Here is a 57671-nt window from a genome sequence, read left to right as displayed (position 1 = left end):
GGGCTCGTCGTCGGCTACGCCACACCGCCGGAGCGGCTGTACGGAGCCGCCCTGGACGCGTTGCGCGGGGCGCTGTCCGAGGCGCTCGGGTCCTGAGGCCGCGCGCCTCGGTGCCGGGTCCGGGGCGGAGCCCTCAGCTGCCCGACGCCCCGCTGTCCTCCGACACCTCCGCGCGCCCCGCCGCCGTCGCCGCCGTCGCCTCCGCCTCCGCCAGGATCTCCGTGAGGCGGAGGCCGAAGCGGGCGTCGCAGGCGTCGGGTTCGCCCGTGCGGGCCGAACGGATCAGGGCGTCCACGGCCGCGCCGAACGCTCCCACCGCCCCGTCCCAGCGCGGCATGGCGGCCTTGCCCTCGGTGCCGTACAGGGCGAGGGCCGCCTCCGCCGCCTCCGGTGGGGCACTGAGGGTGAGGGTGGCCGTGCTGCTCGCGCCCGAGGTGTGACGCAGCACCAGGTGGTGGGTGTCCGCCGGGCCAGGCGCCGCGGTGATCTCCGTGACGTCGCCGAGGACCGGCAGGAAGACGGAGAGGACGTGCGGCCCCACGTCCCACAGACCGCCCTTCGCCCGACGCCAGGGGGAGGCCGCGTACGCGCTGCTCGAACCGGCCCCGTAGAGCGAGCCCAGCCAGTGCGCCTCGCCCAGGAACCAGCCGCCGACCGCCGCCTGTTCCTCGATCCAGCGGGCCGTCGGCTCCGCGAACCGCAGCGTGCAGAAGACCACCGAGGCCACCCCCGCCGCCTCCACCGCCTCGGCGACCTTCCGTGCCCCCGCGACCGTCGTCGCGACCGGCTTGTCCAGCAGGACATGACAGCCGGCTTCGGCCGCCCGGACCGCCAGTGGGGCCTGGACGTCCGGCGGCAGCGCGAGCGCCACCGCGTCTCACTGGCCGCGAACAGGGCGTCCACGTCCTCGTACGCGCGCGTGCCCGACGCGGCGGCGAGCGCCGCCGCCGCCTCGGGACGTCTGCCCCACACGCCGCTGAACTCGATCCCCTGATGCCCGGCGAGCGCGGGCGCGTGCGTGTGACCGGCCCAGGGGCCGGTGCCGAGGAGTCCGATGCGGGGCTTCGCGCCCAGGTGCTTCGCCATGACCACCAGTCTGCCGTGCGCCTCCGACAACGGCTCCCGATAATCCGCTCGCGTCCCTCCCCCCGCCCGGTGCTAGCGTTTCCGGGCCGGCCGCGGGACTTCGGTGCGACTTCCGGAACCTGCCTCTGAAGCAACGTCTTCGCTGTTCGTGCCCTCATTCCCCGGCCGGCACCCACGAGAAGGAGAGAGCAGTGTCCGAGCTCGTCGCCGCCGAGGACGTGCTCCTCTTCGTCAACGCCGCCGTGACCGCCACCGGCCAGCGCGAGTTCCGCTCCTCCGCCGCCGCCCAGCGGTTCTCGCTCCGCTTCGTCCACGAGTACGTACGCGTCAACTACCGGCCCGTGTACGCCGCCGCCCTCGCACTCGACATCAACCACCACAACGCCGCCCTCATCGTCGAGCAGCTGCTGCGCACCGCCGACGAGGCCGGCGGACCCGAGGAGAAGCGGGCCGAGGGTCGGCTGATCGGGGCGCGGCTCGCGCTGCTTCCGCCGCAGCGGGTCTACCGGCTGTTCCGCGCGGTGCGCGCCGCCGGGGTCAACAACCGGCGTACGCGCGCGATCATGCGCGCGTGGGTCGCGGCCCGCCCCGACCCCGCCCTGGACGCGGTGAAGTATCGGACCGGCCTGAAGGCCACCCTCCGGCACGTCCACGGCCGGCTTCCCGACCCCGAGACCGGGGACTTCCTCTTCGCGCCGGGCCGCCGGGTCCGGTACGAGAACCCGACGCTCGACGCGTTCCGCCGCGCCCGGTACGAGCAGGGCGCCTTGTACGAGCTGCCGTTCACCGTCGCCGAGGGGTTCGCCGCCCGGCACGGCGTACCGCGCGAGGTGTTCCTGGAGCGGATCGCGCCCCGGATGACCCGGCTCGAGCAGCTCAGGACGGCGCGGGCCGCCGACCTGTCCGTGATGCCGCTGACCCGGCTCGCCCTGTACGTCCTCTCGCTGCCGTTCGGCGAGCGCGTGGAGCGGCGGGCGGAGCTGACGGGTGCGCTGCGGGCGGCTGCCCGGCGGGCGGCGGGGCCGTACGCCGGGACCTGGGGGCGGGTCACGGCCGTCCTCGACGACAGCTTCTCCTCCTCGGGTTCGGCGGTGAAGCGGCGCCGTCCGCTGGCCGTAGCGCTGGGCTGCCACTACCTCCTGGAGGCGCTCGCGGCGCCGGGGACGTACACCCCGCTGTGGACCTCCGGCGGCAGCGATCCGCTGCTCGTCCGGCCGTACGGACCGACGCCGCTGGGCATGCGCGTCCTGGACGGCCTGGAGACCGGCCCCGACCGGCTCGTGATCGTCTCGGACGGCTGGGACAACGCCCCGCCGGGGCTCGCGGGCGAGGTCCTGCGGGTGTGGAGGTCGCGGCTGGATCCGGAGCGCCGGACGAGCGTGGTGCACCTGAACCCCGTATACGACGCGCAGGGCTTCGATGTACGCCGGCTCGCCCCGAGCGTGCCGGCCGCCGGGATCCGCGACGCGGAGGATCTGGCGGCGCTCGTGGAGATCGCGCAGTTCGCCGAGGGGCGGACCGGGTTCGCGGAGCTGCGGGCCTATCTGGACCGGCGGGTGGAGCTGTTCCTGGCCGGGGCGGGAGAGGGAGAGGGGGCCGGGGGATGACCCGGATCGACCTGACCGGGCTCGACGTCCGGCCGGCGCAGGTGTGGGGCGGGGTGCGGCTCGTGCCGCTCGTCCGGGCCGAGCCGGTCCCCGGGCTGCGCCTGCACCGGGAGATCTACGGCGGTCTCGGCGCGGTGGACCTGCCCGATCGCACCACCTACACCTCGTACGTCCCGCACGGCTTCGTCGCCGACTGGACGGGGGCGGGGTCGGAGCCGGCCTCGGTGCCGGGGGCGGGCCGGGAGTCCGCCGCGTACGGGACCCGGCTCGGTGACGGCGGGGGCGGCGAGCCGCCGTCCTGCGTGCCTCTGCGCCGGATCCACCGGATGGCCAAGCGGCGGCGCGCCCAGGACGGGCACATCGAGCCGCGGCTCCGCTTCCTGCCGCTGCACCTCGCCCTGGAGGGCTATCTCGCGCTGCACTTCGGCGGGCCGTCGATCGTCTGGGACGAGTGGTCCCGCGAGGCGGTCCGGCACGGCCTCTCGCCGCGCTCCGAGGCGGCGTACGCGGGGTGGAGCGTGCCCGGGCTCACGGAGGCGCTGCGGATCTTCGAGGTCCACCCGGGCCAGTGCGGGCTGCTCCTGTACGTGGCCGACGCGCTGGCCGCGGCCTTCGTGGTGCCGCACCCGGACGACTACCGGCTGCTGCACCCGACGCTCGTCGAGGACCTGTACGGGGAGCTGGTCCACCAGTACGCGTACTACGGCGGCCCGGTGCCCGAGTTCACGGCGCGGATCAGGGACGGGGCCGGGGGCATCCGGAACCTCGCGGATCTGCGGGCGGCGGCGCGGGAGCAGGAGCGGGCCTGGGCGGTGGCGCACGACGGGCTGATGGCGCGGGACCTCCTGGAGACCTCGTACGTCTTCGAGCGGGTGCACCGGATGGGGCCGTTCGATCTGCACCGGTTCCTGCCGCCGTTCACGCGGGGCGGGCGGGAGCAGCACATCGGCGAGCTGATCACCGACCGCAAGGGCCGGACGGCGTATCTGAAGACGTTCCGGCTCTCGGAGAACCAGATCCGGAAGGGGCATCTGCTGCGGCGGCTCGCCGACTGCGACTGGCACCTGGGTCGGACGGCGGAGGCCCTGGGGACCTCGTACGCGGAGGTCGTACGGCGTGTCCGGGGCGCGGGTCTCGACTCCCTCCTGAACACCCACGTGGTCGCACAGCGGCTCCGCGAAAATAAGGAAAGCTGAGTAACACGGGGTTCACATTCGGGCAACCGACGGGAAATCCCGTGTTGCGAAGCTGCGACCGGACACAGACACCGCAGCTTCTCGCAGCGCCGCGAGCCGCCGCGACACCCGCAGCAGCACGCCCAAAGGATGAGGCCCGTGACCTTCAAGGCTGAGTACATCTGGATCGACGGCACCGAGCCGACCGCGAAGCTTCGCTCGAAGACGAAGATCCTCGCCGGCGAGGGCGCCTCCCTGGAGGAGCTGCCGATCTGGGGCTTCGACGGTTCCAGCACGAACCAGGCCAAGGGCCACGCCTCGGACCGCGTCCTCAAGCCGGTCTTCGTCTGCCCGGACCCGATCCGCGGCGGCAACGACATCCTGGTGCTGTGCGAGGTCCTCAACACGGACATGACGCCGCACGACTCGAACACCCGCGCCGCGCTCGCCGAGGTCGAGGCGAAGTACGCCGCGCAGGAGCCGATCTTCGGCATCGAGCAGGAGTACACCTTCTTCGAGGGCAGCCGCCCGCTCGGCTTCCCGACCAACGGCTTCCCGGCCGCTCAGGGTGGCTACTACTGCGGCGTCGGCGCGGACGAGATCTTCGGCCGCCCGATCGTCGAGGCGCACCTGGAGAACTGCCTCAAGGCCGGTCTCGGCATCTCCGGCATCAACGCCGAGGTCATGCCCGGCCAGTGGGAGTTCCAGGTCGGCCCGCTGGCGCCGCTGGAGGTCTCCGACCAGCTGTGGATCGCCCGCTGGCTGCTGTACCGCACGGCCGAGGACTTCAACGTCTCCGCGACGCTGGACCCGAAGCCGGTGAAGGGCGACTGGAACGGCGCGGGCGCGCACACCAACTTCTCGACGAAGGCGATGCGCGAGGGCTACGACGCGATCATCACCGCCGCCGAGTCCCTCGGCGAGGGCTCGAAGCCGCTCGACCACGTCAAGAACTACGGCGCCGGCATCGACGACCGTCTGACGGGCCTGCACGAGACCGCCCCGTGGGACCAGTACTCCTACGGCGTCTCGGACCGCGGCGCCTCGGTCCGCATCCCGTGGCAGGTCGAGCAGGACCAGAAGGGCTACATCGAGGACCGCCGCCCGAACGCCAACGTGGACCCGTACACGGTGACCCGCCTCCTGGTGGACACCTGCTGCGAGGCCCTCGCGAAGGCCGGCCAGGTCTGATCCGCACGTCTTCACTTCGAGAGGCGCCCACCCTTCCCGGTGGGCGCCTCTCGGCGTTCCGCGCCGGGCTCCTCCCGGCGCGGAACGGGGCTCCTCCCGGCCTCGTGAACCGGGTGGCTCTCCCGGCATGTGGGAAGGACGACACGGGGTTTGGCCGACGAAGGGGTCGTCGGGGGCATTCCCTTCTGGTTCAATAGGGATATGGCCATCACACAGAACGACACCGCGACGGGTCGTCACGACCTCGAGCCGTTCTGGCCTTCCCGGCAGCATCACGACTTCGACCGGGTGTGTTGCCGCGCGAGGAACGCGTCGGCCCTCTAAAGCCCTGATCGGTACGGTCCGATCCACGGCCTTCGGCCGACGCGCACGACGTACGACTCCTGTCTGTTCGTTACTCCGCGCGAAAGAGCTGACCTCTCATGGCCCATACCGCCCACACCCCGAGCGCTTCCCTCACGGCCGTTCGTCCCGGCCGTCATCGACTGCGAGCCGTCGACCCCAACGAGGTCGTCGACTTCGCCCAGGTCGCCGACTTCCTGCCGCCCGGTGCCACGCTGCTGCCCGCTCCTCCGCACACCCTGCCGACCCTGCCGGGCCGGCCGCCGATGGTCGGGTACCTCGTGCTCGTACCGGCCGATCAGCAGCCGCGGCTGCCCGTCGCCACTCCCGCCCCCGCGACCGCACCCGTCGCCGATCCGGTGGAGGACCAGGGGCCCGTCGCCATCGACGGCGGCCGGCGGATCGCCGTCGTGGACGGGCAGGCGCTCGACCTGACGTATCTGGAGTTCGAGTTGCTCGCCCATCTGGTGGCGCACCCCCACCGGGTCCACACCCGCGACCAGTTGGTCACCACCGTGTGGGGGTACGGCCACGTCGGCGACGGACGTACCGTCGACGTGCACGTGGCCCGGCTGCGTCGCAAGCTGGGCGCCGAGCACCGCCACACGATCCAGACCGTGCGGCGGGTCGGCTACAAGTACACGCCCTGACCGGGTAGTTCGGTCAGCCTGCCCGCACCTTGCTCCTCGCCCTGGACACCACTCCCAGGGCGAGGTCCACGGTCAGGAACAGCAGCAGGCTGATGCCGAGCAGCGGGACGAACCACGCCACCAGCGCCGTGACCGCGAGGAGCGGGAGCAGCATCGTCACCGGGATCTTCCGCCACGCCCCGCGCGCCGCCGGGCGGCCCGGGCGGCGCAGCCACCACATGCGGTAGCCCCAGAGGATCAGCAGGATCAGGGCGAGTGCCAGGGCCGCGAGGGCCAGCTGGTTGAACAGGCCCAGGAACACGCCGGTGTGCGCGTCGATGCCTATGCGGGTGAGCTTCGCGAGGAGCGGGTAGTCGGCGAAGCGGAGCTGGTCGAGGACCGCGCCGTCCGCCGGGTTCACCGCCACCGAGTCCAGCTGGAGGGGGAACTGCGTGTCCGTCTCCTTGACCACATAGCCCTTGCCCTCGCCCGGCAGGACCACGGAGATCCTCGGGCTGTCGATGCCGGCCGCACGCGCCGCCTCAAGAGCCTTGTCGAGGCCGATGTCCGGACCCTGGGCGGTGGAACCGCCGGTGTGGGCGCCGCCGTGGCCCTCGTGTTCCGAGGAGCCGCCGGCCGCGCCTCCGACGGTCGCGGTGAGCGTGGGTGTCGCGCCGCCGAGACCGTCCTGGACGGCGCCGATGTTCTCGCCCGCGTACCTCGACCAGGTCAGACCCGTCGCGGAGAGCAGGACGAGCCCGGTCACCGCCCACAGGCCGACCGAGCCGTGCCAGGACAGGGTGCGACGGCGCGAGGCCGGACCGCCCTCCGGTACGAACAGGGCACGGCGGTTCTTCCGGCGCCGGCCCAGCCAGAGCAGCAGACCGCCGAGCGCGATGACCCACAGCCAGCTCGCGGCCAGCTCGCTGTAGTTGCGGCCGGTCTCGCCGAGGTGCAGATCACGGTGCAGGCCGTCGATCCAGGTGCGCAGCGGGAGGGCGCCGGAGCTGCCGTAACTGGGCAGCTGTCCGCGTACGTCCCCGGTGTACGGGTCCACGAAGACGGCCAGCGAGGTGTCCTCGGGGACGTCCGGGTCGGCCATCAGGACCCGGGTGGTCGCCCCGGGTTCGGCGCCGGGCCAGACGGCGGTGACGGTGCCGTTCGGGTTGACCTTGCGGGCGATGTTCACCTGCTGGGAGAGCGGCAGGGTCGTCTCGCCGACGGGGACCTCCAGCTCGTGCGCGTACACGACCTTCTCGGCCTGGAAGGAGAGCGCGTACAGCAGGCCGCTCGCGGCGGCCACGAGGAGGAACGGGGCGACGAGCACGCCCGCGTAGAAGTGGAGGCGGAGGACGAGGGGGCGCAGGGCGCTCCAGGTCGTGGGCTTGGACGTGGTCTGGGTGGAGGTGGGGGTGACGGTGGGGGCGGGGGCGGGGGCGGCAGCAGTTGCGGCTTCCGACGGTGGCGCCTCGGGGGTTTCCGGGCGTGCGGGATCGTCGATGGTCATGGCTGTGGCTGTCCTTGGAGTCGGTGCAGACAGGGGAAGGACCCCCGGGTCAGACGTGTGCTCCGAGGGCCGTGGCGCGGGGTGCGGACAGCCGTGGCGGGCCGCGCCGGGAGAGGCTGTGGGCGAGGACGACGGTGTGCGGCCGGTGGGCGCTCCGCCTGGCCCGGCGGACGCGGCCACGCGGGGCGTCGGGGACCTGGACGTGCGCGAAGAGCAGGCGCAGGGGGGTGAAGGCGTACGCGAGGGCGGCCCGGGCGAGCGTGAGGAACGCGGCCTCGCCGTGGGCGAGCCAGAGGCCGCAGAGAAGGGCGGCGAGGAGGTGGGCGGCGAGCATTCCGGTGCCGGAGCCGGTGGCGAAACCGGAGAGCATCGCCGTGACCATGTCCGTGCCCGGGACCATGCCGACGCCCGCGCCCGTGCTCGCTTCGTGCATCCCGGCCATGGCGTCCATGCCGTCCATGCCGTGCATCGCGTGCGTGCCGGTCGTCCCGCCCGTTTCCCCCGCGTGGGAACCCGTCATCGAGAAGATCAGGTGCAGTGCGCCCTGGAGGACGAACAGCGCGCCCGCGATCGTCGGCGCACCCCGGCGCCGGCCGGCCGCCGCCCACGCGACGGCCGCCGTCAGGGCGAAGGCGCCGAGCAGGGTGAGTGCGGGAAGCCGGTGCGCAGACATGGACGAATGCCCCACGGCAGCCAACGTCACGCACACCACCGCGAACAGGGCGGCTCGCACAGCGCGCAGGGGCGACCGGGGATTCGTCATCGCCCGTCATGGTGTCATCCCGCCAACGGGGGCACGAGAGGCCCTCCCTGTCCCGTGACGTCGCCGTTCGATCCGGTGACGTTCCTCCCGTGGCGGAATCCTCCGGGAGCGAAAGCCCTGGCCCCTCGCCGTGCGGCCGGGCAGGCTCCTGATCATGAAACTTCTGATGCTCGGGGGTACGGAGTTCGTGGGTCGCGCGGTCGTCGAGGCTGCGCTCGAACGGGGCTGGGAGGTGACCGTCTTCCATCGGGGGAGGCACGCGCCGCCGGCCGGGGTCACGTCGCTGATAGGCGACCGCACGACCGGTCCCGACGGTCTCGCCGCCCTCGCCACGGGCTCCTGGGACGCTGTGGTGGACACCTGGTCGGCGGCGCCCTCTGCCGTACGGGACGCGGCGCGGCTGCTCGCCGACCGGGTCGGGCGGTACGCGTACGTGTCGAGCCGTTCCGTGTACACGTGGCCGCCGGCGGCCGGGCTCGCGGAGGACGGCCCGCTGGTGGAGGGTTCGCCGGACGACGGGGACGTGCCGTACGCGCAGGCCAAGATGGGTGGTGAGCTCGCCGCCACGGCCGCGTTCGGTGCGGACCGGACGCTGCACGTCCGCGCGGGGCTGATCATCGGGCCGTACGAGAACGTGGGCCGGCTCCCCTGGTGGCTGGGCCGGATCGCGCGCGGCGGCTCGGTCATCGCGCCCGGACCCGCCTCGCTGCCGATCCAGTACATCGACGCCCGCGACCTGGCCGAGTGGACGCTCGACGCGGTGGCCGCGGGGCTCTCCGGGCCGTACAACCTCGTCTCGCCGCCTGGGCACACGACCATGGGCGAGCTGCTCGACGCCTGCGTACGGGCCACCGGCTCGGACGCCGAACTCCGCTGGACCGACCCGGAGGCGCTGGTCAAGGCCGGTGCCGCGCCGTGGTCGGAGCTACCCGTGTGGCTGCCGCCGGGCGAGATGTACGACGCGATGCACACCGCCGACGTGTCCCGGGCCGTAGCGGCCGGGCTGCGCTGCCGGTCCGCGGAGGAGACGGTCGCGGACACGTGGGCGTGGCTGGAGTCGCTCGGCGGGACGGCCCCGCAGCGACCGGACCGGCCGGAGGTCGGCCTCTCTCCCGAACGGGAGGCGGAGGTGCTGGCCGCGCTCGCCGAGTAGGCGCGTAGGCGGATATTGCCGGGGTGCGGGGTGGTCTGGTGGTCGTTTGGCTTGCCGCGCGAGGGGCCGGGTTGCCGGGCTGCCCGGCCACTCACGCGGCATGAATCGTCCTGATCTGCCTGGATCGGGGCGATCCACTACCGTCGACACGAACGTGCACGAACCGGAGGAGTCGACGCCATGCCCGCCATCCCCGCCGCCTCCGTCGCCAACCTCCGCGACCTCGGCGGTCTGCCGCTCGGTGCCGGGCGTTCCGTCCGCCCCGGGCTCGTCCTGCGCTCGGCCCAGCTCGACCGGCTCGACCCGGCCGAACCCGTCGTGGCCGCCCTGGGCATCCGTACCGTCGTCGACCTCCGTACGGAGAGCGAGCGCGGCGACCGGCCCGACCGGCTTCCCGACGGTGCCCGCCACCTCGTCGCGGACGTGCTCGCCGACCATCTGGCCATCAGCGGGCTGCCGCCCGCCGCCCGTCTGAAGGCGCTGCTCTCCGACCCTGCGCTCGCCGAGGAACACCTCGGCGGAGGCCAGGTCCGGGCGGCCTTCGCCCGCACCTACCGGACCTTCGTCTCCGGCGACTCCGGCCGCGCCGCCTACCGCGCCCTGCTCACCGAGCTGGGAGCTCCGGACGCCGGGCCGCTGCTCTTCCACTGTTCGGCGGGCAAGGACCGGACGGGGTGGGCGGCGACGGTCGTGCTTTCGCTGCTCGGCGCGGACGAGGAGACCGTGCGGGAGGAGTACCTGTCGGTCAACACCGCTGTACGGCAGGCGTTCGCGCCGATGATCGAGGGGTTCACGGCCCAGGGCGGCAATCCCGACCTCGCGCTCGATCTGATCGGGGTCCTGCCGGAGTACCTGGCCGCGGGGCTCGACGAAGTGGCCGTCCGGCACGGGTCGATGGAGTCGTACGTACGGGAGGGACTCGGCGTCCCGGACGAGGTGACGGCGCGGATCCGCGAGCGGTTGACGGCCGGCCCGGCGGCCTGAGCCCGCACCATGGGCCCCGGGCCGGGACCGGGACCGGGACCGGGGTGACCATCGGAAGAATCGCTCGTTCTGCTGAACGTGAGCACCAAGGATCTCGTTCCCTCGCCCGTGGGCCCCGTCGACGTCGAGCAGGCCGAGGCCGCGCTCGTCGAGCGCTATCCGCGGCTCGTCCGCATCGCCTACCTCGTGCTGCCGCCGTCGCTCGGCCGCAACCGCCGGGTGCTGACCGCGCACGCGCTCGTGCAGCGCTCGCTGCCGCGCCGCCGGGTCCCGGGTCCGGGCCCGGCCGTTCCGGAACCCCGGCTCGCCGAGGACGCGGTCGATCCCGGTTACGCGTACGTGCGGGGCGAGGTGCTGCGGCAGGCGCTCATCGCGGGGCTGCCGCTGCGGCGGCTCGCCCTGCCGCGGCGGGCGCAGTTGCCGCCGCTGCTTCCGCACGTGTGGGGACTGCGACTGTTCCCCCGGGTGGGCGGCGCCGACGAACTCGCCCTGGACCAGCGGCTGTCCCGCCTCTCCGGACCCGGCCGCGCGGCCTACGTCCTGCGTGGCCTGGAACGCCAGGGCGACGCGGAGGTCCTGCGGGTGCTCGCGGCGGCGGGGGTGGCGGACCCGCCGTCGGCCCTGGCGGAGGCGGACGCGCTGGACGGACCGGAGGGCGAGTCGGAGGGCGACCCGGCCGGGTCCCTCACCCCGGAGGCCGGGCACAGTGGCCCGGACGCTCCCCACCCCCCTGCCGGTAGCGGCGAACGCCCCGCCGGCGGATACGCCCCGGGCGCCCGGACCGGGGACGGGGACGGGGACGCCCGTACGGCCAGGGTCGGCGAACAGCCCGGCCCCCACTCCGCCGGAGGCTCGGGCAGCCGTCCCGGGCGCGACGGCGGGCACGGGAGGAACGGGAGCAACGGAGGCAACGAGGAATCCGCGAGAGGCGGGGGTTCCGGGAGGAACGGGGGATCCGTCCGGGCTCCCTTCGATCCCGGTGGGCGTCGCAGTGGTGTCGCCCTGCTCGAGTCCGACGAGTTCGATCCGTGTGCGTTGCAGGCTCGGCCCACCGATCTCCTGCGGCGGCGGCAGCACGCGCGGGCCTCGTTCGTCGCGCTCGCCGCGCTTCTCGTCTGTGGGGCGCTGCTCGGGCTGCCCGGGGACGGGTGGGGCAGAAACGGTGCTGCTGCGCCCTCGTACGCGCGTAACCCCGCCGCCGAGGCAGCCCTCGATCCCGCGGCCCTCAAGCGGGTCGGTCCTGCCGTCTGGCCCGGTTCCACCCGGCGGGACTTCTCCGTGTGGCCCGCGCGCGGTGGGCTCGTCGGGGACGCCGCGCTGCTGCGGCGGGCGCTCGCCGTGTGGGCGCGGCCCGGCGCCTCCGTGCGGTCCTCCGCCACGCCCGGGACGCCTGTGGGCCCGCCCATGGGGCCGCCGCAGCTGCTCTTCGCCGGTGTCGTCGACGGGGCCCGGGTGGTGCTCCTCCACGACGGGCTGCGGGTCGTGCGGTACGCGGAGCCCGTCGGGGGTGCGGCCGGTGCCGCGCTCGACTTCGCGCGGACCGACGGGGCCGACGCCGTCGGTTCGGCGGCGCTCGTCCTGTCCCGCGCGGCCGGCAACGTCCGATATCTGACGGCGCCTTGGGTGAAGGAGACGGCCGTACGGGATCTGTTGGCGCCCGCCGGGGAGCCGAGGCCGCTGCCGCGCGACGCCAGTGGGGTGACCGAGCCGATGACCGGTCCCGCCCTCGCCAGGAGCTGCACCCGCTGGAACACCCTTCAGGTGCAGGACGGTTCGGGCCGGCGGCTGCTCACCGATCTCGACGAGCTGGCACCCGCCCGGCTCCTCTGGGGACCGCCCGCCGACGCCCCTGCCGACGCCACGAGCCCCGAGGCGCGCGCGGCCTGGGCGCGGACCGCGTGCCAGCTGACGGCGGTACGGGCCCACGGGGTGCGGTCCGTGAACGCCTGGCGGTTCGCCCGGCAGCCGCTGCCGGAGGGCGCCGGGAGCGGTACCTGGCTGTGTACCCGCGCGGAGACCTGGCGCGGCACCGGCAGCCGGGTCCTGGCCCAGTTCCTGGTCCCCTCGCCCACCGTGCCCGCCGCGCTCGCGGCCCGCTCGGAGGGTTCGCCCGCCTGCGGCGTGCGGGATCCCCGGGTGCTGGCCGGGGTGCTCTGGCAGGCTCCCGGCGGCGGCTGGTACGTCCTGGCGGCCGGCAGCCCGGACTTCGCCGCCCTTGAGGTCTCCGGCGGGGTGAAGGGGCGGTCCGACGGGCCGGTTCTGGCGGTCAGGGCGGCCGCCGGGGCGCGGGCCGACCTGGACGGCACCTTGCGGGACGGGACGCAGGTCGGCGCCCTGAGGTGACCCGGGGGCCGTGTCCCGTACCCGCCAAAAAGACCGTGCACAGACCTGTTGCCACCGCCCTACCCCTCAGTACATTGACGTCATGTCTAATACGCAGCCTGCACCGGTGGCGTCGGAGCACGTCGAGCTCAAGGCCCGCAAGGTCTCCTTCGACTGGGAGGAGACCCCGCTCCACTGGGTACCCGGCGATCCCTTCACCACGCACACCATCAATGTGCTGCACCTGCTGCTCCCGGCCGGCGAACGCTGGTTCGTGCACGTCTACAAGCAGGCGCTGCCGTACATCACCGACGACCGGCTGCGCGCGGACGTCATCGGCTTCATCGGTCAGGAGGCCATCCACTCCCAGGCCCACGACGACGTCCTCCCCCACCTCCGGGAGCAGGGCCTCGACCCCACCCCGTACACCGCGCAGGTCGACTGGTTCTTCGAGAAGCTCCTCGGGGACCGGACCCTGCCGCCCGGCCGGCCGCGCCGCTGGTGGCTGATGGAGCGGGTCGCGATGATCGCCGCCATCGAGCACTACACCGCGTTCCTCGGCAACTGGGTGCTCAACGCCGACGAGCTCGACCGGGTCGGCGCCGACCCCACCATGCTGGACCTGCTGCGCTGGCACGGCGCCGAGGAGGTCGAGCACCGCTCGGTCGCCTTCGAGCTGTTCATGCACCTCGACGGCGGCTACCGGCGCCGCGCCCGCACCTGGGCGCTCGCCTTCTCCGCGCTCGTCTTCCTCTGGCAGCGGGGCGTCCGCTTCTTCATGGAGAACGACCCCAGCCTCCTCGACGGCAAGGCCTCCCTCGGCCAGTTCGTCCGCAAGGGCCGACAGGGCGTGCTGCCCTCCACCCCGGCCATGCTGCGCTCGATACCCCGCTACCTCAGCCGGGCCTACCACCCCTCCCAGGAGGGTGACACCGCGCAGGCGATGGCCTACCTGGCCTCCTCCCCCGGCGCCAACGGAGGCCACTGATGCCCCGGTTCACCACCGTCGCCCTCGTCGCGGGGGCCGCACTGCTCGTCCGCCGCGCCGTCCGCAGCCGCATGACCACGGCTCCGCTGTGGCCGATGCCCTCCCTCGAAGAACCCGTGTCCGGATACGGCCGGGGCAGCACCGTCCCCCGCAAGGTCCTCGTCACCGCGCGCACCACGCCCGCCGAGGGGGTCGTCGAACTGCGCCTGGAAGGCCGGGAGTTGCCCGGATGGCAGCCCGGCGCCCATGTCGACCTCGTCCTGCCCTCCGGCCTCGTACGGCAGTACTCGCTCTGCGGCGACCCGGCCGACTCCACCGCGTACACCGTGGCGACCCGGCTGATCGAGGCCGGGCAGGGCGGCCGGGGCGGCTCGCGCGAGGTCCACGAGCAGCTCCAGGAGGGCGTGGAGATCGAGATCCGGGGCCCGCGCAACCGCTTCCCGCTGGCCGACGCGCCCGCGTACGTCTTCGTCGCCGGCGGCATCGGCATCACCCCGGTCCTGCCGATGCTGCGCGCCGCCGAGGCGGCCGGGGCGGACTGGCGGCTCGTGTACTGCGGGCGCAGCCGGGCCACCATGCCGTACCTGGCGGAGGTCGAGGCGCTGGGCGGTGGCGACCGGGTCACCGCCGTCGCCGAGGACGAGTCCGGCTTCCCCGACCTCGGCTTCCTCGCGCACGTTCCGGCCGAGACGCTCGTCTACTGCTGCGGCCCCGAAGGGCTGATGGACGCCGTGACCACGGCGATGCCGGAGGGCCGGACCCCGCTCCTCGAACGCTTCTCGGCCGCCGCGACGACCGGCGGCACGGCCTTCGAGGTCGAACTGCGCCGCTCCGGACGTACGGTGCGGGTGGCGGCCGACCAGTCGGTCCTGGAAGCCGTCCGCGAAGAGCTCCCGGGCCTCATGTACTCCTGTCGGCAGGGCTTCTGCGGGACCTGCCAACAGCGGGTCCTGGAGGGCGAGATCGACCACCGGGACGAGCTGCTCACCGACGCCGAGCGGGACGACTCGATGCTGATCTGCGTCTCGCGCTGCGCGGGAAAGCGGCTCGTGCTCGACCTGTAGACACCCCCTGGGGGGTGCCCGGCCCGATCGTCAGGACAGTCCCTACGGCAGGACCAGCCAGTCGAGGGCGAGCGCGGCGAGGAGACCGCCCACCAGGAGCCAGGTGCCGAGCCGCGTACGGCCGTTGCGGGAGAGTTCGATCACGATCCCGCAGAGGATCATCGCGAGGCCGTACACGCCGACGACCAGGACGGAGGTCCGGCTGGCGAGCCGGATCACCAGGACGACGGCCATCGCCACGAGCAGCACGGAGGCGGCGGCGACCCGCAGCCGCCGCGCCTGCTTCGGCGTGAGCCCGGCCCCGGGAGCGGCCTCGTCGTCCTCGTCCTCGTCGTCCCCCGCCTCGTCGTCGTCCTCGTCCTCGTCCTCGTCCTCGTCGAGTTCGTCCGCCTCGGGAGTCTCGTCGGAGGTCTCGTCGCGAGTCTCGTCGGAGGTCTCTCCGGCCTCGGAGATCTCTTCAGGGGTCCCGTCGGCCCCGGGGGCCTCCGGGGACTTGGCGGCCTGGGTGTCCTGGTCGGAAGCGCTCATGGAGCAGGAGCGTAACCGACCCCGTTAGGCTGTTCGTATGACGACCGGGGTACGCCGCAGGATGGGCGTCGAGGAGCGCAAGCAGCAGCTGATCGGGGTGGCCCTCGAACTCTTCAGCCACCGCTCTCCCGACGAGGTGTCCATCGACGAGATCGCCGCGGCCGCGGGCATCTCGCGGCCGCTGGTCTACCACTACTTCCCAGGCAAGCAGAGCCTCTACGAGGCGGCTCTCCGGCGCGCGGCCGACGAGTTGGCGGCCCGGTTCGTGGAGCCGCCGCAGGGGCCGCTCGGGGCCCGGCTGCTGCGGGTGATGGGCCGGTTCTTCGACTTCGTGGACGATCACGGGCCGGGGTTCGCGGCGCTGATGCGGGGCGGGCCCGCCGTGGGTTCCTCCACGACGAACGCGATGATCGACGAGGTGCGGCACGCCGCGTACGTGCAGATCCTCGCCCACCTCGGGGTCGAGAAGCCGTCCGCACGGCTGGAGTTGGTCGTCCGTTCCTGGGTCTCGCTCGCCGAGTCGACGGCGCTGATCTGGCTGGACGGGCGCCGGGTCCCGCGCGCGGAGCTGGAGTTGCAGCTCGTGCACGACTTCGCGGCGCTCGCGGCCGTGAGTGCCGCGTACGACGCGGACATGGCGGAGATCCTGGTCGCCATCCTCGCGGACGAGCCGGCCGACGGCCCCTTCGGGGAGCTGGTGGCCCGGCTCGTCGCGCTGGTTCCGGCCGACGCTCCCCCGGTGAGCGCCGTACCCGATCAGCGCTTGCGGTAGGACGCTTCCAGGTCGCGGATCTCGACCGACAGCCGTACGCCCTCGGTCGCCTTGAGGTACGTGGGCAGCAGGGCGAGGACAGCCTCCGAGAGGCGGCCCTTGAGCTCGTCCGTACGGCCGGGCAGCAGGGCGATCTCGACGTGTACGACGACGTCCTCGGTCGCGCCGTCCCCGACGACCGTCTCCTCGACCTCGCGGAACCGGGTCTTGCAGGCGTCGAGCGTCGTGTCGACCGTCTCCACGACGAGCGGGTGGAGCGCGAGCGCGAAGCCGCGCCGGTCGAGGGGCGCGGAGTAGTCGACGGTGATCTGCGGCATGAGGGGCACTCCAGGCCAGAGGTTACGGCTGTCGGATGTCTGGCCATACCTTTACGGTGATCGTCATGACGGCACAAGTGACCTTCCGGCAGGCGGACGACCGCGATCTCGACCTTCTGGTGGGAATGTACGACGGCGCTGCCCGGTGGATGCTGCGCAACGGCATCGACCAGTGGAAGCCCGGCGGGAAGAGCGCCGAGCACTTCCGTGCCCGGATCGGCGCGGGTGAGGTGTGGTTGGCGGCCCACGACGGCCGGGCGGTCGGGGCGTACGAGCTGTGGTGGGGGGACGAGCAGGCCTGGGGTCCCCAGCCGCCGGTCGCCGGGTACGTCCACCGGCTGATGACGGAGCGGGAGACGGCTCCGGCCGGTATCGGGCGGGCGCTGCTGGCGCACGCGGAGGGGCGCATCGCGGCCGGTGGCCGGGCGGTCGCCCGTCTGGACTGTCTGTCGAGCAACCCGCGGCTCCGTACGTACTACGAGGCCGCGGGCTACCGTGCCGTCGGCGAGGAGCCGGGAAAGCTCGCCGCCGACGGCACGCGTTACGGGGTCGTGCTCCTGGAGCGGGCGATCACTTCGCCGTGAAGACCGCCACCGTCCGCGCCGGGACCGTGAAGGTGCCCGAGGCCGACTCGTAGGACGACGCCTTCACGACCCGGTCCGAGCCCGCGGTCTGCACCGGGTGCAGGGCGTACGGCGTACCGGCCAGGCCGGGGACCTTCTGGGTCTGCTGCTGCGTGCTCGCGTTGAAGACCACCACCAGCTCGCCCAGGCGCATCGTGATCACGCCCGGGGTCTCCTCGCTGCCCGAGAGCGGGAAGGACAGGGTGTCCTGCACCTGCCCCGCGGTGGCGAGGGAGAACGCCGGCTCGGTGGTACGGATCTTCTGGAGGTCGCGGTACGCGGCGGAGGCGCCGTCGATCTGCTCGCAGCCGACGTTCAGGGCCGGGTTCACCAGGAGCGGCTTTCCGTAGCCCCACTTGGCCTTGTTGTCGGGGGCCGGGGGAAGGCCGCGGCCGAAGCCGTTGCCGTCGCCGCAGTCCCAGTGGATCGCGTTGAACCAGTCGCCGCTGTCGTACGAGTTGCGGTCCAGGGACTTGGAGCGCAGCAGGTCCGAGCCGGCCTGGGAGAGCGCCGGGCCCTGCGAGAGGGTCGCGGTGGCCATGGCGAGGACCTGCATGCGGGCCCGGTCGACGGCCGACGTGTCCGCCGGGAGCTTGAAGGCGAGCGCGTCGTAGAGGGACTCGTTGTCGTGGGCGTCGGCGTAGGCGAGGGCCTCGCCGGGGGCGGCGGCGTATCCGGCGGGGGCGCCGTTGTAGTCGACCTGGCTGCCCTTGACCGTACGGCCGGAGGTGTCGGTGAAGGAGTAGTCGGCGAGGTTGCCGGTCAGGCCGACCTTGATGAGGTCCTGGTAGTGGAGGAGCCGGGCCTTCTGCTGCTCCGGGGTGCCGTTGGCGGTGGACGTGTTGGGGTCGGTGAAGAGGCCCGAGGCGAAGCCCTGGACGCCGGGGTCCTCGTCGAAGGGGCCGCCGCCGCGGACGGCGTCGCGGGCCCGGTCGGAGAAGGTCGCGATGCCGGTGCCGGCCATGTTCTTCTGGGTGGCCTGGACGAAGCGGGCGTCGTCGGCGATCTCGCCGAAGTTCCAGCCCTCGCCGTAGAGGATGATCGCCTTGCCGTCGACGCCGTCCTTGGCGAGCGTCAGCTCGTCCAGGGCCTTGCGCACGGCGAGGATGTTGGCCTTGGGGTGGTGGCCCATGAGGTCGAAGCGGAAGCCGTCGACCTTGTAGTCCTTGGCCCAGGTGACGATCGAGTCGACGACGAGCTTGCCCATCATCGCGTTCTCGGGCGCGGTGTTGGCGCAGCAGGTGGAGTTGGCGACGGTGCCGTCGGCCTGGAGGCGCTGGTAGTAGCCGGGGACGATCTTGTCGAGGACGGACTTGTCGGACTGTCCGGCGGCGACGGTGTGGTTGTAGACGACGTCCATGACGGTGCGCAGGCCGTTGCCGTTGAGGGCCTGGACCATCTGCCGGAACTCGACCGTGCGGCGGGTGCCTTCGGGGTCGGTGCTGTAGGAGCCCTCGGGGACGGTGTAGTGCAGCGGGTCGTAGCCCCAGTTGTAGGCGTCCTCGGCCGCGGCGGCGGCCACGCAGGCCTGCTGCTCCTCGGAGTCGGGGGCGTAGACCTTCAGGTCGCAGGCGGGCTCGGTCCGGTCGGACTTCTTCTCGGGGATGGTGCCGATGTCGAAGGCCGGGAGGAGGTGGACGTAGGAGGTGCCGGAGGCGGCGAGGTCGCGCAGGTGCTGCGAGCCCTTGCTCGTCCTGTCCGTGAAGGCGAGGTAGGTGCCCCGGTGGTCGGCCTTCGCCGTGGGGTCCGCGACGGAGAAGTCACGGATGTGGAGTTCCTGGATCTGGGCGTCGCGCAGCGGCACGGCAGCCGGCTTCTCGAGTCCGCGCCAGCCCGTCGGGGCGAGCTTCGGGTCGGTGAGGTCGACGGCGAGGCTGCGGGCGGAGTCGGTGGTGAGGGCGGTGGAGTAGGGGTCGGTGACCTTGTTGGTGACGACCTTCCGGACGGTGGGGGCCCAGACCTTCACCACGTAGCGGTACGGCTTGCCCGTCCAGGACTTCGGGCCGGTGACGGACCAGACGCCGGAGGTGTCGTCGCGGCGCATGGGCACGGTCCGGCCGTCGAGTTCGAGGGCCACGGACTGCGCGGTGGGGGCCCACACGGAGAGGCCGACCTTGCCGCCGCGGAAGACGGGGCCGAGGGCGGCGCCGGTGGCCTTCTTCGCGTACAGGTCGTCGAGGATTCCGGCGGTCTGGACGCCGGTGGCGGCGAGCAGGGCGCCGTTGGCGGCGCGCTGGGTGGCGACGAGCTGTCCGCGCAGGGAGTCGCGGACCCGGTCGGTGTCGCGCGGGTCGACGGTGAAGGCCGGGTAGTCCTTGAGGTGCGGGTACTTCGCCTTCTGGGCGTCGGTGAGGGCGGTCTGGTCGAGCCGGAGCCACTGGCCCTCGGTGTTCAGGGCGCCGTCGGTGACGGTGATGCCGCCGTCCTCGGCGTACACGAGCTGCTGGCTGGTGGCCTCGGTCGCCTTGACCTTCCAGACGACGGTGTTCCGGTCGATCCACTGGGCCTCGGCCTTGCCGAGGTCGAGGTTCGGGGCGCCGCCGACGGTCGGGAGCAGGTACTTGGGCTGTCCGGAGAGCATCCAGACCTCGTGGCCCAGGCTCGCCAGGTCGAGGGACTGGTCGGTGGGCAGGTCCTTCTCGTCGCCCTTGTGGAGGATGTACGAGAGGGAGCTCGCGCCCTCGGTCAGCGGGACCTCGTAGACGGCGCCGTAGGCGTCGATCCGGGTCGGCATGAGGGGCTTGGACCAGTCGGTGGGCTGGGCGGCGCCGGTCCAGGTGTGGAGGCCCCAGCCCTCGTAGTTCCCGTCGGGGCGCTGGTAGTGGAGGACGGCCTTGGTCTTGTCCGGGGTGGCGGGGGCCGGGTTGGTGTCGGACTGGCCGTCCTGGCCCTGGGTGATCCAGACCTCTCCGGTGCGGCCGAGGTCGACGCTGCGCTGCGGGCCGTCGGCGGTGCCGTTCTTCTCGACGGTGTACGCGACGGTGGACGCGCCTTCGGGGACCTTGACCCAGGCGAAGGCGCCGTGGGCGTCGCGGCCGGTGAAGGCGGCTTCCTGGCCGGCGCCCTTCAGGGTCCAGCCGTCGTAGTCGCCGTCCTCGCGCTGGTAGTGGACGACGGCGTAGGCGCGCTCGACGGCGACCGGCTTCGCGGGCGCGGGTGCCTGTCCGGCGGTGGTGGTGGCGGTGGCGCTCGCGGTGCGGCCGGTGCTGTCGACGACGACGGCCTTGTAGCGCAGCGGGGTGCCGGCGGGGGCGGTGACGTGCTGGGTGACCTTGTAGGGGGCGTGGTCGGCGGTGCCGAGGGTCTGCCAGCGGCCGTTGCCGGTCTGGGCGGCGAAGACGACGCGGTCGAGGCCGCCGCCGCTGACGTCGGCGGTGAGCTCGACGGTGCCGGTGGCTCCGGCGGCCGGGGCCTCGAGGCTGATGGACGGCTTCGCGGCGGGGGCCGGGAGGGGCTTGTCGGCCTTGAGGACCAGGGAGGAGAGGGCGGGGACGGTGACGGTGACCTTGCCGTTCGCCGCAGCCACGGTGCCCTGGCTGCCGTACAGGGCGCGGAAGTTCGCCGAGTCGACGGGGACGGTGACCGTCTTGTCGGTGGTGGCGCTGTTGGTGGCGACGAGGTACTCGGTCTTCGTCTTCGTGTCCGTACGGGAGAAGGCGTAGACGGAGCCCTCGGCGTACCGTTCCTGCTGGACGCCGTCGCGGAGGGCGGGGTTGTCGCGGGTCAGCTTCGACAGGGCGGCGACGGACTTGTACACGGGGTGCGTGGTGTCGTACGCGTCGGTGGCGTGGGTGCGGTCGGTGCCGAGCTGGTCGTCGTCGAGGTAGTCGGCGGTCCTGGAGGCGAAGAGGGTCTGGCGGGCGTCCTTGTCGCCGCCGGGGCCGGTGAAGCCCTGCTCGTCGCCGTAGTAGATCACCGGGTTGCCGCGGGACAGGAACATCAGCTCGTTGGCGAGGGTGGCCCGGCGGACGAGTTCGGTGTCGGAGGCGTTCGGGTTGTCCTGCTTGAGGAAGGTGCCGATGCGGCCCATGTCGTGGTTGCCGAGGAAGGTCACCTGCTCGTAGGCGTTGGCCTTGTCGGTGGTGTACCGGTAGTCCTCGGCGAAGACCTTGGCGAGGCGGTCGGCTCCGGCGCCCTGGGAGGCGAAGGCGCGGGCGGCGTCCTGGAAGGGGAAGTCGAGGGTGGCGTCGAGCCGGCCCCGGGTGACGTACGGGGAGGTGACCGTGGTGTCGGCGGAGTAGACCTCGCCGAACATGAAGAAGTCCTCGCGGCCCTGCTTCTCGGCATAGGCGTCGAGGGCGGTGGCCCACTGGGTCCAGAAGTCGAGGTCGACGTGCTTGACGGTGTCGATGCGGAAGCCGTCGATCTTGAAGTCGCGGACCCACTTCTCGTAGATCTTCCGCATGCCGTCGACGACCTCGGGGCGCTCGGTCCACAGGTCGTCGAGGCCGACGAAGTCGCCGTACTCGGCGGACTCGCCGGCCCAGGTGGAGTCGCCCCGGTTGTGGTACATCGTGGGGTCGTTGAGCCAGGCCGGGACCTTGGTGTCCGCCTTGTCGGCGGAGCTGACGGGCGTGTACGGGAACGAGCCGGCGTCGACCTTGCCGACGGCGTCCCGGTCGTCGAAGGGGCGGCCGTCCTTGTCGAGGTACGGGTAGGCGCCCTTGGGGCGGTAGCCGTACTTCTGCTCGGCGTAGTCGACGGTGTCGGCGGTGTGGTTGGTGATGACGTCGAAGAAGACCTTCATGCCCTTGCGGTGGGCGGCCGCGATCAGCTTCTCCAGGTCCTCGTTGGTCCCGAAGTGGGGGTCGACCTGGGTGAAGTCGGTGATCCAGTAGCCGTGGTAGCCGGCGGAGGCGTCCTTGCCCTCCCCCTGCACGGGCCGGTTCTTGAAGATCGGCGCCATCCAGATGGCGGTGGTGCCGAGGCCCTTGATGTAGTCGAGCCGCTCCGTGAGGCCCTTGAGGTCGCCGCCCTGGTAGAAGCCCTTGTCGGTGGGGTCGAAGCCGGTCTGCGTACGGCTTCCGGTGAGGCCGCCCCGGTCGTTGGAGGTGTCGCCGTTGGCGAACCGGTCGGGCAGGACGAAGTAGAACTGCTCGCGGGTGAGGTCCTGGCGGGCGGGCTCGGCCGCGAGGGCCCGGTCGGAGGGCGGGGCGGGGGGCCTGGGCGCGGCGGCCGCGGGGACGGCGGGGACGAGGGCGGCGCACAGGGCGGCGGCCAGTGCGACCGCCGTTCTCTTGCGTGTCACGGGGGTGCTCCCTGGAGGAGGGACGGGGGTACGGGTGGGAGGGCCGCCCCGGTGGGGGCGACCCTGGAGAGAAAGGAAGGTCAGCTGCGGAACGTGTCGTTCAGGACGAGCTGTCCCGAGGCGGGGACGGTCGCGGTGCGGTTGGCGCCGGACTCCCAGGTGACGTTTCCGGCGGCGTCCTTGCGGAGGTACTTGTACTCGAAGGCCGTTCCGGCGGGCAGGCCGACGGTCAGCTTCCAGACGGGGTACGTGGCCGGGTCGAGCTTCAGGGCGGCGGCCGGGGACCAGTTGCCGAGCTCGGCGCGGTTGCCGGTGACGTAGATGTTCTGGCCGACCACGGTGGTGGCGGTGGCGTTGAAGGACGCGCCCGAGGTGGCGGGCGGGGTCGTCGGCGGGGTCGTCGGGGTCGTGCCGGAGCCGCAGTTCGTCGCGTTCACGTGCAGGGCGAGCGCCGTGTTGGCGCCGAGGGTGGCCGTGAGCTGGCCGGATCCGTTCACCGTCACGGCCGTGTTCGACTGGACGTCGCAGTAGGAGCCGGCGGGCAGCGAGGTCTGGAAGGTGCGGGTGAGCGCCGAAGGCTCGTGGTTGATGGCCACGTACGCCTTGGAGCCGCGGCCGAACGCGATCGCGTTGTTGCCGTTGTCCCACCAGTCGGTGACGGCCTGGCCGCGCGCGGTGTTGCGGAAGGCGACCATGGAGGAGATCTCGCGCCAGGCGTGCTGGCACTTCCAGCCGTCGGTGTAGCAGGCGTTCACCTGGCCGCCGTTGGGCGGGCCGGCGTCCTTGTCGGTCCACTCGTAGCCGGAGTGGACGTCGGGGGCTCCGTAGGGCCAGGCGAGGGCGAAGACGGAGGCGAGGGTGTAGTTCGCGCCGTCCTTGTAGGAGAGGGTGTCGCCGCCGCGCTCGGTGTCGTGGTTGTCGACGAAGACGCCGGCCTGGCCGGAGGGCATGTAGCCCCAGGCCTCGCCGAAGTTCTTGAGGTAGGAGAGCTTCTCGCTCTGCACGATCCGCTTGAGGTCGCGGGCGTAGCGGAACTCCTGGACGTCTCCGCTGCCGAGGTACTCGCTCGGGGAGACGGCCTCGCCGGCGCCGAAGATGGCCTCCTGCTTCCAGTACACGCCTGGGTTGGTGAGCCGCGACTTGATGTTGGCGAGGTCGGCGGCCGGCATGTGCTTGGCGGCGTCGATGCGGAGGCCGTCGACGCCGAGGGAGAGCAGGTCGTTGAGGTAGCCGGCTATCTTCCCGCGGACGTGGTCCTCGCCGGTGTCGAGGTCGGGGAGCTGGACCAGTTCGCAGTTCTGGACGTTGCCGCGGTCCTGGTAGTTGGTGATCGAGGAGCGACAGTCGTCCATGTCGGAGCCGGAGTAGAGGCCCGGGTAGTCGTACTTGGAGAACGGGGTCCCGCCCGTTCCCGTACCGGAGCCGTTCGCCATGTGGTTGATGACGGAGTCGGCGACGACCTTGACGCCGGCCGCGTGGCAGGTGTCGATCATGTTCTTGAAGGCGGTGCGGTCGCCGAGTCGTCCGGCGATCTTGTAGCTGACCGGCTGGTAGGAGGTCCACCACTGGCCGCCCTGGAGGTGTTCCTGGGGCGGGGAGACCTGGACGTATCCGTATCCGGCGGGGCCGAGGCGGTCGGTGCACTCGCGGGCGACGGAGGCGAAGTTCCACTCGAACATCACCGCGGTGACGTCCTTCTCACCGGGCGGGCCCGCCTGCGCCAGGGCGTTGCCCGTGACGGCCACAGCGGCTCCCGCCACGAGGGCGAGTGCAGCTGCCACGGTCTTTCTGGCCATGATTCCTCCTGCTGACTTCACTGTCGCAAGAAGTTGCCGAAAGTCTCAGCAACTGTTTTCAGCCGTGACCGTACGAGTGCCCCGACGCCCGGTCAACCCTCCGGACACCGCAACGCAAGTTGTTACGTAAGGACTTGCGGGACCGTCTGCGGGTGGACGGCCCTGGCCGGCGGCTGCGCCGTGGAGCCGCGGACCACCAGCTCCGGCTGGAAGACGAACTCCGTGCGCTGCACGGGATTCCCCTCGATCTCCTCCAGGAGCGCGCCGACGGCCGCCGTCGCCATGGCCTGGACGGGCTGGCGCACGGTGGACAGCGGCGGGCTGGTGAAGGCGATCAGCGGCGAGTCGTCGAAGCCGACGACGGAGACGTCCCCGGGCACGTCGAGGCCCTGGGCGCGGACGGCACGGATCACTCCGAGCGCCATCAGGTCGGAGCCGCAGACGATGCCGGTGCAGCCCTCGCGGAGCAGGATGTCGGCGGCCGCGTGCCCGCCCTCGACACCGAAGAGCGTGGGTCTGATGAACCGTTCCGCGTCCGCGCGTTCGACGCCGAGGAGCTCGTACAGCTCGGCGGTGAAGCCCTCGGCCTTGCGGCGCGAGGGCACATAGCGGGTGGGGCCGATGGCGAGGCCGATCCGCTCGTGGCCCAGCTCGACCAGGTGCCGCACGGCCATGCGGGCCGCCGCCCGGTCGTCCGGGGAGACGAAGTTGGCGTCGATGTTCTCGTTGTAGCCGTTGATGAGGACGTACGGCACGCCCCGGGCGGTCAGCCGGGCGTACCGCGCCGGGTCGGCGGAGGCGTCCGCGTGCAGCCCGGAGAGGAAGACGATGCCGGCCACCCCGCGCTCCACCAGCTGCTCGACGAGCTCGTCCTCGGTGGCGCCGCCGGGCATCTGGGTGCAGAGCACCGGGGTGTAGCCGTGTCCGGCGAGGACCTGTTCGACGACCTGCGCGAACGCCGGGAAGATCGGGTTGGTCAGCTCGGGCACGACGAGGCCGACGAGGCCCGCGCTGCGCCGTTTCAGCCGTACGGGACGCTCGTAGCCGAGCACGTCGAGCGCCGCGAGCACCTTGTGCCGGGTCGCGCCGGCCACCCCCGCCTTGCCGTTGAGGACTCGGCTGACGGTGGCCTCGCTGACCCCCGACTGGGCCGCGATGTCCGCGAGCCGCGGGGCGCCGTTCCCGGCGCCCCGCGGCAGGGGGATCGTCACACCGCCCACCAGGCGGTCGAGTCGGCGGGCAGGACCGCCTCGTCGTCGACGACGGTGATCTCCTCGTTCGAGAGAAGGAACCGGCCGGGCAGCGGGACGGAGATGGCCCGGCCGGTGGTGTTGGCGATGCAGGCGAAGCCGTCACGGCGGAAGGAGAGCACACCCTCGGGTGCCTCCAGCCACTCGACGGCCTCGCCCGCACCGAGTCCGGGCTGCGCCCGCCGCACGGCGAGGGCGCTGCGGTAGAGCTCCAGGGTGGAGCCGGGGTCACCGGTCTGCGCCTCGACGCTCAGACCGGCCCAGGTGGTGGGCTGCGGCAGCCAGGAGCCGCCGTCGCCGAAGCCGTACGAGCTGCCCTCGACGGTCCACGGGATCGGCACCCGGCAGCCGTCGCGGAAGCCGTCCTGGCCGGACGCCCGCCAGAACGACGGGTCCTGACGGACCTCGTCGGGCAGGTCGGTGACGTCGGGCAGGCCGAGCTCCTCGCCCTGGTAGACGTACGCCGAGCCGGGCAGCGCCAGCATCAGCAGGGTGGCGGCGCGGGCTCGGCGCAGGCCGAGTTCGCGGTCGCCGGCCTCGCGCAGCTGGGTGCCGAGGCCCGCCGGGTTGGCGAAGCGGGTGGCGTGCCGGGTGACGTCGTGGTTGGAGAGCACCCAGGTGGTGGGGGCGCCGACCGGGCGCATCGCTTCGAGCGAGTCGTCGATGACGCGGCGCAGTTCGGCGGCGTCCCAGTGGGTGCCCAGGTACTGGAAGTTGAAGGCCTGGTGCATCTCGTCGGGGCGCACGTAGTTCGCGGTGCGGTCGACGGTGGGGGTCCAGGCCTCGGCGACGAGGACGCGCTCGCCGTCGTACTCGGAGAGGACCTTCCGCCAGGAGCGGTAGATCTCGTGGACGCCGTCCTGGTCGAAGAAGGGCATGACGTCGTTGCCGAGCAGCTTCAGCTGGTCGTGGGCGCCGAGGTCGGGCAGGCCCTCGGCCTTGACCAGTCCGTGGGCGACGTCGACGCGGAAGCCGTCGACGCCCATGTCGAGCCAGAAGCGGAGGATCGAGCGGAACTCGTCGCGTACGGCGGGGTGTTCCCAGTTGAAGTCGGGCTGCTCCGGGGCGAAGAGGTGGAGGTACCAGTCGCCGGGGGTGCCGTCCGGGTTCTCGGTGCGGGTCCAGGCGGGGCCGCCGAAGATGGACTCCCAGTCGTTGGGCGGCAGTTCGCCGTTCTCGCCCTTGCCGGGACGGAAGTGGTAGCGCTCGCGCAGGACCGACCCGGGGCCCTCGCGCAGCGCGCGCTGGAACCACTCGTGCTGGTCGGAGGAGTGGTTGGGGACCAGGTCGACGATGATGCGCAGGCCCAGCGCGTGGGCTTCGCGGATCACGGCGTCGGCGTCGAGGAGCGAGCCGAACATGGGGTCGATGGCCCGGTAGTCGGCGACGTCGTAGCCGGCGTCGGCCTGTGGCGAGGCGTAGAAGGGGGAGAGCCAGACGGCGTCGACGCCGAGTTCCTTGAGGTACGGCAGCCGGCTGCGGATGCCCTCCAGGTCGCCCATGCCGTCGCCGTTGCCGTCGGCGAAGCTGCGCGGGTAGACCTGGTAGATCACCGCGTCTCTCCACCAGCCCGTGTGCGTGCCGGTGGTCGGGGCGTCGGCCGGGGTGGCGAGATGCTGGGTCATGTCTTCCCTGGGAGGTAAGGAGAGGCGTACAAGAACGGTGATCGGGCTCAGCCCTTGACGGCGCCGGCGGACATGCCGGTCACCAGGTGCCGCTGGGCGAGGAGGAACACCAGTGCCGCGGGGATGGCGATCAGGACGGAGGCCGCGGACATCGGGCCCCACTGGGCGCCGTACTGGTTGACGAACTTCTGGAGTCCGCCGGCGAGCGTGAGGTTCTCGTCGCCGACCATGAAGGCGGAGGCGTAGGCGACCTCGCCCCAGGCGGTGATGAACGAGTAGAACGCGGTGACCGCGATGCCCGGCTTGGCGAGCGGCAGGATCAGCCGCCAGAACGTGCCGAACGGGGTGAGGCCGTCGACGTAGCCGGACTCGTCGATCTCGCGCGGGATGGTGTCGAAGAAGCCCTTCATCATCCAGGCGCAGAACGGGACGGCGATGGTCAGGTACGTGATGACCAGGCCGGCCGGCTGGTTGAGCAGGCCCATCGACGCCATGATGTTGTAGATCGGCACGATCAGGACGGCGACCGGGAACATCTGGGTGATGAGCAGCGTCCACATCAGGCCGCGCTTGCCGGGGAAGCGGAAGCGGCTGACGGCGTAGCCGGTGGTGGCGGCGATGAAGACGCCGACGACGGTGGTGAGACCGGCGACGAGCAGCGAGTTGGCGAACCAGGTGAGGAACGGGGTGTCCTTCAGCAGGTTCGTGTAGTTCTCGATCGTCGTCTCTTTGACGAAGTCCGTGGTGGTCGCGTACTTCGCGGGCTTGAGCGAGGTCAGCAGGACCCACAGCACCGGGAAGACGGCGATCGCGGAGGTCACGATCAGCGTGACGTGCAGCCCGACGGAGGCGAGCGGCGAACGCCGGTTGCGGACCGGGGTGTTCACGGCCCGGTGGGCGTTCGCGGCCCGATGGGTGTTCGCGGTACGGGGGGTGGGCGTCGTGGTGGTCACCAGACTTCTCCCTGCTTGCGGAGGACGCGCCGGTAGAACGCGGCGAAGACCATCAGGAGGATCAGGATGAGGACGCCCCACGTGGACGACTGGGCGAAGTCGCGCGGGCTGATCTCGAAGGAGAACTTGTACGCCTGGGTGACGAGGATCTGGGTGGCCTCGCCGGGCCCGCCCCGGGTGAGCAGGAAGATCACCGGGAACATGTTGAAGGTCCAGATGGTGCTCAGCAGGATCACCGTGGTGCTGACGGACCGCAGTCCGGGCATGGTGATGTGCCGGAAGCGCTGCCAGGCGCTGGCGCCGTCCATCTCGGCGGCTTCGTACAGCTCGCCGGGGATGGACTGGAGCCCGCCGAGGAGGGCGACCATCATGAAGGGGATGCCGAGCCAGACGTTGACGGCGATGACCGAGAACTTGGCCCAGGTGGGGTCGTTCAGCCACGGGATGCCGTCCATGCCGACGCCCGAGAGGATCTGGTTGAGCATGCCGCGGCGCTCGTCGTAGAGGAAGCGCCAGGCGAAGACGGAGACGAAGCCGGGGACCGCCCAGGGCAGGATCAGCAGCATCCGGTAGAAGGAGCGGCCGGCGATCCTGCGGTTGAGGATGTTGGCGAGGGCGAGGCCGAGGCCGAAGGTGACGGCCACGCAGGAGACGGTCCACAGGACCGTCCACCCCAGGGTGGCGAGGAACTGGCTGCCGGTCACCGCGTCGACGTAGTTGTCCAGGCCGACGAACTCGTACGTCGCCGGGATCTCGTTGACGCCGATGCTGCGGGCTACGTTGCGCTCGTTGGCATCGGTGAACGACAGGTAGACGCCGCGGACCAGCGGGTAGCCGATGATCACGCCGAGGACGACGACCACCGGGGCGACCATGGCCCAGGCGTACCAGTGGGTGGAGAGGGATCGACGCACGGCGCCGCCGTTGTGACCAGTACCGCGGCTCCGGCCGCGGGTGACACTGTCACCCGCGGCCTTCGCCACCGACTGGCTGGGAGTGTCCACAGCCATCAGTCGGCCTGCCTTCCTTCTACTTCCAGTCCTTCAGGAGCTTGCGGTAGGACTCGCCGATCGCCTTGGCGCCGGCGTCCGGGCTGGTCTGGCCGGTGAGCACCTTGGTGTACTCGACCTTGACCGGCTCGAAGAGGCTGCCGCCCTCGGGGATCCAGGGGCGCTCGACCGCCTTCTCGACGACGGGCTTGAAGAAGCCGATCATCTCGTTGGTGGCGACGTCCGGCTTGGTGTAGACGGACTGACGCGTCGGCAGGAGGCTGAGCTCCTTCGCGATCGTCGTCTGGCTCTCGACCGAGGTCATGTACTCGGCGAAGGCGTAGGACGCGTCGAGGTTCTTGGAGCCCGCGTAGACGGCGAGGTTGTGGCCGCCCTGCGGGGCGCCCTGGCCGGCGGAACCGGCCGGGACCGGGGCGATGCCCAGGTTCGCCTTGTCGGCGAACTCCTTGCCGGCGAAGGTGTCGGCGACGGCCCACGGGCCGTTGATCATCATCGCGACCTTGCCGTCCTTGAAGGACGCCTGCATGTTGTCCCAGCCGTTGGTGGCGTCGGTGATCGCCGCCTTGGAGTCGACCAGGTCCTTCACCGTGGCGAGGGCCTTCACGCCGGCGGGGTCGTCGATGGTGATCGTCTTCTTCTCGGCGTCGACGAGGTTGCCGCCCTCGCCGTACAGGAAGGAGAGGAACCAGTACGGGTCGTCGCCGCGCAGGTACAGGCCGGTCTTGCCGGTCTTCTGCTTGATCTTGGCGGAGACGGTCTTGAGGTCGGCGATGGTCTTGGGGACCTCGACGCCGGCCTCCTTGAAGATCTTCTTGTTGTAGAAGATGCCCATGGAGTCGATGACCTGCGGGACCGCGTAGGTCTTGCCCTTGTACTGGGTGGAGGCGGAGGCCTGCTTCAGGAAGTCGTCCGCGCCCTTGAGGGCCGGGGTGCCGTCGAGCGGGGCGAGGTAGCCGAGGTCGGCGAACTCAGGGGTCCAGGCGACCTCGGAGCGGATGACGTCGGGGGCGCCGGAGCCGGACTGCGCGGCGTTCTTGAACTTGTTCTGCGCCTCACCGAACGGCACGTTCACGTACTTGACGGTGACCTTCGGGTGCTTCTTCTTGAAGTCCTCGGCGACCTTCTTGAAGACCTTGTCCTCGGAACCGACCGTGGAGGTGTCCCACCAGGTCACGGTGCCGGAGAGCTCGCCCGAGCTCTTCGAGCCGCCGTCCGAACCGCCGTCACTACCGCACGCCGCCAGGGTCACGCCCAGGGCCGCGACCAGCGCGGTGGCCGCTATGCCACGCCGCATGTGAACTCCTTCGAAGATCCCGGGGGGACGAGGGGCTGGAACCTTCCTCATGCGACCGCTCCCTCGCGGCGCTCCGGGTTGCCAGGAACGTAACAGGGATGAAAACGAGCCGAAAGACCTTGCGAGAACTTTCTGCAAGGACCGGGGATCGTTACATCCACGTGTCCCTAAGGTTGCCGTCGAATCGCTTGACACCAGCTGACACACGCCCCTCACGCGCCGTACGGGCCCGCGCGCACGCCCCGATCACGCCACGCGCGCCCCGCAAAACCTGCAAGACCTTGCGGAGTGGCTTGCATCACCCGTACCTGACCCGTGCGGTGGGCAATACGCCCCGTGACCGGTACAGTCCATCCCCATGACCGCGCGGCTCTCCGACATCGCAGCCCAGGCGGGGGTCAGTGAGGCCACAGTCAGCCGCGTGCTCAACGGCAAGCCCGGTGTGGCCGGGGCCACCCGTGAATCCGTCCTTGCCGCGCTCGACGTGCTCGGCTACGAGCGACCCGTACGACTGCGCCAGCGCAGCGCGGGGCTCGTCGGCCTCATCACCCCCGAACTGGACAACCCGATCTTCCCCGCGCTCGCGCAGGTCATCGGACAGGCCCTGACCCGGCAGGGATACACCCCGGTGCTCGCCACCCAGACCCCCGGCGGGTCCACCGAGGACGAGCTCACCGACATGCTGGTGGAGCGGGGCGTCGCCGGCATCATCTTCGTCTCCGGACTGCACGCCGACACCACCGCCGACATGACGCGCTACGACCAGCTGCGCGGCAAGGGTGTCCCGTACGTCCTCCTCAACGGTTTCTCCCCCAAGGTCCAGGCGCCCTTCGTCTCCCCCGACGACCGGGCCGCGATGCGGCTCGCGGTGACGCACCTGGCCGCGCTGGGGCACACCAGGATCGGGCTGGCCGTCGGACCGAAGCGGTTCGTGCCGGTGCTCCGCAAGATAGAAGGCTTCCAGAAGGGCATGGAGGAGCGGCTCGGCCTCGGCTTCGAGGAGTCCGAGGCGCTGATCCAGCACTCCCTCTACACCCTGGAGGGCGGCCAGGCCGCCGCCGGGGCGCTGATCTCCCGCGGCTGCACCGCGGTGGTCTGCGCGAGCGACATGATGGCGCTCGGCGCGATCCGGGCCGCACGGCAGCAGGGGCTCGACGTCCCCAGGGACGTCTCCGTCGTCGGTTTCGACGACTCTCCCCTCATAGCGTTCACCGATCCGCCGCTGACCACCATCCGGCAGCCCGTGCAGGCGATGGGGCAGGCGGCGGTCCGCGCGCTGCTCGAAGAGGTCGGGGGCACTCCCGCCCCGCACTCCGAGTTCGTCTTCATGCCCGAGCTGGTCGTCCGCGGATCGACCGCCTCCGCTCCGCCCGCCGTACGAACCTGACCCTGCGCCCGACCCTGAGGCAACCCCCGTACGACCTCCTTCCTGAGGTGGACCGGGTGCGCCCCGAACCCGTCCGAGGGATGATCGGTCGGGGGGAAGGGATCTGGCAGACTCTCCTCCTATGGGTGAAACGACCGTGAAGAGTTTGGACAACCGGACGACCCCGTCGTCACCCACCATCGTGGCCGACGGCAGGTTCGCGCGCCTGCGTGCGCGCACGCCGCGGCGTCCCACGATCTGGTTCGAGATACTGCTCATCGCGGTGAGCTACTGGACGTACTCGCTCATCCGCAACGCGGTGCCGGAGCAGAAGGCCCAGGCGCTCAAGAACGCCGACTGGATCTGGCGGGCGGAGGAGTCCCTCGGCCTGGCCTTCGAGCACGCCGTCAACCATGCCGTGAACTCGGTGACATGGCTGATCGTGTCGATGAACTACTACTACGCGACGCTGCACTTCGTCGTGACCATCGGTGTGCTCGTGTGGCTCTACCGATGGCACCCGGGCCGTTACGCGGCGTTCCGTACCGTTCTGTTCGCCACCACCGGTGTCGCCCTGGTCGGTTACTACCTGTACCCGCTCGCGCCGCCCCGGCTGATGAACGGCCAGGACTTCGTCGACACGGTGCTGGTCCACCACACCTGGGGCTCGATGGCCTCGGGCAACCTCAAGCACGTGTCGAACCAGTACGCGGCGATGCCGTCGATGCACATCGGCTGGTCCCTCTGGTGCGGCGTGACGATCTTCCTGCTCGCCAAGGCGCCCTGGGCGAAGATCCTGGGCCTGCTCTACCCGACGGCGACCCTCGTCGTGATCGTCGCCACCGCGAACCACTTCTGGCTGGACGCGGTCGGCGGCATGATCTGCCTCGCCTTCGGCTTCGCCGTGTCCTACTTCTGGTACGGCTCCCGCCCGCACCGCCTGCCCAAGCTGGTCGAGCCGATGCCGGGCGCGGTGACACGGAGCGGTCCGCCCCCGAAGGCGGAGGCGGACCGTGAGGACGCCGTCACGGAGAAGAGCGAGTCCGGACGGTCGGTCAGTTCCGGTAGGTGATCCGGCCGCCGGCGACGGTGAGGCGGATGGGGGCGTTCTCCGTCTCGTCCGCCGGGGCCTCCACCGGGTCCACCGTGAAGGCCGTGAGGTCGGCGCGGTAGCCGGGGGCGATCCGGCCCGCGAGCGCCTCCTCCCCCGCCGCGACCGCCGCGTGCGTGGTCATCCCCTCCAGGGCCATCAGGCCGGTGAGCCCGTGCCCGGCCGAGGCCGCGCCGCGCGGAGCCCGCGCGGTGGCGAGGACCTGGCGGGCGTCGTGGTGGGCGATGGGCCAGTCCGAGCCGAGCGCCAGGTGCGCCCCGGCGTCCCGCAGGTCACGCATGCGCCAGGCGCGGGCCGCCCGCTCCTCGCCGAGCCGCTTGGACCACTCGTCGGTGTGGTCGGCGCGGGTGTACGCGGTGTGCGGGGGCTGCATCGAGGCGACCACGCCGAGTGCGGCGAAGCGCCCGAGCTGGTCGTCGGGGACCGTCTCGATGTGCTCGACGCGATGGCGGGGACCGCCCGTACCCAGGGCTTCCACGGTGTCGAGGACGTGCCGTACGGCGGCGTCGCCGATGGCGTGGGTGGCGGTGCCGACCCCCGCGCGGTGGAGGTGGCGCACGGCGGCGGAGTACGCGGCCGGGTCGGGCCAGAAGGCATCGGTGCCGCGGCCGTGGCAGTCGGCGTGTTCCAGCCAGGCCGTGCCGCCCTCGACGGTGCCGTCCATGAAGAACTTCACGCCGCCGATCGCCCACATCCGTCCGGCCCGCCCCTGGAGCCGTACGAGCCCGTCCAGCTCCTCCTCGGTGGCGCCCGGCATGCACCAGGGTGCGAGGCGGAGGCGCAGGGGCAGCTCGCCGTCCTCCTCCAGGGCGGCCAGGAGACCGGGTACGTCGGGTCCGCCGAGGTCCATGACGTGGGCGGAGGTGAGGCCGGTGGCGGCCATGCCGGTGAGCAGGTCGACGAGCCGGTCGCGGCGCTCCGTGTACGGCTGGGTGGGCAGGACCGGGGTCATCAGGTCCATGGCCGCGTGCTCGACGAGATGCCCGGTGGGGCGCCCGTCGGCGTCGCAGACGATCTCGGAGAGCTGGGCGAAGGTCCGGGGCCCTTCGATGCCCGCGGCCTTGAGGGCCGCCGCGCCGGCCAGGGCCGAGTGTCCGTCGTAGAGGCGCAGGTGGGCGGGGGCTCCGCCGAGGACGTCTTCGATCAGGTCGCGGTGGACGGGGCGGCCGCCGAAGACGTTGTGGTCGAGGCCGAAGCCGATGATCCAGCCGTCGCGGCGCTCGGCGCCGCGGAGGGCGGCCCGCAGTCCGTCCAGGTCCCTGACACCGGACAGATCGGTGCCGGTGGACATCTCCAGGCCCCAGACGGGGTGGCTGTGGGCGTCGGTGAGACCGGGGGTGAGGGTGGCGCCTCCGAGGTCGACGACCTCGGTACCGGGGCCGCGCCAGGCGCGGGCGTCGGTGGCGTCGCCGAGGGCGGTGATCAGTCCGTTGCGGACGGCGACAGCGGTGTGGCCGCTCGGTTCGGGGGTACGGACGCGGGCGTCGACGAGGAGGAGGTCGGGGGCGGGGGCTGCGGACACGAGGGGTCGGCTCCTTCGGCGTGCGGCGCGGCGGGCAGGTCGGTGGGCAGGTCGGTGGGCGGTTCCGCGAGCAGGTCGGGGTGCGGCTCGGCGGGCTGGTCGGTGGGCTCTTCGGCGAAGTGGGCGTAGACCTCGGGGCGCGTGCGGCGCAGCCGGTACGCGAGGAGGAGCCCCAGGACGAGGACGGTGGGGACGACCGCGACGAGGACCGTGTTGACGGTCGGGGACGCGCCGGTGAAGAGCGCGACCTTGGAGGCGACCAGCCAGATCGCCACGGCGAGCAGGGCGGCGGCGGTGACGGGGGCGACGAGGGTGCGCAGGGCGCCCTCCTGGTGCGGGACGCGCCGGAAGTAGCGCACGACGGCGAGGGCGGCGAGCAGCATCAGAGCCATGAGCCCGAGCATCCCGGGGGTGTTCACCCAGAGGAGCAGCTGGGTGTACGGGTCGGCGCCGGCGGCCGCGAAGCCGAGGACGACGGCCGCGCCGAGCACGGTCTGGGCGAGGCCCGCGACGTACGGGGAGCGGTGGCGGGGGTGGATCCGGCCGAGGGCGGCGGGCAGGACGCCCTCCTCGGCGAGGGCGAGGCAGTAGCGGTTGATCGCGTTGTGGAAGGCGAGCAGCGAGGCGATGATGCTGGTCACGATGAACACGTGCATCAGGTCGGCGGCCCAGGGGCCCACATGGGTGGTGATGGCGGCGAAGAACAGTCCGCCGGTGTCGCCCGCGGCGGCCGCGACGACCTGGTCGTCGCCGAAGGCCTGGATCACGGTCCAGACGACGAAGGCGTAGAACAGGCCGAGGAAGCCGACCGCGATGTAGGTGGCGCGGGGGATGGTGCGGGCGGGGTCGCGGGCCTCGCGGCGGTAGATCACGGTGGATTCGAAGCCGGTGAAGGCCGAGAAGGCGAAGGCCAGGACGGCCGCCGTGCCGGGTACGAGGACGTTGCCGGGGGCGAAGGACGCGAGGGAGAGTCCGTTCGCGCCGCCCTTGAGGAGCACGCCGCCGGCGAGGAGGACGAGTATGCCGGTCTCGGCGACGAGCAGGACGCCGAGGACCTTGGCGCCGAAGTCGATGGAGCGGTAGCCGCCGTACCAGATGAGCAGCAGGCCGGCGAGGGCGATCGGGAGCCAGGGCAGGTCGGCGCCCCACAGGGCGTGGGAGGTGTCGGCGGTGGCGGAGCCGAGGAGTCCGTAGACGCCGATCTCCATGCCGTTGTAGCCGACCATGGCGACCAGGGCGGCGGCGATGCCGAGCGGTTTGCCGAGCCCTTGGGCGATGTACGCGTAGAAGGCGCCGCCGCTGCGGACGTGGCGGCTCATGGTGGTGAAGCCGACGGCGAAGATCGCCAGGGTGATGCCGGCGAGGAGGTAGCCGGCCGGGGCGCCGATGCCGCCGAGGACGAGGGCGATGGGGGCGACACCGGCCATCACGGTGAGCGGTGCGGCGGCGGAGACGACGAAGAAGGAGATGTCGGCGGTGCTGAGGGTGCCGGTGCGCAGGCCCGGTGGCTCGTCGGTGGTGCTGGAGGACATGCGGGGAGAGGCCCCTTCTCGTAAACCTAAAGGCTTTCGGTTGGCGCAATGTAGCCTCGTGCCCAACGATTCGGGAAGACCTGAACAGCGGGAGAACGTCCATGGGCCGGCCCCACAAGCCCCTCCTCGACCGTGCGCGCATCACGACCACGGCGCTCGAACTCGTCGACGAGCAGGGCGACTTCAGCGTCCCGCAGATCGCGCGACGGCTCGGGGTGCAGACGGCCTCGGTGTATCACCATGTGGACGGCAGGGACGGCATCGTGGAGCTGCTGCGGGAGCGGGTCTGTGCCGCCATCGACGGCGGCACGCTCGACGGGCAGCCCTGGGACACGGCCTTCGCCGCCTGGGCGCGCTCCTACCGGGCCGCCTTCGCCGCCCACCCGAAGGCGATCCCGCTGCTCACCGGCTCGCCGGTACGCGCCCCGAGGGTCCTTGAGCAGTACGAGCAGGCGGTCGCCCTCCTCCTCGACGCGGGCTTCGCCCTCCCGGACGTCATGCCGGTGATCATCGCCCTGGAGAACCTGGTCCTGGGCTCGGCCCTCGACATGGCCGCCCCGGAGGCGATGTGGGAGCTGGCCGACGACACGTCGACCCCACGCCTCGCCCGGGCCCTGGCCGCCTTCCCCGAGGGCGGCCGCACCGACACCGCCTTCGAACTGGCCCTGGCCGGCTACCTGGCCCACATACGGGGCCTCCCGGACGAGGAGTAGGCGCCGGGTCGCAAGGCGTGCGGGGCCTACGCCCCGTAGAACAGCTCCTCGACGACGGCCCTGGCCCGGCGGGTGATCCGCCGGTAGTCGTCGACCATCTCGCCGACATGACCGGACTCGTACCCCAAGTACCGTCCCACCGCCGCGAGTTCACGCGGGTCCGAGGGGAAGGTGTCGCCGGGCCGGCCGCGGACCAGCATCACCGCGTTGCGGACGCGGGTGGCGAGCACCCACGCCTCGTCCAGGGTCTGCGCCTCCTCCGTCGGGATGAGGCCGGCCGCGTGGGCCGCGCCGAGCGCCTCGCGGGTACGGGTCGTCCGCAGCCCCGGCTCCACCCAGCCGTGCCGCATCTGGAGCAGCTGGACCGTCCACTCCACGTCGCTCAGCCCGCCGCGCCCCAGCTTGGCGTGGAGCGTCGGGTCGGCGCCGCGCGGCAGCCGCTCGGACTCCATCCGGGCCTTGAGGCGGCGGATCTCACGGACCGCGTCCTCGCCGAGGCCCTCGGCGGGATAGCGCAGCGGGTCGACGAGCTCGATGAAGCGGTCCGCCAACTCGCGGTCGCCCGCCATGGGTTCGGCGCGCAGCAGCGCCTGGCTCTCCCAGACCAGGGACCAGCGGTGGTAGTAGGCGGCGTACGACTTCAGCGTTCGGACCAGGGGACCGCTCTTGCCCTCCGGCCGCAGGTCGGCATCGATCAGCAACGGCGGGTCGGTGGTGGGGAGTTGGAGGAGCCTCCGCATCTCGGCGACCACCCGGTTGGCGGCCCTGGCCGCCTCCTGCTCGTCGACTCCCTCGCGCGGCTCGTGCACGAACAGGACGTCGGCGTCGGAGCCGTAGCCCAGCTCGTGGCCTCCGAAGCGGCCCATGCCGATGACCGCGAACCGGGTGGGCAGTTCGTCGCCCCACTCGGCGCGGACCGCGGCCCGCAGGGCGCCCGCGATCGTCGCCGCGTTGAGGTCGGTGACGGCCTCCCCCACCCGGTCGACGAGTGCGCCCGGGTCGGGTTCGCGGGGGCTGTCCTCGGTGCCGTACGAGCCGATGAGATCGGCCGCGGCGGTACGGAACAGCTCCCGGCGGCGCACCCCCCGGGCCGCCGCGACGGCCTGTTCGGCGTCGTCCGCGCGGCCCACCGCCGCCAGGACCTCCTGCTGCAGATGGTCCAGGCCGCGCGGCTTCAGCCCCTCCGGGTCGCCGAGCAGCGCGACCGCCTCGGGGGCGCGCAGCAGCAGGTCGGGGGCGAGGCGCCCGGCGGAGAGCACCCGGGCGAGGTTCTCGGCGGCGGCGCCCTCGTCGCGGAGCAGCCGCAGGTACCAGGGGGTCTTGCCGAGGGCGTCGGAGACCTTGCGGAAGCCGAGCAGGCCGGCGTCCGGGTCGGCCGAGTCGGCGAACCAGCCGAGCAGCACCGGGAGCAGCGTCCGCTGGATCGCGGCCTTGCGGCTGACCCCGGAGGCCAGCGCCTCCAGGTGGCGCAGGGCGGCGGCGGGGTCCTCGTAACCCAGTGCTTCGAGCCGCTGTCCGGCCGCCTTCGGGCTGAGCCGGATCTCACCGGGGGCGAGCTGGGCGACCGCGTCGAGCAGCGGCCGGTAGAAGAGCTTCTCGTGGAGGCGTCGGACGACGGCCGCGTGCCGCTTCCACTCCTTGTTCAGCTCGGCGACCGGGTCGGTGCGCAGTCCGAGCGAGCGGCCGAGGCGGCGCAGATCGGCCTCGTCCTCGGGGACGAGGTGGGTGCGGCGCAGCCGGTACAGCTGGATGCGGTGCTCCATGGCCCGCAGGAAGCGGTAGGCCTCGTCGAGCTGGGCGGCGTCGGCGCGGCCGACGTAGCCGCCGGCGGCGAGGGCGGCGAGCGCGTCGAGGGTGGTGCCGCTGTGCAGTCCCGCGTCGCTGCGGCCGTGCACGAGCTGGAGGAGCTGGACGGCGAACTCGACGTCCCGGAGGCCGCCGGGGCCGAGCTTCAGCTCGCGTTCGACCTGGGCGGCCGGGATGTTGTCGACGACGCGGCGGCGCATCTTCTGCACGTCGGGGACGAAGTTCTCGCGCTCGGCGGCCTGCCAGACCAGCGGGGAGACGGCGTCGATGTAGTGGGCGCCGAGCTCCGGGTCGCCGGCCACCGCGCGGGCCTTCAGCAGCGCCTGGAACTCCCAGGTCTTCGCCCAGCGCTGGTAGTACGCGAGGTGGGAGGAGAGCGTACGGACGAGGGGGCCGTTGCGGCCCTCGGGGCGCAGGTTGGCGTCGACCGGCCAGATGGTGCCCTCGACGGTGGTCTCCGAGCAGATCCGCATCAGGTGCGAGGCGAGCCGGGTCGCGGCCTGCAGGGCCTTCCCCTCGTCGGCGCCCTCGACCGGCTCCCCCACGAAGATCACGTCCACGTCGGAGACGTAGTTGAGCTCGTGGCCGCCGCACTTGCCCATCGCGATCACGGCGAGCCGGCACATGGCGGCGTCGACGGGCGCTGCGGTCCGGGCGATGGCGAGCGCGGCGCGCAGGGTCGCCGTCGCCAGGTCGGCGAGCTCGGCGGCGGTCTCGGCGACATCGGTCGTGCCGCACACGTCTCGGGCCGCTATGGCGAGCAGGCACCGGCGGTAGGCGACCCGCAGCGACACCGCGTCGACGGCCTCGGCGAGCCCCTGCTCGAACTCGGCGACCCCCGGATGCAGGTCGACCGCCTCGTAGGTGACGAGGGACTCCCAGTCGCGCGGGTGCTTGGCCAGGTGGTCGGCGAGTGCCTCGGAGGCGCCGAGCACCCCGAGGAGCCGGTCCCGGAACGGCTTGGCGGCGAGGAGGGTGGCGGTGAACGTCTGCCGCTCGGTCTCGGGCTGCGCCTCGACCAGGCGGACGAGGCCGCGCAGGGCGAGGTCGGGGTCGGCGGTGGCGCCGAGGGCGTCGAGGAGGACGGGGTCCCCGCGCAGGGCGGACAGCTCGGGCACGTCGAGCAGCCGCTCGGCCCCGGAGGGATCGGTGAATCCGTGCCGCAGCAGACGTGAGAACGTACTGCTCCTGCGTCCCGGAACCGTCATTCCGCCGCTCCCTCCGAGCAGGTCCGCCTCAGGGTCCGCCCCAGGGCGCGTCCCGGGGTCGAACCCGGGCGGATCGAGCCTATCCGCAGCGATGGACGGGGGCGCTCAGGCCTTCGGTTCGAAGCGGATCAAACGTGACGTCCCGCACATCAATGGCTTTTCGGGCCCGATGAACCGTATTCCTTGAAAGTCCGTCTTGCTGGGGGCGGACCCCCTCCGCCTGCCCGAACCCGTCGAACGACCCTGTTGAAAGCGCGCCTGCCGACCATGCCCGTACGCCTCCGCCGTCGCCTCCCCCTGTCCCGCCGCAGGACCGCCTCCACGGCGGTCACGGCCGTCCTGGTGGGCGGCACCTTCGCCGGACTCCTCTCGGTGACGGGGGTGTCCACGCCGTCGACGGCCCACGCGGCACCGGAGGCGAAGGCTCCGGCGGCGACGCGGGGGACGAAGGCCCCGGCGGGGGCACCGGAGACGCAGACCCTCACGCCCATGGAGCAGACGCCGCCCGGGACCGGGGCGCCCACGTCCGCCCAGGGCGCGGCGAAGCCCGACCGGGGTGCGAAGCCCGCCACCTCGGTCATGCAGATCGTGGCGCACCCGGACGACGACCTGTTCTTCATGAACCCGGACATCTCCCAGACCATCCGCTCCGCCACCCCCCTGACCGCGGTCTACCTGACGGCCGGTGAGTCGGACGGCGTCAACGCTCGCCCCCGCGACGCCGCCGCCGCCACGGCCGACAAGGCGGGCTACGCCGAGGCCCGGCAGAACGGCATACGCGCGGCGTACTCCGAGATGGCCACCGGCAGCCGGACCAGCCCCTGGGACCGCGTCGCGATACCCACGGCCGGCGGCGGCATGGCCGAGATGGACACGCTGCGCGCCCATCCGCAGGTCAAGCTGGTGTGGCTGCAGATACGCGAGGCGGGTTCGACCAACCAGTACCGCCCGCACAGCCTGAACGGCCTCTGGCACGGCCGGATAGCCACGCTGGAGTCGCAGCGCTCCGCCGGCACCCCGGTCGCCGTCGACTTCAGGTACACCAAGGACGAGGTCGTGGCGACGATCGCGGGGCTGCTCGACCGGTTCCGGCCGACCTTCGTCCGGATGCAGGACCCGAGCCCGGGCACGGACCCGAAGACCGGGAAGATCCGCGACCACCAGGACCACCTGTACGGGGCGAGGTTCACCCAGGCCGCGCTCGCCCGGTACACCGAGGTGCCCGGTCATCCGCGCGTCGGCGTGCAGAACTACCTCGGATACCCCACGAGCGTCCTGCCGCACACGCTCGACCCCGAGACGGCGGGCGCGAAGCTGAAGACCCTGAAGACCTACGCCTGGCTGGACGGGGTCAACGACTGCGGGACCGCGGCGGGCTGCGGCGACCTGAAGGTGGCCGCGCGGCCCGCCGGCCGCGGCTGGACCGCGACCGTGCGGTACGCCCGGGGAACCTCCACCTCCTGGGTGCAGCGCGACCGGGACGGCGGGCTGCACGCCTTCTCCGTACTCGACGGCCGGCTCGCGGCCTGGCGGAAGCCCGTCGGCGGCGGCGCGTGGAGCGGCCCGACGCTGCTGCCCGGCGGTGGCATGGACACCGGGGTCACCTCGGTGACGCTGCCCGACGGCCGGATCGCGGTCTACGGCACCCGGACGGTGCTCGCGGGCGGCCCGGCCGGCTACCGCCGCGAGGTCGTGACCACCGAGCAGACGGCGCCCGGCGGGGCCTTCGGCCCGTGGCGCTCCCTCGGAACCCCCGAGATGAACGACACGGCCGGCACCTCGGACATCAGCGCTCCCGCGGTGACCGTGGGCGCCGACGGCCGGGCGACCCTGGTCCTGCGGGACAGCCTGCGCCGCCTGACCGCCCGCGACCAGGGCGCGAACGGCGGCTGGGGGCCGTGGCGGGTGCTCGGCGGCGCGGACGTGGTCGGCGACCCGGTCGCGGCGACGGACGGCCAGGGCCGGGGGTACGTCTTCGCGAGCACCACGAAGACCGTCCTCGTCTGGGCGCAGCACCTCCCCGGCGGGCCGCTCACGGGTCCGGCCCTGACCGGACTGCCGACGACGACGCTCGCCCTGAGCGCGAGCGCGGCGCCGAACGGCGACGGCGTACGGCTCTGGTTCCGCAAGCCGGCCTCCGGCGACCTGCGCAGCGCCGACTTCTCGGGCATGAGCCCGGTCTCCCCGGTCACGGAGCTGCCGGGCGGCGTGGCCGGCTTCGGCCCGGTGAGCGGCGGCGACGGGCTCCTCGCGGTCCGGTCCCGTACGGGCTTCCTGGCGACGGCACCGCACGGCAGGACGGGGGCGGCAGGGCCGGCGTGGAAGCTGGAGAGGTTCCTGTTCGCGGGGGCGCCGGACGCGGGGACGGACGGGGTGGCGGCGATCGGCCTGGACGGACGGCTGCACTGGACGCCCGCGGGCCGATGAGTTCCTCGGGCCGGACGGGTCGTCACCTGTGAACGCGGGCGACTGACGCGGGCGACGGTGAAGAAGTAAGGCGAGGACTGGCGTTTCGAGGTGCGCGACGGGGCGTTCCGGGGCGACGGTGGTACGGCCCTGGTGTTCGCGGTCGCGCCTCGCACGGCGTTCGGCTTCGCCAGGGGCGAGCCCTTCGGCCGGACCCGCCGGCGTTTCTGAGGAGACCCTGACCCATGAACTGGACACTGGAAGTCGTGCCGGTCCCTGTCACCGACATGGACCGGGCGAAGGAGTTCTACGCCGAGAAGTGCGGCTTCACCGTCGACCTGGACGACGAGGTGGCGCCGGGCACGCGCGTGGTCCAGCTGACGCCGCCTGGCTCGCGCTGTTCGCTCGCCCTGCTGAGCGGGATGCCGCCGATGCCGGGCACGAAGGAGATGGCCCCCGGCACCCTCCAGGGCCTCCAGTTCTGCGTGACGGACATCGAGGCGGCCCGGGCGGAGTTCGTCGGGCGCGGGGTGGAGGTCTCGGCGATCCAGCACGTCGGCGAGAAGGGCTGGGAGGCCGGCAAGGGCGGCACGTGGAACGCCTTCATGACCTTCGCGGACCCGGACGGCAACGGCTGGATGGTCCAGGAGGCACCGTCGGAGCTCTCGGAACGCTGACGGCGGCCACGTCCTCCGGCGTCCAGTGCCCCGCCGCGCCGGGCCGGGAAGCGAGATAGTCGGCCACCTCTGCGGGCCGCCACGCCCCGGCCTCGTGGAGCCCTGCCGCGAGGTGCCGCAGATAGGCGGCGGAGGGCGGGCGGAGCCCGTCTTCCGCCGGCATCGGCCAGGGCGCGGTGAAGGTGAGCACGGGGACGCCGTCGATGTGCCCCGGGCAGACGAGGGTCTCGTACCGTCCCGGGCCGAGCACGCAGCGGCCGGTGGCGAGGACCTCGGCGAGATCGAGGTCGGCGCCGGGCTCCCGGTACATCTCCTGTGCGGCGATGTCGGAGAACTGTCCGGCGGTCAGCAGGTGCGCGACACCCCACGCGGTGCCGTCCGCATCCGGGTCGTAGAACGCCAGGCCCCCGGTCCACACGGCCGACTCGGTCGCGAAGTACACCTGGCCGTCCAGCTCGACGGCCACGGACCGGTCGGGGCCCCGCGGGTCCCGGCACCCGGGCAACTCCCGCGCGCCCCCGGTCGTCCGGCCTCCGGCGAGATAGCGACCGAGGCGTTCGGCATGCATGTTGGAGCCGTAGGCGGCGTACCAGACACGGGGACGGGGTTCCGGCATGGCACCCGACGCTAGCGCGGACGGACCCTCACACCTAGAACCCCAGATAGAAATGCCGGAGCTGGTCGTCCTCCGCCACGCACGGCATCCCGGCGGCCTCCATCACCCGATGGGACGCCGGATTGTCCAGGTCGGCGTCGCCCTTCACGCCCGAGACACCGGCCCGCCGGGCGATCTCGATGAGCGCGCGAAGCGCCTCGGAGGCGTACCGATTGCCCCGCGCGGCAGGCACGAGCCCGTACCCCACGGTGACGACCCCGATCTCGTCGGGCGGCCCGTGGAACCCGATCCCCCCGACGGTGACCCCGCTCTCCGCGAGCCGTATCGCGTACGGCCGGAACACCTCCGGGTCGCCCCGCTCGGCGACCCCCCGCAGAAATCCGGTGGCCGCGCGGACGTCCCCGTCGCCGGGGTATCCCTCTTCCCACAGCTCCCCGGCCCCGGACTCCCGGGCGACGATGCGCTCGGCGTCGGCAACGGTCAACGGCTGGAGCAGGAGGCGCTCGGTGGCAACGGATTCGATCTTCACCGGGGCAGTCTGAACGGACCGACCGCCCCGGGCAACGGATTATCCGCACGTGAACGGGCGGGCGTCGGGCAGCTGCCCGACGCCCGCCCGGGGGCTCACACGCAGGGCCGACGGTTCACCACCGTCGGCCCTGATCGTCAGCTCTGAGCTGTCCCCGTCCCGCCTTCCGGCTACAGCACCGGCAGGTTCTTCCGCAGTTCGAAGGCGGTGACCTCGGAGCGGTACTCCTCCCACTCCTGCTTCTTGTTGCGGAGGAAGAAGTCGAAGACGTGCTCGCCCAGGGTTTCCGCGACCAGTTCGCTCTTCTCCATCAGGGCGATCGCCTCTCCCAGGTTCTGCGGGAGCGGTTCGATGCCCATCGCGCGGCGTTCCGCGTCGGAGAGGGCCCAGACGTCGTCGTCGGCGCCGGCCGGGAGTTCGTAGCCCTCTTCGATGCCCTTGAGGCCGGCGGCGAGGAGGACCGCGTACGTCAGGTACGGGTTGGCGCCCGAGTCGATGGAGCGGACCTCGACGCGGGAGGAGCCCGTCTTGCCCGGCTTGTACATGGGGACGCGGATGAGGGCGGAGCGGTTGTTGTGGCCCCAGCAGATGTACGAGGGGGCCTCGCCGCCCGAGCCGGCGGTGCGGGACGAGCCGCCCCAGATGCGCTTGTACGAGTTGACCCACTGGTTGGTGACCGCGGAGATCTCGCCCGCGTGCTTCAGCAGGCCCGCGATGAAGGAGCGGCCGACCTTCGACAGCTGGTACTCGGCGCCCGACTCGTAGAACGCGTTCCGGTCGCCCTCGAAGAGCGACAGGTGGGTGTGCATGCCCGAGCCCGGGTAGTCCGAGAACGGCTTCGGCATGAACGTCGCCTGGACGCCCTGCTCCAGCGCCACCTGCTTCATCACCAGACGGAAGGTCATGATGTTGTCCGCCGTGGAGAGGGCGTCGGCGTAGCGGAGGTCGATCTCCTGCTGGCCCGGTGCGCCCTCGTGGTGGCTGAACTCCACCGAGATGCCCATCGATTCGAGCATCGTGATCGCCTGGCGGCGGAAGTCCATCCCCACGTTCTGCGGGGTGTGGTCGAAGTAGCCCGAGTTGTCCGCCGGGGTGGGGCGGGTGCCGTCGAGCGGCTTGTCCTTGAGGAGGAAGAACTCGATCTCGGGGTGGGTGTAGAAGGTGAAGCCCAGGTCCGAGGTCTTGGCCAGCGCCCGCTTCAGGACGTAGCGCGGGTCCGCGAACGACGGCGAACCGTCGGGCATGAGGATGTCGCAGAACATCCGGGCCGTGCCCGGCGCCTCGGCGCGCCACGGCAGGATCTGGAAGGTTCCCGGGTCCGGCTTGGCGATCATGTCCGACTCGTACACGCGGGCGAAGCCCTCGATCGCGGAGCCGTCGAAACCGATGCCCTCGTCGAAGGCCTGCTCAAGCTCGGCGGGCGCCACGGCCACCGACTTGAGGAAGCCGAGCACGTCGGTGAACCACAGACGTACGAAGCGGATGTCGCGCTCCTCAAGCGTACGGAGCACAAATTCCTGCTGCTTGTCCATTTCCACACCCATCCTCGCTGGTCAGGCCGCCTGCTCCCACCGCCTCGGGCAACATCGGGGGGCACCTGAGCATCCCACCACATGGTTTCGCGCACGTTGCACACCCATAGTGCCTGCTCCGGTGTGACTCAGGTAACGCGGGAAGGGCGGCGTCCGGGTGGCCGTTCGCCCCTCCGCTGCCCGCCCGTCGGTACCGAGTGGTACCCCGTTCGGCCCACAGAGGCCCCGCGCCCACTACGATCTGCGCCCATGGGGGCCACACGGCTCGTACGCCCGTCCCAGCACGCGCGTCCCATGGCACTGGTGAGTGCCGTGGCGACGCTCCTCGGCGCGCTCTTCTTCTGTCTGGGGGCCGGGCCCGACGGCCATCACGAGGCCGGTCCGCCCTCCGGCTCGCGGGCGACCGCCACGGGAACGGCCGGCGCCGTCGTCGTCGAGTACATCTGCCCGTACGACCGCGGCGGCTGCTCCCTCTTCCCCTCCCTCTCCCCCGCGGTGCTCGGCGCGCCCCCGCTCGACCCGCCGCTGCAGGCGGCCGACGGCCTTCCGCGTCTCGACCCGCCGTCCGGTGACGGCCCCGCGCGCCGCTCCGGCGCCGGGCCGCGCGCGCCGGATCTGCACGTCCTTCAAGTTCTTCGGACATAGCGGCGGCGGGCGTCCCGCCCCCGCTTGTCCACCCCCGAACTCCACCCCATCCCTGAAGAAGGACGACATCACCATGGCCGCCAAGACCTCCTCCAACGCCGACCGCCGCGCCCGAATAGAGGAGATGCGCCGCGCCGAGCAGGCCCGTGAGCGCCGCAACCGCCTCATCACGATCGGCATCTCGGGCGTCGTCGTCCTCGGCCTCGTCGGCTTCGGCACCTTCGTGCTGATGAAGAAGTCCGACGAGCAGGACAAGAAGGAAGCCGCCGCGAAGGCCCCCATCACCGCCGAGAAGTCCTGGGACGCCAAGAAGCTCGGCCGCAACCACGTCGAGACGGCCGTGAAGTACGACATGAAGCCGCCGGTGGGCGGTGACCACAACCCGGTGTGGATGAACTGCGACGGCGTGGTCTACAAGAAGGCCATCGCCGAGGTCAACGCGGTGCACTCGCTGGAGCACGGCGCCGTCTGGGTGACGTACAACAAGAAGGCCGCCGCCGACGACGTGAAGAAGCTGGAGAACAAGGTCGGCAAGACCAAGTACACGCTGATGAGCCCCGTGGACGACCAGACCGGCGCCATCATGCTGTCCGCCTGGGGCAAGCAGGTCACCGTGGACAACGCGAGCGACCCCCGCATCGACGCCTTCTTCACCAAGTACGTCCAGGGCCCGCAGACTCCCGAGCCGGGTGCGGCCTGCACCGGCGGACTCGCCCAGTGACCGGCGACGAGGACCTGCTGCCGGCCCCGGCGCGGCGTCCGAACCGGACGCAGTGGGCGGCGATCACCGCCGTCGCGCTCGCGCTGCTGTTCGCCGGGGGCGCCGTCACCGTCGCCTCCGCCGAGCGCGAGGAGGCGCCGCGTACGCCGTCCTCGCTCTCCGCGGACGCCGGTTTCGCCCGGGACATGGCCGTCCACCACCAGCAGGCTGTCGAGATGTCGTTCATCGTCCGGGACCGCACCCAGGACGAGGAGGTGCGCCGTCTCGCGTACGACATCGCCAACACCCAGGCCAACCAGCGGGGCATGATGCTCGGCTGGCTCGACCTGTGGGGACTGCCCAAGATCGAGTCCGGCGTCGAGCCGATGACCTGGATGGGCATGGGTTCCGGCGACAGCGGCCCGCTCGACGGGGCGCTCATGCCGGGCATGGCGACCAACGCCCAGCTGGACGAGTTGCGCAAGGCCGACGGCCGCGAGGCCGAGGTCCTGTACCTGAAGCTCATGACCGAGCACCACAGGGGCGGGGTCCACATGGCCGAGGGCTGTGTCCAGAAGTGCTCGGTGGACATCGAGCGCAATCTCGCGCAGGGCATGGTCGACGCCCAGAAGTCCGAGATGCTGCTGATGGCGGACATGCTCGAGAAGCGTGGCGCCTGACGACTCCGGTCGGTGACCTGTCGGCCCCCGTGACCCGCCGCGGTCGCGGGGGCCGTCGTGCGCCAACAAGTCGCGGCGGTCGGTCGGTGAGCCGACAATGGGTGGGCTCGGGGACGTACGTGTGACCACGTTCGACGAAAGGTACGCACCCCATGACCACGGCGAAGGACATCATGCACCCCGGGGCCCAGTGGATCCCGGCACACGAGACACTCGACCGCGCCGCGCAGATGATGCGCAACCTGAACGTGGGCGCGCTGCCCATCGCCGACGAGAACGAGCGGCTCTGCGGCATCATCACCGACCGCGACATCGTGGTCGGCTGTGTGGCCATGGGCCACGACCCCTCGAAGATCACGTGCGGTGAGATGTCCAAGGGCACCCCGCGCTGGGTCGAGTCGGACGCCGACGTGGGCGCCGTCCTGGAGGAGATGCAGGGCCATCAGATCCGGCGGCTGCCCGTCATCGAGGAGAAGCGGCTCGTGGGCATGATCAGCGAGGCCGATCTGGCCCAGCACCTGTCGGACGAGCAGCTCAAGGGATTCTGCGAGAGCGTCTACGCGCCTTCCTGACCGGAACGACCGGAACGACCGGACCGGTCTGAACGACCGGAGCGACGTGACGGACCTGGAGGGCCGGACCGGCCCGGACCCAGGATCGCGGTCACCACCGATTCCGGGCGGTCCTTCATGACCAGATGGCCCGACGGCACGGCCGCCTCGTAGAGGGCGCCGAGCCGTCGGGCCAGCGCGCGTTGGCGCCGTTCCCAGCGGGCGGAGCCGTCGGGGGCGGCGAGGACGGTGACGGGGAGGTGCGGCGGGAGCGGGTGCGTGTCGCGCAGGGCGAGGAGTTCGGCGGCGACGGCCCCGTAGCGGGCGTTCTCCAGGAGCGTGCCGCGCAGCACGCGTGAGGTGCGGTAGACGCGGCGTACGAGGGCGGTGGGCGCCGGGTCGCGGCGTACGGCCGCGCGGCGGACCGCGGGGCCGAGGGCGGCCGGGATGCCGGCGGCGGAGAGGACGGCGCCGAGGACGCGGGCGACGGCCTCCGAAGAGGTGCTCACCCGAGGGTGCTCCTCCACCGACGAGTCCACGAGCACGAGCGCGGCGGTCCGGTCCGGGTGGAGCCGGGCGAAGGCCTCCGCGTGGAACCCGGCGATCGAGTGCCCCACGACGGTGGCGGGGCCCTGGAGCCCGAGCGCGTCGAGCAGGGCGGCGATCCGGTGGGCCTCGCCTGCGGCGGTGGGCGGGACGGCGGCGGGCTGGGAGAGGCCGTGTCCGGGACGGTCGAAGCGGACGACCGTACGGTGCGGGGCGAGGAGCGGGACGACCGGGTCCCAGTCGAACCAGCTCATGCCGAGCCCCGCGCTCAGGACGCAGACGGGTCCCGAGCCCTCGACGACGGCGTGATGGGCGACGCCGTCGATCCGTACGAACGTCGGCTTCCCGGTCATCGCTCCTCCCCGGAGGCGGAGGCGGAAGCGGACGCGGACGCGGAGGTCGCCAGGGAGTACGCGAGCACCGCGAGCCACACTGCCACCAGGAGCACCTGGAGCCGCTGGCCGGCGCCGAGCGCCCAGGTGCCCTTCCCGGCCTCGAAGGCGGCGACGGCGGCGAGGGTCCAGAGGGTGGCGGCGAGTTCGACGGCGACGAGGACCGGTCCCGTACGGGCGAGGGGCCACCGGCGGCCGTGGCGGCGGGCGGCCATGGTCAGGGCGACCAGGGCGACGACGGCGCCGGTCATGGCGAGACCCGAACTGACGGCGTGGGCCGTATGGGTGGCGGGCACGAGCCCGGCGGTCTCGCGGGCCGCGCATTCGGGGTCGGCGGTCGCGGCGCAGCTGAGCGGGAGGCGCGAGTCGGCGACGGTGGCGGCCCCGAAGAGGGCGAGCGCGGCCCAGCCGACGAGCGCCCAGGGCTCGCGGATCCGGCGCGTCCGGCCGGCCACCGGGGTCGCCCGGTGGCCGGGCCCCGGCGTCCCCGCGTGACCGGAGCCCCTCGGTCCCGAGCCTCTCGTCCCGGCCCACCCCAGCACCGCCCCCGCCAGGACCAGCACGCCCGACATCAGATCGGTCGCCCGGAAGAAGGTGCCGAACGGCTGGTCCGACGCCGCCAGTTCGGAGACGTACGTCCGGGCCGGGTCGAGCCCGGTCCGGAGGAGGACTTCGAGGACCCAGGCGGTGTAGGTGAGCGCGCCGAGGGCCAGCAGGGCGGCGGAGGCTCGCGTCACGTTTCCGGGCATAGTGGGACTGACGCTACGGCGTGCCGGAGGGTTGCCGGTGGTCGGGGTGGAGCCGGACCGGTTCCGCCGGATCGTGAGTGGCCGTCATGGGGGCCATGATCAACCGGGTGGGGCGGGGCCGCACGTCGAGCGGGAGGGGCGGGCGCGGGCAGGCGCGACGGGCCGCGCGCGACGGGTTCCGGACCAGTTTTCCAGGACATCGCGTCGGTTTGACGATTACACTGGGCGGGTGCCTCAACTACGCCTCGCCCTGAATCAGATCGACTCGACCGTCGGAGACATCGCCGGGAACGCCGAGGCGATCGTGCACTGGACCCGGCACGCCGCCGGACAGGGTGCGCATCTCGTCGCGTTCCCCGAGATGGCGCTGACCGGATACCCCGTCGAGGACCTCGCGCTGCGCTCCTCGTTCGTCGAGGCGTCGCGGGTGGCCCTGCGCGGTCTCGCCCGCCGCCTCGCGGACGAGGGCTTCGGCGAGCTGCCGGTCGTCGTCGGCTATCTGGACCGCTCCGAGCGGGCGGAGCCGAAGCTCGGCCGGCCCGCCGGTTCGCCGGAGAACGCCGCCGCCGTGCTGCACCGCGGCGAGGTGGTGCTGCGCTTCGCCAAGCACCACCTCCCGAACTACGGCGTCTTCGACGAGTACCGCTACTTCGTCCAGGGCGACACCCTGCCGGTCGTCCGGGTCCACGGGGTCGACGTGGCCCTGGCGATCTGCGAGGACCTGTGGCAGGAGGGCGGCAGGGTCCCGGCGGCGCGCAGCGCGCGGGCGGGGCTGCTGCTGTCGGTGAACGCCTCGCCGTACGAGCGGAACAAGGACGACACGCGCCTCGACCTGGTCCGCAAGCGGGCCCAGGAGGCCGGGTGCGTGACCGCGTATCTGGCGAGCACGGGCGGTCAGGACGAGCTGGTCTTCGACGGCGACTCGATCGTGGTGGGCGCGGACGGCGAAGTGATCGCGCGTGCCCCGCAGTTCGTCGAGGGCAGCGTGATCCTGGACCTGGAGCTGCCGGCGGCCGAGTCCGAGGCTCCGGAAGGTCTGGTGAACGACGGGCTGACGATCGACCGCGTGGTGGTCTCGGAGGAGCCGCTGCCGGCGTACGAGCCGGAGCTGACGGGTGGTTACGCGCACCGGCTCGACGACGACGAGGAGGTGTACTCGGCGCTGGTCATCGGCGTCCGCGCCTATGTCGCGAAGAACGGTTTCCGCTCGGTGCTCGTCGGCCTCTCCGGCGGCATCGACTCGGCGCTCGTGGCGGCCATCGCCTGCGACGCGCTCGGCGCGGAGAACGTGTACGGGGTGTCGATGCCCTCGAAGTACTCCTCCGACCACTCGCGCGGCGACGCGGCCGAGCTGGCCCGCCGCACCGGGCTCCACTACCGCACGGTGTCGATCGAGCCGATGTTCGACGCGTACATGGGCGCGCTCGGCCTCACCGGCCTCGCCGAGGAGAACCTCCAGTCGCGGCTGCGCGGTACGACGCTGATGGCGCTCTCCAACCAGGAGGGGCACATCGTCCTCGCGCCGGGCAACAAGTCCGAGCTCGCGGTGGGCTACTCGACCCTGTACGGCGACTCCGTCGGCGCGTTCGGGCCCATCAAGGACGTCTACAAGTCGACCGTGTTCCGGCTGGCGCGCTGGCGCAACCGGGCGGCGGAGGAGCGCGGCCAGACCCCGCCGATCCCGGAGAGCTCGATCAGCAAGCCGCCCAGCGCCGAGCTGCGCCCCGGCCAGGTCGACACGGACTCGCTGCCGGACTACGACACCCTGGACGCGATCCTGGCCCTGTACGTGGACCAGGACCGGGGCCGGGACGAGATCGTGGCCGCGGGCTTCGACGAGGAGCTGGTCACGAAGACGCTGCGGATGGTGGACACGGCGGAGTACAAGCGGCGCCAGTACCCGCCGGGCACCAAGATCTCGGCGAAGGGCTTCGGCAAGGACCGGCGCCTGCCGATCACGAACCGCTGGCGCGAGACACCGGCCGGCTGACCGGGGTTTCGACCGCCGTGAGGGGGCTCTTCGCGACCACGCGGGAGGCCCCCTCCCCCGTACTCCCGCTCCGGTCGCGGTCGAGCAGGCCCGCCACCGCCGCGATCGCCAGGCCCACCACCGTGAGCCCCGCGCCGACCAGGGCCGGTGAGGTCCAGCCCCAGCCGGCGGCGACGGCCGCGCCGCCCGCCCAGGCGCCGCCGGCGTTGGCGAGGTTGAAGGCGGAGTGGTTGGAGGCGGAGGCGAGCGTGGGGGCGTCCTTGGCCTTGTTCATGACCAGCATCTGGAGCGGGGTGGTGGTCATGAAGCCGACGGCGCCGAGCACCACGACCGTGACCAGAGCCAGCCAGGGCACGTGGATCGTGAAGCGGAAGGCGACCAGGGCGAGGACGAGGGCGGCGAGCGAGCCGTACAGGGTCGGGCGGAGCGCCCGGTCGGTCAGCGGGCCCGCGGCGAGCGCACCGCCGGTCATGCCGAGGCCGAAGAGGGCGAGGACGACGGTGACCGTGGAGTCGCCGAAGCCCATCACCTCGGTGGTCATCGAGGCCAGGTACGAGTAGACGGCGAAGACGCCCGCGAAGCCGAAGACGGCGGTGAGCAGGCCGAGCAGCACCTGCGGGCGGCCGAGGGCGCGCACCTCGCGGCCCAGGCTCTGCCGCTCGTCCACGGGGACGTGCGGCACGAGGCGGGCGAGCGCGGCCATGGCGAGCAGGCCGATGACGGAGACGACGAGGAAGGTGGCCCGCCAGCCGAGGTGCTGTCCGAGCAGGGTCGCGGCGGGTACGCCGAGGATGTTGGCGACGGTCAGGCCGAGGAACATGGTGGCCACCGCCCGCGCCTGGCGGCCCTCGCGCACGAGCCGGGCGGCGACGACCGCGCCGAGCCCGAAGAACGCGCCGTGCGGGAGCCCGGCGAGCACCCGGCCGGCGATCAGCCAGCCGAAGCCGGGGGCGAGCGCGGAGGCCAGGTTGCCGACCGTGAAGAGGGCCATGAGCAGGAGCAGCATCCGCTTGCGCGGGACGCGGGAGCCGAGGGCGGTGAGCAGCGGGGCGCCGACGACGACGCCGATCGCGTACGCCGAGACGAGGTACCCGGCGGTGGGGACGGAGGTGCCGAGGTCGTCGGCGACCTGCGGGAGCAGGCCCATCATCACGAATTCGGTGGTGCCGATGCCGAAGGCGGAGACGGCGAGCGCGAGCAGCGCCAGGGGCATGGGGAGGGCCTTTCCGGAAGATAGTTCTTCGACGGAACAAAGGCTCTCAGATGTTTTCCTCTCAACGGCTTCAGGGGGATGAAGGGGAGGTTTCGACCTTCGATCGTTACGAGGCCGGGCCCGGGCCTCAGAGCTTCACGCGGGCCGCGACCGGGAGGTGGTCGCTCTTCGTCTCCGGGAGGGCCCAGGACGACATCGGCTCCACGCCCTTGACCAGGATCTGGTCGATGCGGGCCATCGGGAACGAGGCGGGCCAGCTGAAGCCGAAGCCGTCGCCCGCCGCGCCCTGGGTGGAGCGGAGCTGCGAGGTGATGCCGTTGAGCGCGCGGTCGTTCATGGTGCCGTTGAGGTCGCCGAGGAGGACGATCCGCTCGTGGCGGTCGTCGGAGATGGCCTCGCCGAGGGCGTTCGCGCTGGCGTCGCGCTGGTTGGCGGTGAAGCCGGCGTTCAGCTTGACCCGGACGGACGGCAGGTGGGCGACGTACACGGCGACCTCGCCCTGGGGGGTCACGACGTCGGCGCGCATCGCGCGGGTCCAGCCCATCCGGATGTCGACGGGCTGCGGGGCGCGCAGGGGCAGCTTGCTCCAGAGTCCGACCGTGCCCTGGACGGAGTGGTACGGGTAGGCCTTCGCCAGGCCCTTCTCGTACGCCGGGACCATGTCGCCCTTCAGTTCCTCCAGGGCCAGGACGTCGGCACCGGACGCGGCGAGCTGCTCGGCCGTGCCCGCGGGGTCCGGGTTGTCGGCGTTCACGTTGTGGGTGGCGAAGGTCAGGTCACCGCCGGCCGCCGACTTGTCGGCGACGAGCCCGCCGAAGAGGTTCAGCCACACCACGGCCGGCAGCAACAGGGCGATCAGCGCGGTGGCGGAGCGGCGCAGCAGGGCGAGGACGAGGAGGACGGGGACGAAGAGGCCGAGCCAGGGCAGGAAGGTCTCCGTCAGGCTGCCGAGGTTGCCGATCCGGTTGGGGATGTCGGAGTGGAAGACCATCAGCAGGGTGAGGGCCACCGCGCACAGTGCGAGCAGGATGCCCCGCCGCCAGATCCCCCCGTCGTGGCGGAGTCCGCCGAGGGCGGTCCGGAAGCGGGAGGAGGTCGGGGGCTCGTTCCCCGCGCCGCCCTGCTCGGTCTCCGTCATGTCCACCCGCGCCATCGCCCGTCCTCACTGCCTTGCTGCCGTGCTGCCTTGCTGCCTTGCTCCGTGACCCGACGTCGACACTAGGGGATGACGGGTCCGTCGTACGTCCCGATGGACGACAGCTGCGGCGTGGCGGGTTCCTGCAGGTGGCGCGCTCGGGCGGGCTGTGACAGAACGCGCACATTTGGCCGGTCCCGGTCCGCCCGGCACCGCCCCGGTCAGTCGCGCGGCCGGAGACCCTCCATGACGGTGTCCACGACCTGCTCGGCGAGGCCGGGCTCCAGGGAGGCGCCGGGGCGCAGCACGGTCCGCAGGAGGAGCGGGCCGGTGAGGAGGTCGGTGACGAACTCGACGTCGAGGTCGGTGCGGATCTCGCCCCGTTCCATTCCGCGTCGCACGGTGTCCAGGCTCATGCGGCGGCGGGGTTCGATGACGGAGAGGTGGTAGGCGTCCCACAGCTTGGGATAGAGCTGCATCTGCGCGAACACGTTGTGGAGCAGGTTGGAGGTCCGCTTGGCGAGTCCGCGCTCGCGCAGCGACTCCAGGAGGACGACGAGGTCGTCCCGGACCGAGGTGCCGGACAGCACCGGGTCCGGGGGTTCCACCGAGCGGAGCAGCTCGACGAAGAGTTCCTCCTTGCCGGCCCAGCGACGGTAGATGGTGGCCTTGCCGACCCCGGCGGTACGGGCGATCCGCTCGATGGACAGTTCGGCGAGCGGAACGCCCTCGTCGAGGAGCACGACGACCGCGTCGAAGACGGCCCGCTCGACGCCCTCGCTCCGGGGGCGGCCGCGCCGGGCCGCGGGAGCCGCACCGGTCGCCCCGGGGGCGGGCGCCGGCGCCCGTCCTCCGCAGCCCACCGGCCCCGGCCCGTCGTCGTGGGTTTCCGGGGTTCCGGGGGTCCCGCCGTCCTGCCGCGACACGTGCGCTCCACCTCTCGTTCGGGTCCTACAGTCGGGCCGATTCTCCCGCCTCGGACGCCTGCCCCGGCACCGAGCCCCGCCGGGCGTCACCGCCGGGTCCGGTTCCGTTCGCCGCCGCGCCCGGTTCCGCGGCACCGGGTTCCGCCGCGGCCGGTTCCGCGCCGCCCGGCTTCCCCGCGCCCGGTTCCGTGCCGCCCGGCCCCGCCGCGCCCGTCGGCGTACGGCCCGGGAGGAAGGCCGCGACCACCGCCGCGCCGACCACGGCGATCACCGCCGAGGCGAGCGCGGTGACGTGCATGGCGCTCAGGAAGGCGTCGTACGCGGGGGCCACCAGGCCCCGGCCCGCCGGGCCGAGCTTCTCCGCGACCGCGAGGGTCGCCTCGACGGACTCGCCCGCCGTGGCGCGCAGGGCCGCCGGGACCCCGCCGAGGTGGCCCTCGATCTCCCCGCGGTACACGGAGGAGAGCACCGAGCCGAGGACGGCCACACCGAGCGCGCCGCCGACCTGCCGGAAGGTGTTGTTGATCGCCGAGCCGGAGCCCGCCTTCTCACGGGGCAGCGCCTGCATGATCGCGACCGTGACCGGGGGCATGATGTGTGCCATTCCCGTGCCCTGGACGAAGAAGACGACCTCCATGGCCCAGATCGGGGTCGAGGCGTCGAAGAAGGCGAAGGCCGTGAGGCCGAGGGCGACGAGCAGCATGCCGCCGGTGCAGACGGCCTTGGCGCCGAAGCGTTCGACGACGAGCCGCGCGCGGGGTGCGAACACCATCTGCGCGACGGCCAGCGGCAGGATGAGCAGCCCGGACTGCAGGGCGCTGTAGCCGCGCACGCTCTGCAGGTAGAAGGCGGAGAAGAAGGTCACGCCCATGAGTGCGAAGAAGACGAGTGCGATCGCGGCGACGGCCGCCGAGAACGCGGGCCTCTTGAAGTACGTCATGTCGATCGCGGGGTGGTCGCTGCGCCGCTCGTGGAGGACGAAGAGGACGAGGACCGCGAGGCCGCCGAGGGCCGGGGCGAGGACGGTGACGTCGGTGAAGCTCGCCAGTTCGCCGCCGCGGATGATCCCGTAGACGAGGAGGACGAGGCCGACGACGGAGAGCAGTACGCCGGGGATGTCGATCCGGCCGGGCTTCGGGTCCCGGGAGTCGGGGACGAGCCACATCATCAGCGCGAGCGCGAGGAGCACGACCGGCACGTTGATGAGGAAGATCGATCCCCACCAGAAGTGTTCGAGCAGGACGCCGCCGGTGATCGGGCCGATCGCGATGGCGAGGCCGACGCTGCCGGCCCAGATGCCGATGGCCTTGGGCTGCTCGTCGCGCTCGAAGACGTTCATGAGGACGGCGAGGGTCGCGGGCATGACGAACGCGGCGCCGAAGCCCATGACGGCCCGGAAGGCGATCAGCTCGCCCGGGGAGCCGGAGAACGCGGCCAGGGCGGAGCCGATGCCGAAGACGGTGATGCCGAAGAGCAGCACCTTCTTGCGGCCGAGGCGGTCGCCGAGCAGGCCCGAGGTGAAGAGGAGGCCGGCGAAGACGAGCGTGTAGGAGTTGATCGCCCACTCCAGCTCGCTCTGGGTGGCGCCGATGCCGGTGGGCGCGGGGGCGGCGATCGTCCTGACGGCGACGTTCAGGATCGAGTTGTCGAGGACGACGATCAGCAGGCTGAGCATCAGGACGCCGAGGACGGCCCAGCGGCGCCGGTGGACGGCCTCGGGGACACGGGGTCCGGCGGGCTTGGCAGGTGCGGAGGACGGCTGTGGCATGGCCATCACCCTAGAGCAATTTCGATACGAGACCGTCTCGTATCGAAATTCCTGACCGAGGCTTTACGTTGCACCCCCGTCGCGGCCCTGTCGCACCCCCGCCGCGGCCCCGTCGCGGCCCCGTCGCACCCCCGCCGCGGCCCCGTCGCAGCCGCGCGAACGCCCCACCGCCGCGCCGGTGTGAAGAGCGCCACTCCGGCCCACTTCCCCGCCCGCCCGGCGAAGTGCCACCATGGATGTGGTCCGGGGACGCCGTCAGGGCGCCTCGAGATGACACAAGGAGCCGTGCACCATGACGCTTCAGGCTGCCCAGAAACCGCCCGCCGACAGCAGCAAGGCGCTGTACGGCGGCAAGGGCACGCGCCGCATCACCGTCCACGACATCGCCGCCGCCAAGACCCGCGGCGAGAAGTGGCCCATGCTCACCGCCTACGACGCGATGACCGCCTCCGTCTTCGACGAGGCCGGCATCCCGGTGATCCTCGTCGGCGACTCGATGGGCAACTGTCACCTCGGTTACGACACCACCGTGCCCGTCACGATGGACGAGATGACCCTGCTCTCCGCCGCCGTCGTCCGGGGCACCAAGCGCGCCCTCGTCGTCGGCGACCTTCCCTTCGGTTCGTACCAGGAAGGGCCCGTCCAGGCCCTGCGCAACGCCACCCGGCTGGTCAAGGACGCGGGCGTCGGCGCGATCAAGCTGGAGGGCGGCGAGCGCTCGCTGCCGCAGACCGAACTGCTCGTCCAGGCCGGCATCCCCGTCATGTCCCACCTGGGCCTCACCCCGCAGTCCGTGAACACCATGGGCTACCGGGTGCAGGGCCGCTCCGACGAGGCCGCGCACAAGCTGCTGCGCGACGCGAAGGCGGCGCAGGACGCGGGCGCCTTCGCGGTCGTCCTGGAGCTCGTACCGGCCGAGCTGGCCGCCGAGGTCACCCGCTCGCTGCACATCCCGACCATCGGGATCGGCGCGGGCGCCGGCACCGACGCCCAGGTGCTCGTCTGGACCGACATGGCCGGTCTGACCGGCGGCAAGGTCCCGCGCTTCACCAAGCAGTACGCCAACCTCCGCGAGACGCTCGGCGACGCCGCGCGCGCCTTCGCCGAGGACGTCAGCGGCGGGGCGTTCCC

46 protein-coding genes and 1 pseudogene (2 of these 47 cut by a window edge) are annotated in these 57671 nt (G+C 72.2%); 23 read left to right on the top strand and 24 right to left on the bottom strand.

The features are described 5' to 3' along the window. Positions 1-96: the final stretch of a MocR-like pyridoxine biosynthesis transcription factor PdxR gene (pdxR, locus tag OG259_RS29560; RefSeq protein WP_328945020.1), read on the top strand. Its footprint begins 1311 nt before the window's first position; only the last 96 of its 1407 coding nucleotides appear in the window; the start codon falls outside the window, past its left edge; its stop codon occupies positions 94-96. Positions 97-133: 37 nt separating this feature from the next. Here the strand turns inward: pdxR and OG259_RS29555 are convergent. Next, positions 134-1086 (bottom strand): annotated as a pseudogene (locus tag OG259_RS29555) (Gfo/Idh/MocA family protein). A gap of 191 nt (positions 1087-1277) precedes the next feature. On the opposite strand from OG259_RS29555, the gene OG259_RS29550 reads away from it, so the two are divergent. The 4 genes from OG259_RS29550 to OG259_RS29535 all read left to right on the top strand — a co-directional run bounded on the left by OG259_RS29550 (position 1278) and on the right by OG259_RS29535 (position 6051). Then, positions 1278-2693, top strand: a complete 1416-nt coding sequence (locus OG259_RS29550) for a hypothetical protein (RefSeq protein ID WP_328945019.1) — start codon at positions 1278-1280, stop codon at positions 2691-2693. Continuing rightward, on the top strand, positions 2690-3889 hold the full coding sequence (locus tag OG259_RS29545) for an ARPP-2 domain-containing protein (protein ID WP_328945018.1): 1200 nt from the start codon (positions 2690-2692) through the stop codon (positions 3887-3889). Before OG259_RS29550 ends, OG259_RS29545 begins: the two co-directional genes overlap by 4 nt. Positions 3890-4027: 138 nt before the next feature. Then, a complete protein-coding gene (gene glnII / locus OG259_RS29540; RefSeq protein ID WP_328945017.1) occupies positions 4028-5059 on the top strand; it encodes a glutamine synthetase in 1032 nt (343 codons plus the stop codon). A 422-nt stretch (positions 5060-5481) separates the two neighbouring features. Then, a complete protein-coding gene (locus tag OG259_RS29535; protein WP_328945016.1) occupies positions 5482-6051 on the top strand; it encodes a winged helix-turn-helix domain-containing protein in 570 nt (189 codons plus the stop codon). 13 nt (positions 6052-6064) lie between these two features. On the opposite strand, the gene OG259_RS29530 is transcribed toward OG259_RS29535, so the two are convergent. Both OG259_RS29530 and OG259_RS29525 read right to left on the bottom strand, forming a co-directional pair. Further along, positions 6065-7537 (bottom strand): PepSY-associated TM helix domain-containing protein, encoded by a 1473-nt coding sequence (locus OG259_RS29530; protein ID WP_328945015.1) that lies wholly within the window; start codon positions 7535-7537, stop codon positions 6065-6067. 49 nt (positions 7538-7586) lie between these two features. Beyond that, the gene (locus tag OG259_RS29525) at positions 7587-8210 is read right to left on the bottom strand and encodes a hypothetical protein (RefSeq protein ID WP_328945014.1); all 624 of its coding nucleotides are present in this window, start codon (positions 8208-8210) and stop codon (positions 7587-7589) included. A 244-nt stretch (positions 8211-8454) separates the two neighbouring features. Here OG259_RS29525 and OG259_RS29520 point away from each other — a divergent pair, with 244 nt between their 5' ends. From OG259_RS29520 to OG259_RS29500, 5 genes are all read left to right on the top strand, one after another. Then, positions 8455-9453 (top strand): NAD-dependent epimerase/dehydratase family protein, encoded by a 999-nt coding sequence (locus tag OG259_RS29520; protein ID WP_328945013.1) that lies wholly within the window; start codon positions 8455-8457, stop codon positions 9451-9453. Positions 9454-9633: 180 nt separating this feature from the next. Further along, complete coding sequence (locus OG259_RS29515) at positions 9634-10437, top strand: tyrosine-protein phosphatase (RefSeq protein WP_328945012.1); 804 nt, start codon at positions 9634-9636, stop codon at positions 10435-10437. Between the two features lie 78 nt (positions 10438-10515). Further along, the gene (locus tag OG259_RS29510) at positions 10516-12780 is read left to right on the top strand and encodes a hypothetical protein (protein ID WP_328945011.1); all 2265 of its coding nucleotides are present in this window, start codon (positions 10516-10518) and stop codon (positions 12778-12780) included. A gap of 82 nt (positions 12781-12862) precedes the next feature. Next, a complete protein-coding gene (locus OG259_RS29505; protein WP_328945010.1) occupies positions 12863-13747 on the top strand; it encodes a metal-dependent hydrolase in 885 nt (294 codons plus the stop codon). Next, entirely contained in the window at positions 13747-14811 is a 1065-nt protein-coding gene (locus OG259_RS29500) for a PDR/VanB family oxidoreductase (RefSeq protein WP_328945009.1), read from the top strand. Before OG259_RS29505 ends, OG259_RS29500 begins: the two co-directional genes overlap by 1 nt. Positions 14812-14853: 42 nt before the next feature. Here OG259_RS29500 and OG259_RS29495 read toward each other — a convergent pair whose 3' ends face one another. Then, a complete protein-coding gene (locus OG259_RS29495; protein ID WP_328945008.1) occupies positions 14854-15339 on the bottom strand; it encodes a hypothetical protein in 486 nt (161 codons plus the stop codon). 37 nt (positions 15340-15376) lie between these two features. Between OG259_RS29495 and OG259_RS29490 the strand changes: the two genes are divergently transcribed. After that, positions 15377-16111: a TetR/AcrR family transcriptional regulator gene (locus tag OG259_RS29490; protein ID WP_328945007.1), complete on the top strand. Its 735-nt coding sequence runs from the start codon at positions 15377-15379 to the stop codon at positions 16109-16111. On the opposite strand, the gene OG259_RS29485 is transcribed toward OG259_RS29490, so the two are convergent. Beyond that, positions 16096-16428 carry a 5-carboxymethyl-2-hydroxymuconate Delta-isomerase gene (locus OG259_RS29485; RefSeq protein ID WP_266891130.1) on the bottom strand — a complete coding sequence of 111 codons (333 nt, stop codon included), beginning with the start codon at positions 16426-16428 and terminating at the stop codon, positions 16096-16098. The two genes, OG259_RS29490 and OG259_RS29485, sit on opposite strands and share 16 nt — an antisense overlap. Positions 16429-16493: 65 nt before the next feature. Here OG259_RS29485 and OG259_RS29480 point away from each other — a divergent pair, with 65 nt between their 5' ends. After that, entirely contained in the window at positions 16494-17012 is a 519-nt protein-coding gene (locus OG259_RS29480; protein ID WP_328945006.1) for a GNAT family N-acetyltransferase, read from the top strand. Here OG259_RS29480 and pulA read toward each other — a convergent pair. From pulA to OG259_RS29445, 7 genes are all read right to left on the bottom strand, one after another. Continuing rightward, a complete protein-coding gene (pulA, locus tag OG259_RS29475) occupies positions 16999-22299 on the bottom strand; it encodes a pullulanase-type alpha-1,6-glucosidase (protein WP_328945005.1) in 5301 nt (1766 codons plus the stop codon). The two genes, OG259_RS29480 and pulA, sit on opposite strands and share 14 nt — an antisense overlap. A gap of 80 nt (positions 22300-22379) precedes the next feature. Continuing rightward, the gene (locus OG259_RS29470) at positions 22380-24095 is read right to left on the bottom strand and encodes a carbohydrate-binding module family 20 domain-containing protein (protein ID WP_328945004.1); all 1716 of its coding nucleotides are present in this window, start codon (positions 24093-24095) and stop codon (positions 22380-22382) included. A gap of 122 nt (positions 24096-24217) precedes the next feature. Continuing rightward, positions 24218-25315 carry a LacI family DNA-binding transcriptional regulator gene (locus OG259_RS29465; protein WP_266891138.1) on the bottom strand — a complete coding sequence of 366 codons (1098 nt, stop codon included), beginning with the start codon at positions 25313-25315 and terminating at the stop codon, positions 24218-24220. After that, a complete protein-coding gene (locus tag OG259_RS29460) occupies positions 25303-26970 on the bottom strand; it encodes a glycoside hydrolase family 13 protein (RefSeq protein ID WP_328945003.1) in 1668 nt (555 codons plus the stop codon). The genes OG259_RS29465 and OG259_RS29460 overlap by 13 nt, the downstream gene beginning before the upstream one ends. A 47-nt stretch (positions 26971-27017) precedes the next feature. Next, entirely contained in the window at positions 27018-27923 is a 906-nt protein-coding gene (locus OG259_RS29455; RefSeq protein WP_443052041.1) for a sugar ABC transporter permease, read from the bottom strand. Next, positions 27920-28933 (bottom strand): carbohydrate ABC transporter permease, encoded by a 1014-nt coding sequence (locus tag OG259_RS29450; RefSeq protein WP_328945002.1) that lies wholly within the window; start codon positions 28931-28933, stop codon positions 27920-27922. Before OG259_RS29450 ends, OG259_RS29455 begins: the two co-directional genes overlap by 4 nt. A gap of 19 nt (positions 28934-28952) precedes the next feature. Further along, complete coding sequence (locus tag OG259_RS29445; protein ID WP_328945001.1) at positions 28953-30227, bottom strand: extracellular solute-binding protein; 1275 nt, start codon at positions 30225-30227, stop codon at positions 28953-28955. Positions 30228-30585: 358 nt separating this feature from the next. On the opposite strand from OG259_RS29445, the gene OG259_RS29440 reads away from it, so the two are divergent. Together OG259_RS29440 and OG259_RS29435 are read left to right on the top strand one after the other, a co-directional pair. Continuing rightward, positions 30586-31614 carry a LacI family DNA-binding transcriptional regulator gene (locus OG259_RS29440; protein ID WP_328945000.1) on the top strand — a complete coding sequence of 343 codons (1029 nt, stop codon included), beginning with the start codon at positions 30586-30588 and terminating at the stop codon, positions 31612-31614. Between the two features lie 121 nt (positions 31615-31735). Next, complete coding sequence (locus tag OG259_RS29435) at positions 31736-32665, top strand: phosphatase PAP2 family protein (RefSeq protein ID WP_328944999.1); 930 nt, start codon at positions 31736-31738, stop codon at positions 32663-32665. Here the strand turns inward: OG259_RS29435 and OG259_RS29430 are convergent. Together OG259_RS29430 and OG259_RS29425 are read right to left on the bottom strand one after the other, a co-directional pair. Beyond that, the gene (locus OG259_RS29430) at positions 32649-34226 is read right to left on the bottom strand and encodes an amidohydrolase (protein ID WP_328944998.1); all 1578 of its coding nucleotides are present in this window, start codon (positions 34224-34226) and stop codon (positions 32649-32651) included. The two genes, OG259_RS29435 and OG259_RS29430, sit on opposite strands and share 17 nt — an antisense overlap. Beyond that, a complete protein-coding gene (locus OG259_RS29425) occupies positions 34127-35758 on the bottom strand; it encodes an APC family permease (RefSeq protein ID WP_328944997.1) in 1632 nt (543 codons plus the stop codon). The genes OG259_RS29430 and OG259_RS29425 overlap by 100 nt, the downstream gene beginning before the upstream one ends. A 101-nt stretch (positions 35759-35859) precedes the next feature. Here OG259_RS29425 and OG259_RS29420 point away from each other — a divergent pair, with 101 nt between their 5' ends. Then, on the top strand, positions 35860-36471 hold the full coding sequence (locus tag OG259_RS29420; protein ID WP_266891153.1) for a TetR/AcrR family transcriptional regulator: 612 nt from the start codon (positions 35860-35862) through the stop codon (positions 36469-36471). Between the two features lie 26 nt (positions 36472-36497). Here the strand turns inward: OG259_RS29420 and OG259_RS29415 are convergent, their stop codons facing one another. Then, positions 36498-39485, bottom strand: a complete 2988-nt coding sequence (locus tag OG259_RS29415; RefSeq protein ID WP_328944996.1) for a bifunctional [glutamine synthetase] adenylyltransferase/[glutamine synthetase]-adenylyl-L-tyrosine phosphorylase — start codon at positions 39483-39485, stop codon at positions 36498-36500. A gap of 267 nt (positions 39486-39752) precedes the next feature. Here OG259_RS29415 and OG259_RS29410 point away from each other — a divergent pair, with 267 nt between their 5' ends. Beyond that, positions 39753-41912, top strand: coding sequence for a PIG-L family deacetylase (locus tag OG259_RS29410; RefSeq protein WP_328944995.1), 2160 nt, complete (start codon positions 39753-39755; stop codon positions 41910-41912). Between the two features lie 224 nt (positions 41913-42136). Then, entirely contained in the window at positions 42137-42568 is a 432-nt protein-coding gene (locus OG259_RS29400) for a VOC family protein (protein ID WP_328944994.1), read from the top strand. Here OG259_RS29400 and OG259_RS29395 read toward each other — a convergent pair. The 3 genes from OG259_RS29395 to OG259_RS29385 form a co-directional block, all read right to left on the bottom strand. Then, positions 42495-43184, bottom strand: coding sequence for a histone deacetylase (locus tag OG259_RS29395; RefSeq protein ID WP_328944993.1), 690 nt, complete (start codon positions 43182-43184; stop codon positions 42495-42497). The two genes, OG259_RS29400 and OG259_RS29395, sit on opposite strands and share 74 nt — an antisense overlap. A gap of 34 nt (positions 43185-43218) precedes the next feature. Next, positions 43219-43713 carry a GNAT family N-acetyltransferase gene (locus OG259_RS29390; protein ID WP_328944992.1) on the bottom strand — a complete coding sequence of 165 codons (495 nt, stop codon included), beginning with the start codon at positions 43711-43713 and terminating at the stop codon, positions 43219-43221. Positions 43714-43883: 170 nt separating this feature from the next. Next, positions 43884-45245, bottom strand: a complete 1362-nt coding sequence (locus tag OG259_RS29385; protein ID WP_015033133.1) for a glutamine synthetase family protein — start codon at positions 45243-45245, stop codon at positions 43884-43886. Positions 45246-45494: 249 nt separating this feature from the next. On the opposite strand from OG259_RS29385, the gene OG259_RS29380 reads away from it, so the two are divergent. The 4 genes from OG259_RS29380 (at position 45495) to OG259_RS29365 (ending at position 47842) form a co-directional block, all read left to right on the top strand. After that, a complete protein-coding gene (locus OG259_RS29380; protein WP_328944991.1) occupies positions 45495-45890 on the top strand; it encodes a hypothetical protein in 396 nt (131 codons plus the stop codon). Between the two features lie 73 nt (positions 45891-45963). Further along, the gene (locus tag OG259_RS29375; RefSeq protein ID WP_328944990.1) at positions 45964-46611 is read left to right on the top strand and encodes a DUF3105 domain-containing protein; all 648 of its coding nucleotides are present in this window, start codon (positions 45964-45966) and stop codon (positions 46609-46611) included. Between the two features lie 17 nt (positions 46612-46628). Further along, positions 46629-47270 carry a DUF305 domain-containing protein gene (locus OG259_RS29370; RefSeq protein WP_443052147.1) on the top strand — a complete coding sequence of 214 codons (642 nt, stop codon included), beginning with the start codon at positions 46629-46631 and terminating at the stop codon, positions 47268-47270. A gap of 152 nt (positions 47271-47422) precedes the next feature. After that, positions 47423-47842, top strand: coding sequence for a CBS domain-containing protein (locus tag OG259_RS29365; protein WP_328944988.1), 420 nt, complete (start codon positions 47423-47425; stop codon positions 47840-47842). Here the strand turns inward: OG259_RS29365 and OG259_RS29360 are convergent. After that, complete coding sequence (locus OG259_RS29360) at positions 47827-48720, bottom strand: alpha/beta fold hydrolase (protein WP_328944987.1); 894 nt, start codon at positions 48718-48720, stop codon at positions 47827-47829. The two genes, OG259_RS29365 and OG259_RS29360, sit on opposite strands and share 16 nt — an antisense overlap. Continuing rightward, positions 48717-49508, bottom strand: coding sequence for a DUF998 domain-containing protein (locus OG259_RS29355; RefSeq protein ID WP_328944986.1), 792 nt, complete (start codon positions 49506-49508; stop codon positions 48717-48719). The genes OG259_RS29360 and OG259_RS29355 overlap by 4 nt, the downstream gene beginning before the upstream one ends. Positions 49509-49737: 229 nt before the next feature. Here OG259_RS29355 and OG259_RS29350 point away from each other — a divergent pair, with 229 nt between their 5' ends. Beyond that, positions 49738-51498, top strand: coding sequence for an NAD+ synthase (locus tag OG259_RS29350; protein WP_328944985.1), 1761 nt, complete (start codon positions 49738-49740; stop codon positions 51496-51498). Here OG259_RS29350 and OG259_RS29345 read toward each other — a convergent pair. The 4 genes from OG259_RS29345 to OG259_RS29330 all read right to left on the bottom strand — a co-directional run bounded on the left by OG259_RS29345 (position 51464) and on the right by OG259_RS29330 (position 56540). Next, on the bottom strand, positions 51464-52711 hold the full coding sequence (locus tag OG259_RS29345) for an MFS transporter (protein ID WP_328944984.1): 1248 nt from the start codon (positions 52709-52711) through the stop codon (positions 51464-51466). The two genes, OG259_RS29350 and OG259_RS29345, sit on opposite strands and share 35 nt — an antisense overlap. A gap of 127 nt (positions 52712-52838) precedes the next feature. Continuing rightward, positions 52839-53864 (bottom strand): endonuclease/exonuclease/phosphatase family protein, encoded by a 1026-nt coding sequence (locus OG259_RS29340; RefSeq protein WP_328944983.1) that lies wholly within the window; start codon positions 53862-53864, stop codon positions 52839-52841. A 203-nt stretch (positions 53865-54067) separates the two neighbouring features. Beyond that, positions 54068-54772, bottom strand: coding sequence for a TetR/AcrR family transcriptional regulator (locus OG259_RS29335; protein WP_328944982.1), 705 nt, complete (start codon positions 54770-54772; stop codon positions 54068-54070). A gap of 25 nt (positions 54773-54797) precedes the next feature. Then, positions 54798-56540 (bottom strand): MFS transporter, encoded by a 1743-nt coding sequence (locus OG259_RS29330; RefSeq protein WP_328944981.1) that lies wholly within the window; start codon positions 56538-56540, stop codon positions 54798-54800. A 292-nt stretch (positions 56541-56832) separates the two neighbouring features. Here OG259_RS29330 and panB point away from each other — a divergent pair, with 292 nt between their 5' ends. Then, on the top strand, positions 56833-57671 hold the 5' portion of the coding sequence (gene panB / locus OG259_RS29325; protein ID WP_030314175.1) for a 3-methyl-2-oxobutanoate hydroxymethyltransferase. 25 nt of this gene lie beyond the right edge of the window; 839 of the gene's 864 nt are visible here — the first part of the coding sequence; it begins with the start codon at positions 56833-56835; its stop codon lies beyond the right edge, outside the window.

It is taken from the genome of Streptomyces sp. NBC_00250, from assembly GCF_036192275.1.
GTDB lineage: Bacteria > Actinomycetota > Actinomycetes > Streptomycetales > Streptomycetaceae > Streptomyces.
This window is presented reverse-complemented; position numbering and strand designations above follow the sequence as displayed.

What these genes read in the sequence shown, in the direction of transcription:
- OG259_RS29470 (WP_328945004.1), bottom strand. Translation starts at nt 24,095, where the DNA reads ATGGCCAGAAAGACCGTGGCAGCTGCACTCGCCCTCGTGGCGGGAGCC.
- OG259_RS29515 (WP_328945012.1), top strand. Translation starts at nt 9,634, where the DNA reads ATGCCCGCCATCCCCGCCGCCTCCGTCGCCAACCTCCGCGACCTCGGC.
- OG259_RS29440 (WP_328945000.1), top strand. Translation starts at nt 30,586, where the DNA reads ATGACCGCGCGGCTCTCCGACATCGCAGCCCAGGCGGGGGTCAGTGAG.
- OG259_RS29360 (WP_328944987.1), bottom strand. Translation starts at nt 48,720, where the DNA reads ATGACCGGGAAGCCGACGTTCGTACGGATCGACGGCGTCGCCCATCAC.
- OG259_RS29415 (WP_328944996.1), bottom strand. Translation starts at nt 39,485, where the DNA reads ATGACGGTTCCGGGACGCAGGAGCAGTACGTTCTCACGTCTGCTGCGG.
- OG259_RS29450 (WP_328945002.1), bottom strand. Translation starts at nt 28,933, where the DNA reads ATGGCTGTGGACACTCCCAGCCAGTCGGTGGCGAAGGCCGCGGGTGAC.
- OG259_RS29525 (WP_328945014.1), bottom strand. Translation starts at nt 8,210, where the DNA reads ATGTCTGCGCACCGGCTTCCCGCACTCACCCTGCTCGGCGCCTTCGCC.
- OG259_RS29400 (WP_328944994.1), top strand. Translation starts at nt 42,137, where the DNA reads ATGAACTGGACACTGGAAGTCGTGCCGGTCCCTGTCACCGACATGGAC.
- OG259_RS29535 (WP_328945016.1), top strand. Translation starts at nt 5,482, where the DNA reads ATGGCCCATACCGCCCACACCCCGAGCGCTTCCCTCACGGCCGTTCGT.
- OG259_RS29545 (WP_328945018.1), top strand. Translation starts at nt 2,690, where the DNA reads ATGACCCGGATCGACCTGACCGGGCTCGACGTCCGGCCGGCGCAGGTG.
- OG259_RS29410 (WP_328944995.1), top strand. Translation starts at nt 39,753, where the DNA reads ATGCCCGTACGCCTCCGCCGTCGCCTCCCCCTGTCCCGCCGCAGGACC.
- OG259_RS29490 (WP_328945007.1), top strand. Translation starts at nt 15,377, where the DNA reads ATGACGACCGGGGTACGCCGCAGGATGGGCGTCGAGGAGCGCAAGCAG.
- OG259_RS29375 (WP_328944990.1), top strand. Translation starts at nt 45,964, where the DNA reads ATGGCCGCCAAGACCTCCTCCAACGCCGACCGCCGCGCCCGAATAGAG.
- OG259_RS29480 (WP_328945006.1), top strand. Translation starts at nt 16,494, where the DNA reads ATGACGGCACAAGTGACCTTCCGGCAGGCGGACGACCGCGATCTCGAC.
- OG259_RS29340 (WP_328944983.1), bottom strand. Translation starts at nt 53,864, where the DNA reads ATGGCGCGGGTGGACATGACGGAGACCGAGCAGGGCGGCGCGGGGAAC.
- OG259_RS29395 (WP_328944993.1), bottom strand. Translation starts at nt 43,184, where the DNA reads ATGCCGGAACCCCGTCCCCGTGTCTGGTACGCCGCCTACGGCTCCAAC.
- OG259_RS29530 (WP_328945015.1), bottom strand. Translation starts at nt 7,537, where the DNA reads ATGACCATCGACGATCCCGCACGCCCGGAAACCCCCGAGGCGCCACCG.
- OG259_RS29380 (WP_328944991.1), top strand. Translation starts at nt 45,495, where the DNA reads ATGGGGGCCACACGGCTCGTACGCCCGTCCCAGCACGCGCGTCCCATG.
- OG259_RS29330 (WP_328944981.1), bottom strand. Translation starts at nt 56,540, where the DNA reads ATGCCACAGCCGTCCTCCGCACCTGCCAAGCCCGCCGGACCCCGTGTC.
- OG259_RS29385 (WP_015033133.1), bottom strand. Translation starts at nt 45,245, where the DNA reads ATGGACAAGCAGCAGGAATTTGTGCTCCGTACGCTTGAGGAGCGCGAC.
- OG259_RS29520 (WP_328945013.1), top strand. Translation starts at nt 8,455, where the DNA reads ATGAAACTTCTGATGCTCGGGGGTACGGAGTTCGTGGGTCGCGCGGTC.
- OG259_RS29355 (WP_328944986.1), bottom strand. Translation starts at nt 49,508, where the DNA reads ATGCCCGGAAACGTGACGCGAGCCTCCGCCGCCCTGCTGGCCCTCGGC.
- OG259_RS29345 (WP_328944984.1), bottom strand. Translation starts at nt 52,711, where the DNA reads ATGCCCCTGGCGCTGCTCGCGCTCGCCGTCTCCGCCTTCGGCATCGGC.
- OG259_RS29485 (WP_266891130.1), bottom strand. Translation starts at nt 16,428, where the DNA reads ATGCCGCAGATCACCGTCGACTACTCCGCGCCCCTCGACCGGCGCGGC.
- OG259_RS29460 (WP_328945003.1), bottom strand. Translation starts at nt 26,970, where the DNA reads ATGACCCAGCATCTCGCCACCCCGGCCGACGCCCCGACCACCGGCACG.
- OG259_RS29505 (WP_328945010.1), top strand. Translation starts at nt 12,863, where the DNA reads ATGTCTAATACGCAGCCTGCACCGGTGGCGTCGGAGCACGTCGAGCTC.
- OG259_RS29445 (WP_328945001.1), bottom strand. Translation starts at nt 30,227, where the DNA reads ATGCGGCGTGGCATAGCGGCCACCGCGCTGGTCGCGGCCCTGGGCGTG.
- OG259_RS29420 (WP_266891153.1), top strand. Translation starts at nt 35,860, where the DNA reads ATGGGCCGGCCCCACAAGCCCCTCCTCGACCGTGCGCGCATCACGACC.
- OG259_RS29435 (WP_328944999.1), top strand. Translation starts at nt 31,736, where the DNA reads ATGGGTGAAACGACCGTGAAGAGTTTGGACAACCGGACGACCCCGTCG.
- OG259_RS29495 (WP_328945008.1), bottom strand. Translation starts at nt 15,339, where the DNA reads ATGAGCGCTTCCGACCAGGACACCCAGGCCGCCAAGTCCCCGGAGGCC.
- OG259_RS29425 (WP_328944997.1), bottom strand. Translation starts at nt 35,758, where the DNA reads ATGTCCTCCAGCACCACCGACGAGCCACCGGGCCTGCGCACCGGCACC.
- OG259_RS29500 (WP_328945009.1), top strand. Translation starts at nt 13,747, where the DNA reads ATGCCCCGGTTCACCACCGTCGCCCTCGTCGCGGGGGCCGCACTGCTC.
- OG259_RS29365 (WP_328944988.1), top strand. Translation starts at nt 47,423, where the DNA reads ATGACCACGGCGAAGGACATCATGCACCCCGGGGCCCAGTGGATCCCG.